Origin of the sequence: uncultured Brachyspira sp. (genome assembly GCF_934747485.1) — a bacterium.
In the GTDB taxonomy this organism is placed as follows: Bacteria; Spirochaetota; Brachyspiria; order Brachyspirales; family Brachyspiraceae; genus Brachyspira.
The window spans coordinates 1-42,338 of the sequence record NZ_CAKVGN010000020.1; the positions used below are offsets into that span (position 1 = coordinate 1).

Annotated in this window: 40 protein-coding genes; 2 read left to right on the top strand and 38 right to left on the bottom strand. The window is 22.6% G+C overall.

Annotated elements, in window-relative coordinates:
- Nucleotides 1–95: 95 nt before the first annotated feature.
- From Q0H31_RS05235 to Q0H31_RS05275, 9 genes are all read right to left on the bottom strand, one after another.
- Entirely contained in the window at nt 96–965 is an 870-nt protein-coding gene (locus Q0H31_RS05235; protein ID WP_295296183.1) for an NAD(P)-dependent oxidoreductase, read from the bottom strand.
- Nucleotides 962–1,495: a dTDP-4-dehydrorhamnose 3,5-epimerase gene (gene rfbC / locus Q0H31_RS05240; protein WP_295296184.1), complete on the bottom strand. Its 534-nt coding sequence runs from the start codon at nt 1,493–1,495 to the stop codon at nt 962–964. The genes Q0H31_RS05235 and rfbC (Q0H31_RS05240) overlap by 4 nt, the downstream gene beginning before the upstream one ends.
- Nucleotides 1,492–2,475, bottom strand: a complete 984-nt coding sequence (locus Q0H31_RS05245) for an NAD-dependent epimerase/dehydratase family protein (RefSeq protein WP_295296185.1) — start codon at nt 2,473–2,475, stop codon at nt 1,492–1,494. The genes rfbC (Q0H31_RS05240) and Q0H31_RS05245 overlap by 4 nt, the downstream gene beginning before the upstream one ends.
- Nucleotides 2,476–2,482: 7 nt before the next feature.
- Nucleotides 2,483–3,784, bottom strand: coding sequence for a lipopolysaccharide biosynthesis protein RfbH (rfbH, locus tag Q0H31_RS05250; RefSeq protein WP_295296186.1), 1,302 nt, complete (start codon nt 3,782–3,784; stop codon nt 2,483–2,485).
- A 20-nt stretch (nt 3,785–3,804) separates the two neighbouring features.
- Nucleotides 3,805–4,908, bottom strand: coding sequence for a radical SAM protein (locus Q0H31_RS05255; protein WP_295296187.1), 1,104 nt, complete (start codon nt 4,906–4,908; stop codon nt 3,805–3,807).
- Nucleotides 4,908–6,107, bottom strand: a complete 1,200-nt coding sequence (rfbG, locus tag Q0H31_RS05260) for a CDP-glucose 4,6-dehydratase (protein WP_295296188.1) — start codon at nt 6,105–6,107, stop codon at nt 4,908–4,910. Before rfbG ends, Q0H31_RS05255 begins: the two co-directional genes overlap by 1 nt.
- Entirely contained in the window at nt 6,092–6,883 is a 792-nt protein-coding gene (rfbF, locus tag Q0H31_RS05265; RefSeq protein ID WP_295296189.1) for a glucose-1-phosphate cytidylyltransferase, read from the bottom strand. The genes rfbG and rfbF overlap by 16 nt, the downstream gene beginning before the upstream one ends.
- Nucleotides 6,884–6,953: 70 nt before the next feature.
- A complete protein-coding gene (locus tag Q0H31_RS05270) occupies nt 6,954–7,190 on the bottom strand; it encodes a hypothetical protein (RefSeq protein WP_295296190.1) in 237 nt (78 codons plus the stop codon).
- Nucleotide 7,191: 1 nt separating this feature from the next.
- Nucleotides 7,192–7,935 (bottom strand): ParA family protein, encoded by a 744-nt coding sequence (locus Q0H31_RS05275; protein ID WP_295296191.1) that lies wholly within the window; start codon nt 7,933–7,935, stop codon nt 7,192–7,194.
- Nucleotides 7,936–8,413: 478 nt separating this feature from the next.
- On the opposite strand from Q0H31_RS05275, the gene Q0H31_RS05280 reads away from it, so the two are divergent.
- Nucleotides 8,414–9,424: a hypothetical protein gene (locus tag Q0H31_RS05280; RefSeq protein ID WP_295296192.1), complete on the top strand. Its 1,011-nt coding sequence runs from the start codon at nt 8,414–8,416 to the stop codon at nt 9,422–9,424.
- A gap of 105 nt (nt 9,425–9,529) precedes the next feature.
- Here the strand turns inward: Q0H31_RS05280 and Q0H31_RS05285 are convergent, their stop codons facing one another.
- From Q0H31_RS05285 to rfbC (Q0H31_RS05335), 11 genes are all read right to left on the bottom strand, one after another.
- Entirely contained in the window at nt 9,530–10,618 is a 1,089-nt protein-coding gene (locus Q0H31_RS05285) for a DnaB-like helicase C-terminal domain-containing protein (protein WP_295296193.1), read from the bottom strand.
- The gene (locus Q0H31_RS05290; RefSeq protein WP_295296194.1) at nt 10,615–11,835 is read right to left on the bottom strand and encodes a CHC2 zinc finger domain-containing protein; all 1,221 of its coding nucleotides are present in this window, start codon (nt 11,833–11,835) and stop codon (nt 10,615–10,617) included. The genes Q0H31_RS05285 and Q0H31_RS05290 overlap by 4 nt, the downstream gene beginning before the upstream one ends.
- Nucleotides 11,836–11,909: 74 nt before the next feature.
- Entirely contained in the window at nt 11,910–12,719 is an 810-nt protein-coding gene (locus tag Q0H31_RS05295; protein WP_278774445.1) for a tyrosine-type recombinase/integrase, read from the bottom strand.
- 139 nt (nt 12,720–12,858) lie between these two features.
- The gene (locus Q0H31_RS05300) at nt 12,859–13,839 is read right to left on the bottom strand and encodes a rhamnan synthesis F family protein (RefSeq protein ID WP_295296195.1); all 981 of its coding nucleotides are present in this window, start codon (nt 13,837–13,839) and stop codon (nt 12,859–12,861) included.
- An 8-nt stretch (nt 13,840–13,847) separates the two neighbouring features.
- Nucleotides 13,848–16,061: a glycosyltransferase gene (locus Q0H31_RS05305; RefSeq protein ID WP_295296196.1), complete on the bottom strand. Its 2,214-nt coding sequence runs from the start codon at nt 16,059–16,061 to the stop codon at nt 13,848–13,850.
- A gap of 84 nt (nt 16,062–16,145) precedes the next feature.
- Complete coding sequence (locus tag Q0H31_RS05310) at nt 16,146–17,153, bottom strand: rhamnan synthesis F family protein (RefSeq protein WP_295296197.1); 1,008 nt, start codon at nt 17,151–17,153, stop codon at nt 16,146–16,148.
- Nucleotides 17,154–17,163: 10 nt separating this feature from the next.
- Nucleotides 17,164–18,234, bottom strand: coding sequence for a dTDP-glucose 4,6-dehydratase (gene rfbB, locus Q0H31_RS05315; protein ID WP_295296198.1), 1,071 nt, complete (start codon nt 18,232–18,234; stop codon nt 17,164–17,166).
- Nucleotides 18,235–18,282: 48 nt separating this feature from the next.
- Nucleotides 18,283–19,290, bottom strand: coding sequence for a class I SAM-dependent methyltransferase (locus Q0H31_RS05320; protein ID WP_295296199.1), 1,008 nt, complete (start codon nt 19,288–19,290; stop codon nt 18,283–18,285).
- A 19-nt stretch (nt 19,291–19,309) separates the two neighbouring features.
- A complete protein-coding gene (rfbA, locus tag Q0H31_RS05325) occupies nt 19,310–20,173 on the bottom strand; it encodes a glucose-1-phosphate thymidylyltransferase RfbA (protein WP_295296200.1) in 864 nt (287 codons plus the stop codon).
- A gap of 17 nt (nt 20,174–20,190) precedes the next feature.
- Nucleotides 20,191–21,048: a dTDP-4-dehydrorhamnose reductase gene (rfbD, locus tag Q0H31_RS05330; RefSeq protein ID WP_295296201.1), complete on the bottom strand. Its 858-nt coding sequence runs from the start codon at nt 21,046–21,048 to the stop codon at nt 20,191–20,193.
- 5 nt (nt 21,049–21,053) lie between these two features.
- A complete protein-coding gene (gene rfbC / locus Q0H31_RS05335; protein ID WP_278774192.1) occupies nt 21,054–21,632 on the bottom strand; it encodes a dTDP-4-dehydrorhamnose 3,5-epimerase in 579 nt (192 codons plus the stop codon).
- A 171-nt stretch (nt 21,633–21,803) separates the two neighbouring features.
- Here rfbC (Q0H31_RS05335) and Q0H31_RS05340 point away from each other — a divergent pair, with 171 nt between their 5' ends.
- On the top strand, nt 21,804–22,133 hold the full coding sequence (locus tag Q0H31_RS05340) for a hypothetical protein (protein WP_295296202.1): 330 nt from the start codon (nt 21,804–21,806) through the stop codon (nt 22,131–22,133).
- A 157-nt stretch (nt 22,134–22,290) separates the two neighbouring features.
- Here Q0H31_RS05340 and Q0H31_RS05345 read toward each other — a convergent pair whose 3' ends face one another.
- From Q0H31_RS05345 to Q0H31_RS05430, 18 genes are all read right to left on the bottom strand, one after another.
- The gene (locus tag Q0H31_RS05345) at nt 22,291–23,391 is read right to left on the bottom strand and encodes an ATP-grasp fold amidoligase family protein (RefSeq protein ID WP_295296203.1); all 1,101 of its coding nucleotides are present in this window, start codon (nt 23,389–23,391) and stop codon (nt 22,291–22,293) included.
- 39 nt (nt 23,392–23,430) lie between these two features.
- A complete protein-coding gene (locus Q0H31_RS05350; protein WP_295296204.1) occupies nt 23,431–24,663 on the bottom strand; it encodes an ATP-grasp fold amidoligase family protein in 1,233 nt (410 codons plus the stop codon).
- Between the two features lie 51 nt (nt 24,664–24,714).
- The gene (locus Q0H31_RS05355; protein ID WP_295296205.1) at nt 24,715–25,500 is read right to left on the bottom strand and encodes a glycosyltransferase family 2 protein; all 786 of its coding nucleotides are present in this window, start codon (nt 25,498–25,500) and stop codon (nt 24,715–24,717) included.
- A gap of 8 nt (nt 25,501–25,508) precedes the next feature.
- A complete protein-coding gene (locus Q0H31_RS05360) occupies nt 25,509–26,639 on the bottom strand; it encodes an NAD(P)-dependent oxidoreductase (protein ID WP_295296206.1) in 1,131 nt (376 codons plus the stop codon).
- A gap of 6 nt (nt 26,640–26,645) precedes the next feature.
- Nucleotides 26,646–27,431 carry a glycosyltransferase family 2 protein gene (locus Q0H31_RS05365; protein ID WP_295296207.1) on the bottom strand — a complete coding sequence of 262 codons (786 nt, stop codon included), beginning with the start codon at nt 27,429–27,431 and terminating at the stop codon, nt 26,646–26,648.
- Entirely contained in the window at nt 27,428–27,754 is a 327-nt protein-coding gene (locus Q0H31_RS05370; protein WP_295296208.1) for a methyltransferase, read from the bottom strand. Before Q0H31_RS05370 ends, Q0H31_RS05365 begins: the two co-directional genes overlap by 4 nt.
- On the bottom strand, nt 27,751–28,356 hold the full coding sequence (locus Q0H31_RS05375) for a bifunctional 2-polyprenyl-6-hydroxyphenol methylase/3-demethylubiquinol 3-O-methyltransferase UbiG (protein ID WP_295296209.1): 606 nt from the start codon (nt 28,354–28,356) through the stop codon (nt 27,751–27,753). Before Q0H31_RS05375 ends, Q0H31_RS05370 begins: the two co-directional genes overlap by 4 nt.
- Before the next feature lie 10 nt (nt 28,357–28,366).
- A complete protein-coding gene (locus tag Q0H31_RS05380; RefSeq protein ID WP_295296210.1) occupies nt 28,367–30,175 on the bottom strand; it encodes a lysylphosphatidylglycerol synthase domain-containing protein in 1,809 nt (602 codons plus the stop codon).
- On the bottom strand, nt 30,172–30,903 hold the full coding sequence (locus tag Q0H31_RS05385; protein ID WP_295296211.1) for a sugar phosphate nucleotidyltransferase: 732 nt from the start codon (nt 30,901–30,903) through the stop codon (nt 30,172–30,174). The genes Q0H31_RS05380 and Q0H31_RS05385 overlap by 4 nt, the downstream gene beginning before the upstream one ends.
- Complete coding sequence (locus Q0H31_RS05390) at nt 30,900–31,226, bottom strand: methyltransferase (protein ID WP_295296212.1); 327 nt, start codon at nt 31,224–31,226, stop codon at nt 30,900–30,902. The genes Q0H31_RS05385 and Q0H31_RS05390 overlap by 4 nt, the downstream gene beginning before the upstream one ends.
- Complete coding sequence (locus Q0H31_RS05395; protein ID WP_295296213.1) at nt 31,210–31,785, bottom strand: class I SAM-dependent methyltransferase; 576 nt, start codon at nt 31,783–31,785, stop codon at nt 31,210–31,212. Before Q0H31_RS05395 ends, Q0H31_RS05390 begins: the two co-directional genes overlap by 17 nt.
- On the bottom strand, nt 31,782–32,657 hold the full coding sequence (locus Q0H31_RS05400; RefSeq protein ID WP_295296214.1) for a class I SAM-dependent methyltransferase: 876 nt from the start codon (nt 32,655–32,657) through the stop codon (nt 31,782–31,784). Before Q0H31_RS05400 ends, Q0H31_RS05395 begins: the two co-directional genes overlap by 4 nt.
- Nucleotides 32,658–32,829: 172 nt before the next feature.
- Nucleotides 32,830–35,493 (bottom strand): hypothetical protein, encoded by a 2,664-nt coding sequence (locus Q0H31_RS05405; protein WP_295296215.1) that lies wholly within the window; start codon nt 35,491–35,493, stop codon nt 32,830–32,832.
- Between the two features lie 12 nt (nt 35,494–35,505).
- The gene (locus Q0H31_RS05410) at nt 35,506–37,386 is read right to left on the bottom strand and encodes an ATP-grasp fold amidoligase family protein (RefSeq protein ID WP_295296216.1); all 1,881 of its coding nucleotides are present in this window, start codon (nt 37,384–37,386) and stop codon (nt 35,506–35,508) included.
- Complete coding sequence (locus Q0H31_RS05415) at nt 37,383–38,333, bottom strand: GDP-mannose 4,6-dehydratase (protein ID WP_295296217.1); 951 nt, start codon at nt 38,331–38,333, stop codon at nt 37,383–37,385. Before Q0H31_RS05415 ends, Q0H31_RS05410 begins: the two co-directional genes overlap by 4 nt.
- A 14-nt stretch (nt 38,334–38,347) precedes the next feature.
- Nucleotides 38,348–40,207 carry a rhamnan synthesis F family protein gene (locus Q0H31_RS05420; RefSeq protein ID WP_295296218.1) on the bottom strand — a complete coding sequence of 620 codons (1,860 nt, stop codon included), beginning with the start codon at nt 40,205–40,207 and terminating at the stop codon, nt 38,348–38,350.
- 46 nt (nt 40,208–40,253) lie between these two features.
- On the bottom strand, nt 40,254–40,583 hold the full coding sequence (locus Q0H31_RS05425) for a hypothetical protein (RefSeq protein ID WP_295296219.1): 330 nt from the start codon (nt 40,581–40,583) through the stop codon (nt 40,254–40,256).
- Entirely contained in the window at nt 40,546–42,192 is a 1,647-nt protein-coding gene (locus Q0H31_RS05430; RefSeq protein WP_295296220.1) for an ATP-grasp fold amidoligase family protein, read from the bottom strand. Before Q0H31_RS05430 ends, Q0H31_RS05425 begins: the two co-directional genes overlap by 38 nt.
- Between the last annotated feature and the right edge of the window lie 146 nt (nt 42,193–42,338).

Below are 42,338 nucleotides of genomic sequence, written 5' to 3' on the forward strand. Positions count from 1 at the left end.
AATTATGATACACCTATGCTATACTTTAAGAAATTAAGGAATTCCTAACTGCAATATGTCTGGCTCCTGTGCACAAAAAAATTTTTATATTATATTTAATTTATACATTCTATTAATTTAAAAATAGTTTTATTAATATCACTATATTCTTTAAAATTTAAAGTATTAAAGAGAATTGTATTATCTCCTATTAAATTAATAGGTTCATTTGTGCTTAATTCTTTTAATTCTAACAAATGTTCTTTATTCATTTTCTTAGCTATTATTAAAGCCAAATCTCCAATAGATATAGCCTTACCAGAACATATATTAATAATACCATTAAAATTAGAATTTAAAATTAATACTATAGCCTTCGCTATATCTCCTGCAAACATATAGTCTTTTTTTAATTGTGAATGATTAATTATAACTTTATTATCATTTTTTAAAGAATTAATTATATATGGAAATAGTCTATTTGGATTTTCATTTTCACCATAAATATAAAAAACTCGGCACCAACAAAAATCAATATTATGTTTTTGACAGTATATTTCTGATATTTCTCTAAGATAATTTTTACATTTTGCATATATTGTTGTAGGATTTAATTCATCATACTCATGAATAGGCGTATTTTTAAATTTGTATTCAAAACAAGTGCCTGTAAATATTACTCTTTTACCACCATTTTCTTTGAAGTATTTTAACATATTAATAGATGATGATAATAAATCAAAATTAGAATCTGAATCTAAATAACCTTTTTTAGTATCCCAAGCTAAATGTATTAAATATTCAGGTTTTACACTATTGAATATATTTGATAATTCAACATGATTGTTCAAATTAACACAAAAATAATTTTTTTCATTTTTTAATTTAGTACCTATGCCAAAAACTTCAAAACCTAGATTATGTAAAGGCTCATAAATATATTGGCCTATAAGGCCATTAATTCCTGTAACTATAACTTTTTTCATAATTCAAAATAAGGTGCATTTTTATCTTTATCACTAATAATAATATTATCTTTATTAGGCCAATCTATATTAAAATAAGGGTCATTATATCTTATATGACCATATGCTTCTGGAATAAATTCTGAACTTAAAAAATATGATACTATACTATCATCTTTAAGAGTTTGAAATCCATGTGCAACATACGGAGGAATATATATCATTTTACCATTATCTTCACTCAATTCAACTGTAAAAACTTTTCCATAAGTTGGAGAATCTTTTCTGATATCAGCAATAACATCAAATATTCTTCCTTTCAAACATCTAACAATTTTTATTTCAGGATATGGTTCTTTTTGATAATGTAATCCTCTTATAATACCTTTAAATTTGTTAAAACTAATATTAGATTGTATTAAATTAAAATTTAAATTATACTTTTCTAATTCCTTATTATCAAATGTTCTTAAAAAATACCCTCTTTCATCTTTTATATAATTATTTTGTAACATATAAGCATCTTTTATAAAGATATTTTGTAAAATCATGCTACACTCCTATATTTAGATAAATACAGAAATGTATTGACATTTAATTTTTTATAAAGTAAAATAATATATATTTTATAATTTACTGCTCTGCTCTGCTCTGCTCTGCTCTGCTCTGCTAAAAATTTATAGATAATATCTTCCATATTACTATAATCTCTAAAATTTAATTTATTAATAAGTTTTGTATTATCTCCAATCATAATATTAGGTTCATTAGTTTCTAATTCATGTAATTCTAATAAATGTTCTTTATTCATTTTCTTAGCTATTATGGTAGCAAAATCTCCTAATTTAATACCTTTACCAGAACAGACGTTTATTATACCTTTTACTTGTGAATTCAATACTTTAACTAAAGCTTTAGCAGCATCTCCCGCATATATATAATCTTTTTCTAATTGTGAGTGATTTATAATAACTTTTTTATTTTCTTTTAAGTTATTTATTATATATGGAAATAATCTGTACTTATTTTCATTTTCACCATAAACATAAAAAACTCGGCACCAACAAAAATCTATATTGTTTTTGTTACAATATAATTCAGATATTTCTCTAAGGTAATTTTTGCATTTGGAATATACAGTTGTTGGATTTAATTCATCATATTCTTTAATTGGAATATTTTTAGATTTATATTCAAGACAAGTACCAATAAATACAGATTTTTTACCACCATTTTCTTTGAAGTATTTTAACATATTTAATGAAGATGTTAATAATTCAAAATTAGAATTAGAAACATAATGTTCTATACCTAAATCCCAAGCCAGATTTATTAAATATTCTGGCTTTATTTTATTAAAAATATTTTCTATTTGCAAAGAATTATTTATATCACATTTAATATAATTGAAGTCATTTGTTGTAATATCTCTTCTGCCAATACCATATACTTCAAATTCTAATTCTTTTAATGGTTCAACTATATATTGACCTATCAAACCATTAATCCCTGTCACAACTATTTTTTTCATAATATAATTAATCCTTAGTTAAAATATAAGAATCAAAACACTTTTCTACATACCCAATCATTTCATCGTTAATACCAGGATAAACACCAATCCAAAAAGTATTATTCATAATGAAATCAGAATTTGTTAAATCTCCTACAATTCTATAATTTCTTCCTTTCATATAAGGTTGTTTAATTATATTTCCTGAAAATAATAATCTAGTAGCTATTTTCTTTTCATTAAGATATTTTATCAAATCTTTTCTATTAAAAGGAGCTTCACTTCTTATACTTATAAGAAAACCAAACCAAGATGGATCACTATTTTCTTGTGCTTTTGGTAATATTAAATATTTGCTAAATTTTTCTAATTTCTCTTTAATTTTGATAAAGTTTTCTTTTCTTTTTTCTATGAATTTATTTATTTTTTTTAGCTGAGAAACACCGCATGCTGCCTGCATATCCGTAATTTTTAAATTATAACCTAAATGTGAATATATATATTTATGATCATAACCTTCAGGTAAATCACCTAATTTTTGAGAAAATCTCTGATTACAAGTATTATCACATCCTGGAGCACACCAACAATCACGTCCCCAATCTCTAATACTTTCCATAGCTTTTTTTAATATAGGATTATTTGTTAGTACTGCTCCGCCCTCTCCAATGGTTATATGATGAGCTGGATAAAAACTTAAAGTGGCTATGTCGCCAAATGTACCAACTTTTTGATTATTATAAGTTGTACCAAAAGCATCACAGCAGTCTTCTATTAACCATAAATTATATTTATTACATATTTCTTTTACTTTTTTTATATTAAAAGGATTCCCTAAAGTATGTGCCAAAACAATAGCTTTTGTTTTATCACTTATTGCATTTTCTATTTTATCAGTATCGATATTATATGTTTCTAATTCAACATCTACAAATACAGGTATTAAATTATTTTGTAAAATAGGATTTACTGTAGTTGGAAAACCTGCAGCAACAGTTATAACTTCATCACCTATTTTTAATGCTCTATCTTTCAATAGATGGCTAGTTAATGAAGTAATTGCTATTAAATTTGCAGAAGATCCAGAATTACAAGTTAAAGCATACTTTAAACCAAAAAAGTCTTTTAATCCTTTTTCAAATTCATCATTATACCTATATGTTGTAAGATGGAAATCTAAAGCACTATCAACCAAAGTAGCTACATCATCTTCATCAAATACCCTGCCAGAAACATATATAGGAGATTCTCCTTCTATAAATTCTTTACTACAATACTCTTTTTTAGCATATTCTTTAACTAATTCTAATATTTTCTCTCTATCCATAATATTAATTCCTTACAAATTTATTTTTCCCATTCAGGAGCAAATTGCTGATTTATTTGTATAAAGGATAATTCATTATTCCAATTAGCATGAGATGATTGAAAGCACCTTTTGCACTCATCACACATATTATCTTGATCATTAACGTTTTTTCTAAATTCTTGAAACTCTTTTCCATTCCACATGTCATCAAAATTTTCATAATTTTCAAAATTTAAAAACTTAACAGCTGTTGATTGACAAGGTCTTACGTATCCATCTGATGCCAAGAAAAAATCTCTCCAAGCTACAAAACAATCTTTATGATATTTATTTCCTGCTATATCTTCACCTTGAATATAAGGTAGTTTTAACTTTATATTTAATTTCTTAGCTAATTCTTCTGCTTGATTAAATATTTTTATGACTTTATTTTGCTTATTATATAATGTTTCATTAAGCAAGTTTTTTGTAAATACTGTTAAATAAACACCTTTCACTTCTTCAAGACCTATATCTGAAGCTAATTCTATTAATTGAGGTAATTCTTCTATATTAGAATCCATTAAAGCCATAACAAAATTCATATATGGATAATCTAATTTTCTTTCTTTTTTTTCTTTAACTATTTCTCTAATATTTTGTACTATAAAATTAAAATTACCTCCAAATCTAATTCTATCATTAGTTTCAGCTTTAGCACCATCTAAACTAATAGCCATAATATCTACTTTATAGTCGAATAAAGCATTTTTTATTTTATCTAATTTCATTCCATTAGTTACAAAATATTTTCTTACAGGGAAATCATTCAAATATTTTAATATATCTATGAATTGAGGATGCATAGTAGGTTCTCCCCAACCGAATAACGTAACCTCTTCTATTTTATCTAAAATATTTTCTAATTTTTTTAGATAATCTAATTTAAAAACTGTAGGAGTAAATTCTGCTTCATCGCGTCCGCACATTATACATCTTAAATTACATGCATTAGTAAGTTCCAATACTAATCTTTGAGGATAAGATTTTAATATAGTAGCTTTATTATCCATTTCTTCCCTATTTAATTTTGTATTATCTATTTGTTTTTTAGTTAATTCTCTAGTTTGTAATAATCCTTTAGTTTTTGCTCTTAATAACATTAAGCTACCTCCTCAATAAAGTTTTGAAGAGGTAGTGTAAAATCAATAATTATTTTTATATTATAAAAATAAATTTTATTATTGACTTTATTAACATTATAATATTTAATAAATAGTAGTACTATTAACTCTGCTCTGCTCTGCTCATATTCTTTTATTTGCAAATCTGTTATTTTATATAAATTACCATTATTCAAATATTCTTTATACCAAATAGCGGTTTGTTTAATAGCATCTCTTGTGTTAAATATCTCCTTCCAATTTAATTCCTTTCTAATTAAAGATGAATCTAAAAGTAATAAATTATTTTCCTTATTATTATCTTGAGGTTTTATATTATACATACCTTCTCCTATTATTTGAATAAAAATTTTAGTTATATTTTCTACAGTATATTCATTTCCAGTATATATCGGAGCTAAATTATAACTATCAGATATATCTTTTTTATTGTTTATTAAGTTATAAGAAAATAATAAATATCCATAAAGCACATCCAATACATGTTGCCATGGTCTTATACTATTAGGATTTCTAAGCTCAACAGGAATATTTTTTTCTATAGCCCTTACTATATCAGGTATAATTCTATATTGCGAAAAATCTCCGCCACCTATAACATTGCCAGCTCTAGCTACACCTATGTTTTTATCTTTTAAAAAAGATTTTTTATAACTTTTTATTATTAGTTCAGCACATGCTTTAGAAGCTGAATAAGGATCATGACCGCCTAATGCATCATTTTCTCTATAACCCCATACCCACTCTTTATTGTCATATACTTTATCTGTTGTAATCATAACAGCACATTCTAAATTATTTAATTCTTTTATTGACTCTAATATATTTATAGTACCTAGTATATTAGTTTCATAAGTATATACAGGATTATTATAGCTTTCTAAAACTATAGGTTGTGCAGCTAAATGAAATAAAATATCAGGATTAATTTCTTTTACTATAGTTTTTATTTTATCTAAATATCTTATATCTTGTATATATGATTTAACTTCATCATCTAGATTAATTAAATTATATAATGATAATTTCTCTGCTTCCAAAGATATACCATATACTTTAGCCCCAAGACTTAAAAGAAATTTTGAAAACCAAGCACCTTTAAAACCAGTATGCCCTGTTATTAATATTTTTTTGTTTTTAAATGAATTAAAAATATTATTGATTACCATACTTTCCATGGTGCATCTCCTTTATTCCACATATCTTCAAGTAAAGATTTATCTCTTTGTGTATCCATACATTGCCAAAAACCTTCATGTTTAAATGCCATCAATTCATTATCACTACTTAACTTTTGTAGTGGTTGCTGCTCAAATATAGTAAAATCATTTTCTAAATAACTAAATATTTGACTATTTAATACAAAAAAACCTCCATTAATGTAGGCATTATCGCCTTTAGGTTTTTCTATAAAACTAGTTACCAAATTATCTTTATCGATATTGATAGCCCCCCATCTAGCTGGAGGAAATACGGCAGCCATAGTAGCTATTTTACCATGTCTTTTATGAAACTCTAATTCTTCCAATATATTAATATTAGATACACCATCTCCATAAGTAAGACAGAAAGTTTTTTCATCTTTTAGCAAATATTCTACTCTTTTCAATCTTCCTCCTGTCATTGATGATTCTCCTGTATCTATAAGATCGATAATCCAATTTTCTTCTTCAACAACAGGATTATTTAGTTTATCAAGAATATTTGAAGTATTATTTTTGAAATCTATTCTCATGTTATATAAATGTCTTCTGTAGTTATCAAAAAATTCTTTTATCATATATCCTTTATAACCAAGAAGTATAATAAATTCATTAATACCATAATATGAATAATATTTCATTATATGCCAAATAATAGGTCGTCCACCTATTTCTACAAGTGGTTTTGGACGTATGGTTGTTTCTTCACCTAATCTTGTACCAAATCCACCTGCTAATATGACAAGTTTCATTTATTTTCCTCTCATTATTACCTAATCTATATAAATATTATATATAGACGTTTCATATTTTTCAACGTTCCTATATTAAATTATTATCTTTCATATACTCAAATATTATTTGTCTAATACCGCTTGATAGAGCAAGGCCTTTTTCATTTTTGAAATGGCTTTCTAATATTTTTTTATGCTCTTCATTTATTTTTATTACAATCGTGCTTTCTAATTTTTTATTATTAGATGATTTATCACTGTCTTTAAATAGATTTGAGTTTTGTACTTGTTCTAATAAAGTATTATTGCTTTTATTTATAGGCATATCATTCTCCTATTATATCGCTTGCTATTTTATTCAATTCTTCTATTGTATTGCTTTTTGGATAGTATTCAAAAATTGTTTTGTTAAATTTTTGACTATCTGCTATTTTTCTATCTTGACCTATTTTATATATGTTATACCTTTTTAAATTTTCAAGAATACTCAAATATTGTTTATGTGTTTCAAATGACTTGTTGATTAAGTTTATTATTATTTTGTTGTATCTTATATTTTTTCTGTATGATTTATTTATTTTTTGCAATTCATTATAAAAAAGCTCTATTCCGTCAAATGAAAAATATTCTGGAGTTATAGGAGTAATAACTTCGTTAATTGCAAGAAGTATGCATCTTTCTAACTGGCTTATTGAAGGACTTAAATCATATATTGCATATTCAAATCCTAATTTTTGCAATTCCGTATTTAAATCTTCAAATATAAATGGTTCTTGAAAAAGTTTAGTTTCTGCATAATTTTTTAAAGAGCTGTCTTTAGATTTTGTAGGTATAATATAAAAATTATCTTTTATTTTTTTTATAGCGTTTTGTAAAGGCATTCCTTGCAGACAGTCTGATAATTCATAATCTATATTTTCTTTTAAAAACCAATTACTTGAATTGGCTTGTATATCGCAATCTATAAGTATAGTTTTTTTTGATTCTGATATTTTATATGCTATATTTCCAGATAGTGTAGTTTTTCCCACTCCGCCTTTTAAGATATGAAAAGCTATAGATTTTATCATTTTATTCCTTAATATTTTTTTATTATAATTTTGTAATACTTTATATAAATAATATAATATACTTGTATTACATTTTTATCAAGTTTAAATATGTTACATTTTTCTATTATTTAAAAAATTTAAAAATAAATAGGGATATGTTTCAAAATAGACTATTTTTTACAAAAAGATGTTTCAAAACAGACTACTTAACGTTACAAAATAAACTACTCAACGTTACAAAACAGACTACTATTTATTGTAAACGTTTCAAAATAGACTACTATATTTGTGGTAAAAGAACTATATATTTTTTAATAAATATTATATATAATATTTACAGTTACAGCATAATATAGATATTACTTTATATTATATTAATAATATTTTATTATAATAATATAATATAAATATTATATATTACTACAATATTATAATATATAAATTATGCTTTGACAAAATTCGAATTCTTTGATATATTATTATAAAGGTTAGATTTATGAATAAAGCTATATCAAAAAATAAATTTATTAATAATCCTATTAATGCTCCTAGATTAATAGCTAAAGCTGAAACTTTTACAAAATATGATATATCGCATGCTCAAAAGTTAGAAATAGAAAAGAAATTAGGTATTTTGAAAGATGAATATTTTAACTTAAATGGTGCCTATCCTTATGTAATAGATTTTATAAATTACATGTGTACTTTTTATAAAGATGATAAATATATACACAGAAAAAATAATAATTTAGAAACTCATTATTTAATATATACTTCCAAAAATAGTTTTTTTAATGCTACTTTAGGAGAGTTCCAAGAGCAGAGAAAAATATTAGAAGTGGATGTATATAGAACACTTAATAGAATAGATAAAGACGGTATGCCTGTAAAACCGAAGATATACCCATTGAATGCTACTCATTCTATACATACAGATGCTATAAGATTTAGCATAATAAACAAAGATACTAATTGTCAAATACAAAATTTAAAAAATATTAATGGTGAAGTTTATTATTATGCTATTGAATTTTTGAAGCCTATTTGGAATTGTTTATTTGGAGCTAAGGGAACAGAAGGTTATATTAGAATACCATCTCAATTGCAGGCAAAAATTGTTCATAGCATCAATAAATATAAAGATAATCCTAAATTCACTAAGTACGGTAATTTTGGAAAATCTATAAATTATAGGCAGCTGTTTCTATATTTATGTCTTCATGATAACGGAAAAAGCAGTGAAATAGAATACGATTTTAAAGACATAATAAAAAAATGTTTTAGACAAAATACTCAATCAAGAGGCGACAGCGTTTTTTTGAAAGATAAATCTAAGGCCTATAACTTTATCAAAAAAGGTTTGGAACTATTTAATCAAATGGGGCAAGATGGACTTATAGATAAAATTAATGTTATGCCTTATGCTTTAAAAATAAAAAATGATAGTATATTAGTATCATTACACAGAGATAAATCTAATTTGCCTAATTTTGAAGTCCTTAATTAAGTATTATATTATTATAACAATATAATACTTAATTATAATAATATATAATATTATATATATTTTACTATAATAATATTATATATTTAATTTTATGTCTCGCTGTTTTTAAAAGATAAAATCATCAATACTCTCTTCATTGTAACTTTCTTCATTATTATCAGATATTATCTTTGGTATTTTGTATGTATATATGTTGTTATTTTCAAAAAATTTATTGAATGTATAACCTTCTCTCAGACTTGTAAATATCTTGTTTTTTTCTCCATCTTTATTTTTTACAATATATAATTTAGTGTTATAATTTTCTTGATTGTGAATACTTTCTAAATTAATGCATAAATCAGATATATTTTCTATTTCACTTGTTTCTCTGTATCTTATTAATGTATTAATATTGATTTCTTTTGATCTATTAAATTGACTTAAAAGTATCATCATACAATTTAATTTTTTTTGTATGTTTTTTAAATATGAACAAATTTTATTTAATCCTTCACGTAAGTTACTGCTGTCATGGTCTATAATTTGCAAGTAATCTATAACAACAATAATTCTAGGCTCTTTAATATTTAGCTTACTTGAAGCATTTTGTTTTAATTTTAGTAATTGATTATAAAGATTATATATATTCAATTTTTCAAATATAGCAATACGACTGCTAAATAATATGCTTAAAGAATCATTTTTATGTTTATTAATTAATTTTGCAAAATCAATAGTATTTTTTCTTTTATTATTGGATATTAATTGTAATATCATCTTTTTTGTTAGAAATGCTTTACTATCGTCTAAAGAATAAAAAGCAAGTATAGTATTATCATTTTTTTGAAGTATTTCTAAAGCGAGCTGGCTTACAAAAGAAGTTTTTCCTACAGAGCTTTCTGCTCCTACTGTAATTAAATAGTCTTTTATGAAATCATTTAATACTTCAAATGATGTATTTTCCAAATTATAAGGTTTTATATTGGTTATTGTATTTATTAAAGATTCTATTGTATTGTTATTTAATATATTTTCTTCTATATTGAGATTATCTTCATTGAGAATGCTAAATTCTTTTAAAATATTTTTTATTTCAAGTATAGAGTTATCTATATTATTTTTATTTATTTCATTTAATTTTTCTCTAAGTGAATTAATAAGTTCATTTTTCAAATAATCTTCTTTATCTACAATTAAGTCTTTATCAATCAAATTAATTCTCCGTATTTTTTAATATATTCTTCTTCTGTTAAACATTTTTTATCCATTGTAAGTAAAAGCAATGAATTTTGAAAATTTTTTTTTGTTTTTATATATCCTAACTCTTTTTTTGTAAATATATAATAATCTAAAATACAAATTTTGTCATTAGGCATTTTAAAATAATTATATTTTATATTATCTATTTTAAAACTTTTTATATCTGCTTTTACTAATATATCATTAATATCTTTAACATTATTATTAATTGTAAAGTTTTCTATTGAAAAAGCACCTTTATAATTGTTCAATTTATATATATCTTTAATTAATCTTTTTCCTGCATCATCATTATCAGAAAAGCTATAAATATTATAATTTTTTAGAAAATCATATTCTTTTAATATATTGCTTTTAGTAGCACCAGACAAAGCAATAGAAACATATCCAAAACGTTCTAATGATAATGCATCTATAACTCCCTCACATATAATAACATCTTTATTATTGCCTAATTTATTTATATTATAAATAGAGTCTTTTGCATTTTTGTTAAATAAATACTTGGGTTTTATATCTTCGTCTATAGTGCGTCCTTGAATAGATAAAATATTATAGCCAGTAGTATCAAAATATGGTATAATAAGTCTATGCCTATAATGAAATAAATATAAGTTATTATATTCTTTATTTTTTGCTATAATTCCGCTTTTTATCAGATTATCTTCGCTATAGTATTTTAACAATTCGTTTATAATAAATAATTGTTCTTTTTTATCTTTAGGAAGATTTTTTATTTGATTATCTATAATTTGTTTTTTTATTATGCATCTTTTTTGCAAGTAATCTAAAGCTTCTTTATTATCTAATAATGATAAAAAAGTTTTATAAATATTATCAAAATTACAATTATTATTTATAGTTTTTTTTATATTAACTTCTTTTTTATTATATTCTATTTTTTTATAATTATTTCCTGTTATAAACTCAACAGCTTCATTAAAATTGCAATGTAACATTTCTTTAACTAATTTTATATTGTCTCCGCTAGCTCCGCAGCTGAAGCAATGATAATAATTTTCTTTAATATTAAATGATAAACTAGGGTTTGTATCATTATGAAAAGGGCATATTGCTTTATTATTTTTATCTACTTCAAACCCTAAACGTCTTGCTATATCAATAATAGAATAGTGATTTTTTATATAATTTATATCTAATTTACACATAAATAAGTTTAAAAGTAAGTTTTTGTATATTTATCGAAATTATAATATTTATTTTTCACATAAATAAAAATATATTATAATTTAATTAAGTCTTTTATTGATAATTCATCGTGTATGTAAAAATCTGAAGTTATTGCAGTAGAACTATGCCCTAAATATTTACTTACAGCCTTTAAGCTTTTATTATCTTTTATAAGTAAATGAGTAGCAAAACTATGTCTTAATGTATGTGGGTGTACTTGTCTTGTTCCTATGGCTTTTAGTCCTGCCGTATTTACTATTCTATATATATATTGCCTTGTAAAAGGTCTTTTGTTTTTGGTTTCAAATAAATATGTTTTACTTTGAAAAGTGTTTATTATTGTATTGTATAATTCTAACTTTAATTTAATTTTTCTTTCTTTATTTCCTTTTCCAATTACAGATACAGACATATAAATAATATTATCTTCAATAGTTTTTTTACAATCTTTCTTTTTTATATTAATTAATTCTGAAACTCTTAATCCTGTAGCGTATAATGTTTGTATGATAAGTTTATTTTTTTCATTGGATAATTTTATCATTTCATTAATAATCTTTTTAGATACTATTTTTTCTTTAGTTATTGTATTATCTCTTTTAGTTATCTTTATTTCAGAAAAAGCACTGTCTATGATAGCTTTTTTATTTAAATCTTTTATTTTATATTTAATTAATTTTTTTAAAGCTGCTTTATAAATTGCAATTGTAGCATTCGATTTAGTTTTTTTATTTTCCTTGAGAAACTTTATAATATTTTCGTAAGTTAGAGAATCATTGCTTTTATAATATTGTCTGATGACATTAGTATATGCTTGTCCAAATACTGTTTCCAAATCAAGTATTTGTTTTTTAGTTAACATAAGTGTGCTATTCATGATAAAATTATACGTTTTTTACATATTTTTTCAATGTTATCATTTATAAAAAATATATACAAAAGTTAAGTTATGTATATATTTCGGAAAATAACTATTTTTAATAATAATTTTTATAATTTTTTTATATTTCAAGTAAGAAATTGAAATCTTGATAATTAGTTTCTATATAAGAATCTTTTATAGGCTTTTCTATAGATATAGTTAAAAAATTAAAAAACTTATACACAGTTTGATATTTTCCAGATGGAGAATAACGAGTAAATAAAAAAAATAGTTTTTCGTTTATAAATACTTTTTTATATGGTTTATATTTTTGAAATAAATATTTAATTTGTTTTTTATCAGCAACTCTATTTAAATGATTAACTATTAATTTAATATCATAATTATTTTTGATTATTTTTATAATCTTTTTTAGTTCATCTATATTTAAAGGTACTGTAATTTTTTTTTCTAATACATGTTTTTTTAGAAATGGATATCCTTCTTCTATTAGAGATAAAGGATTAAAATATGGCCTGTTAAACTCGCCATTATCATCAAATAAAGCTTTTAATTCTATATTATTATCAATCATAAGTTTTGAAAGTCCAAACTCATATTTTTTAATTATATCCATTTTATCTTCTTCTTTTTTTATTTCTGAGATAAAGTTATTAAAGAAAGAGGTATTAAATATAGTTTTGTCTATTATAATAAAAAAGCTAGTGATATAATCATGTTTTGCTATTTTTAAATCTTTACTAATTGAGATACCGCCAAAATTATAATCTTTCATTTTATTTAGTATATTGTCCAAATTAAAGAGAGGTCCGTAACAAGAATCATTACAAAATATTATTTTATCATAGGTTTGTAAAATATTATTTTCTTTAGCGTATAAATATCCTCGTTTATAGGAGCCAAAATCATATTCGCCATGTCTGCCATTTATAGTATTTAAGCAATAATTATCAATTTTGTTTAATTCATTGTCTGGCATATTACAATCAGATACATAAATAATATCTGCTATTTTTTTTAATTCTTTAATATAATAGACTACATAATCATCAATTATATTATCTTTATCATACCCTGCAAACACAGCCAATATTTTCATTTTTTATTCTACCTATAGTTTTTATAAAATTCCAATAATTGTTCATACATAGCTTTTGCTGATACTTCATCGACTATATATCCTTTAGTATAATTACTCACTCTTTCAGCAGGAGCTCCTAAATTAAACACTATTATAGGCTTATCCATTAAAATAATTTCTTCTGTAGTATACGAGAAAGTCTCAGGACATATAGATGTTATTATAAATATATCTATATCATAATAATCTATTTTGTCTACTAAATCATTATGAGTATATATTCCTGTGTTAATGAAGTTTTTAGCTTTTATATCAGAAGTTCCAAATAGATAGAAAATTATATTATCATTTTTAGTAAGGTTTAAAAGTTCTTTTACTATATCTTTTCCTTTTGATTCTGCTAATACACCTAAAATACCGACATGTAATTTATCTTTTTTAGTTGAAGTTTTTGCTTTTCTTTTTATCCAATCTACCTTATGCGGTATCACTTTAATTTTTTGACTATTTAAATTAGGATATGCTTTCATTATAATATCTTTAGAAGAATTAGAGAATGCTATTATTTCATTTGAGTTATTAAGTATTTTTTTAAATAATAATTTGTGAGAATATATATCCATATCTGGTATGCATTCGAGACAAATATTAAAATCTTTAGGTACATTGCAGAAGTATTGATTTTTATATAATAAATTTACTTTAGGACATATAGAAAAATAATCATGCAATAAAAAAGTTAAATCAGCATTATATTTATTTTTTAATTTTATTATAGTGTTTACAGAATCATAAATATTAAATCCTATTAAATGATTTATAATTATTTTATTTATTTTAATTATATTTAAAAAATTTAATAAAACATCAATTTCATAAAAACTATAAAAAATTAGTTCTATATTTATATTTTTGTATTTTATATTTAAAATATATTCTTTATTATTATGTGCTCTAAATTCTTTTATTATAAAATAAATCTCATTATCTATATTTTTATCAACTAACTTATTTAAATATAAATTAGTTCCACCGCCCATATTATGAGTGAATATTATATTTTTCTTAATTTGATTTAATGGCATTAATTTAAGAATATTTGATATTCTAATTAATTTTAAAGTATCTTTTTTAAAATAATCATCAATCAATGTTTCATATTTAGGATATTTTTTTGTAAGTATAGAATAATTAGTTTTTAATAATTCTTTTTTTTCTTCTGATAAAAATGAACCTCCATGATTATGATATACAAATAAATTTCCTGCTATTAAATGTTTATAACCTTTTTCATAACTTCTCATACACCAATCATTTTCTTCCCCATATCCTTTTCCATATATAGTATCAAAATCTCCAACTTCATCAAAAATATTTTTATTAATAGCCATACAAAAACCTACTGCAGTTGGTATATTTTGATAGGCATAATTGATAGGTATTTTTTTAAACTCTTCATCTATTGTATTAACATCTAAATCAAAAAATAATTTATTATCTTCGCAAAAATTTGGGAAACTGCATATTGTGCCCGAGTTTGTAAATGGAGTAACACTAGCTATATTTCTATTATTAATAATTGGATAGATAAGCCTGTTAATCCAATTATTGGGTACTACTACGTCCGAGTTTAATAGTATAAAATGGTTTTTAATGAATTTACAAGCTTTATTTACCGATTTGACAAATCCGAGATTTTCTTCATTTTTTATTAAAATTATTTCCTTACAAAAATTATATTCTTTATTTGATAAATTAGATAAAAAAGGATATATATTTATATCTGGGCTATTATCATCTACTATTATTAATCTATAATCAATATGTGTAGAATTAAATATAGATTCAAATAATGGTTGTAAATATTGAAATCCGTTATAGATAGGTATTATTATATCTATTGGATTTTTTATATTAATAATTGGATTAAAACTGCATTTTGTATATTCTAAATTAAGAATATCTGATATTTTTAATTCTATAATATTCATAGGTATAAAAAAATTTATATGTATAAATTTTAATAATAGTATTTTAGCATTATAAATACTTTTTTCTTCATTATAATTAAAATAAATCTTTAATATAAAGAAAGATTTATAAAAATTAGATTTATAATTTTTATTGTTTGTAATAGTATTTTTAAGGAATATAGTAATATTAATTAAATTAAATAATTTAATTAATAATTTTATGGAATCTTTATCTTCTATGTATTCTAATTTTTTTAGTTTCAACATATATTTTTTACACTTAATTATTAATTACTATAATTATATAATATATTATATTTTTACACAATTTAAGGTATTAATTTGTATATATTAATATTTTTTTAGTAAAAAATTAAAGTCTTTATATTTATAGTCTATATATGAAACGCTTTTTGGAAAATCTATTGTAATTTTTAATTTATTAAAGAAGATAAATGCTATTTGAAATTTTCCTGAAACAGAATATTGACAAGATATATTTATAAATTTCTTAGAAAAAACAGAGATTGTTCGTATTTTAAATCTTGGGAATAGATATTTAATAATTTCTTTATTTTCAATAATTCTATTCAAATGATTTACAATTAAGTTGATATTATAAGTACTTTCTATTAAGTTGAATATAGTTTTTAAATCATGAATATATAGTTTACAAAATACTAATTCTTTAAAAACAGTTATTTTAAAGAAAGGGAATCCGCATTTTATTGCTTGAGTAGTATTAAAAAATGGAACATTATTATTATCCGTTTCATTTTCTTTAATATTAGAATCTAAAAAAGATGCCACGGAAACATTTTCTTTTTTTAGCAAATTTCCTAAACCTATTTCATATTTTTTTACTACTTCCCATTTATCATTTTCTTTTTTAATATTAGATATAAAGTTATAGAAATATTCAGATAAATATACTTTAGGTTTTAAGCTTAAAAAATAGCTTTGCAAATGCTCATCATTTTCTTTGTCTTTAAAACAATTAAACATACCCCAAACATCGGTATTTTTATTTTCCATATTTTGTACGATTTCTTGAAAATTAAAGAAAGGTCCGTAGCATGAATCATTGCAAAGAATCAAATAATCATAATTTTGCAGTATATTATTTTCTTTAGCGTATAAATAGCCTCTTTTATAAGAACCGAAATCATATTCTCCATGACGTCCATTAATTAAATAAATACAATATTCTGATATTTTTGTTAATTCATTTTCGAGCATATCACAGTCAGCAACATAAATAATATCAGCTATTTTTTTTAGTTCTTTTATGTAATATACTACATAATCATCTATAATATTGTCTTTGTCATATCCTGCAAATATAGCTAATCTTTTCATATATTAATCTTTATTTAGATGAGTAATTTAATTCAATCCACTTTTTATATTCACCGCTTTTAATATTATCTATCCATTTTTTATTATTTAAATACCAATCTATCGTTATATCAATAGCTGTATTAAAGTCATGTTTTCTCTGCCAGCCTAATTCTTTTTTTATTTTATCACAATTAATAGCATATCTTCTGTCATGACCTGCTCTGTCTTTTACAAATTTAATAAGTTTTTTATAATAATTTTTTTCTTTATTCATTTTTACGGCTAATTTTTCGCATAAAATATTTACCATATCAATATTAGTTATCTCATTTTCTCCGCCGATATTATAAGTTTCTCCAACTCTTCCTTTGTATATTATATCAAGTACCGCATTATTATGATCTTCAACAAATATCCAATCTCTTATGTTTTTACCATCGCCATAAACAGGTAAGTCTTTTTCTTCTACTATATTAGAAATCATTAAAGGGATTAGTTTTTCAGGGAATTGATAAGGTCCGTAATTGTTGCTGCAATTAGATATTGTAACAGGTAAGTCATAAGTATGATAATATGCCTTTACAATATGGTCGCTTGAAGCTTTTGATGATGAGTAAGGGCTTCTAGGATCATAAGGAGTTGTTTCATAAAAATATCCTGTTTCACCTAAAGAACCATAAACTTCATCTGTGCTTATATGATGAAATAATTTATTTTCTTTGTTGTTTTCCCATAATTTACGTGCTGCTTCTAATAAAATAAAAGTACCCATAATATTTGTTTCAATAAAATCTTTAGGGCCATATATTGAACGGTCAACATGGCTTTCTGCTGCAAAATGCACTATACAATCTGGTTTATATTTGTTAAATATTTCATCTATTTTTTTAGCATCACAAATATTTGCTTTTTCAAAAAAATATCTGTCTTTATATTGTTCTTCTATATCAAGTAAATTTTCTCTGTTGCCTGCATAAGTTAAGGCATCTATATTTATAATATTGCCTTTATATTCAGTTTTTTGTAATATATATCTTACAAAATTAGCTCCAATAAAACCGCATCCGCCTGTTATTAAAATATTATTAAATTGTCTCATTTTATTAAATTTATCCTTTTTATATTATTAATTATAGTATTTAATTCATTAAATCATTTCGGAATTTATTTCTAGCTTTTTTATTGGTATCCACCATGCTAATTTATTAATTAAAGAATTAAGTTTATTATCAATAAGATTAAGTTTATTATCAAAACTAATAAATTTATTATCAAAATCACTAAGTTTATTATTGAAACTATTATTTAGTTCGTTTGTTTTTCTCATTTCTATAAAATTTTTTGAATTACCTAAAACAATACCATTAAAATATTCATTAATTTTAGCATCATAATTTTTACTAAATAATTTTTGAAAATACATTATATCTAAATCTGTAGGTAAATAGCTCCAAGGTAATGTTAATAGATAAATATAATCAAAAACTCTATCTTTTATATCAGAATCTAAAATAATAGCTCCAATATTGCCAAAGTTACCAAAATGCCCTTCATTAGGGTATATTTTTTTTCCTTTGATTGCACTAAATAATGTCCCATTAGTTGTACATCCATATCTAAAATTATAAATATATGGTTCCATAGCATATAATAATGTATCATGTAATATTAAAATAGCATTCTCTTTTAAATATGGTAATACAGTTAAAAAATCTAAAATCTCTCCTGGATTACAATGCATAGTATCTAGAAGACAAACGTCTATATTATTACCAATATCTTCAATAAATTTAGCAGATACTCCACCAGTATATAAATTCCATTTATTTTTTAGTTCAGGTAGATAATCATTAACAATAAAACCTGTATTCTTAGAATTATCTTGATAATATTTTGTATTATAATCTATAGAATATAATGTAGAATTTTCAAAATCTTTTATAGCATTTAATATAATAGCAGAACTTCCACCAGCAGCAAGACCTATTTCCAAAATTTTATTAGGCTTAAGTTTCCTAATAATACCATTTAAAAAAGATCTATCTGTAAAACTCATTTCACTTAAAGTACGATTATTATGTTTTTGCTCAAGAATATGATTTATTTGCATTAAAATATTTGTTTCAAATTTATCTATATTATTATCTAATATCATACAAAATCCTTAGAAATTATTATTTTATTAAACTTTGTAAATATTTTCCGTATTCGGAATTTTTTAATTTAGATGCAGTTTCTTCTATTTTGGAAGCATCTATCCATTTATTATTATATGCAATTTCTTCTAAGCATGCTATCTGCATTCCTTCTATATTTTCAACAGCAGATACAAATTGAGAAGCCTGAAGTAAACTGTCTCTAGTGCCAGTATCAAGCCAAGCAAAACCGCGGCCTAATACTTCTACTTTAAGTTTTTTATTTTCTAAATATACTTTATTAACATCAGTAATTTCTAATTCGCCTCTTGCTGAAGGTTTAATATTTTTTGAAATACTAACTACATCATTATCATAAAAATAAAGACCTGTAACCGCATAATTTGATTTAGGTTTTTGAGGTTTTTCTTCTATAGATAAAGCATTATAATTTTCATCTATTTCTACTATTCCAAAACGTTCTGGGTCTTTTACTTGATATGCAAATACGATTGCCCCATCTTCTAATTTGGCACTTTTTTCTAGTATATGTGAGAAACTTTGACCAAAGAATATATTATCACCTAATATCATAGAAACATTATCTTTTCCTATAAAGCTCTCTCCTATAATAAAAGCTTCTGCAAGACCATTAGGTGCTTTTTGTACAGCATATTCAATATTGCATCCCCATTGACTGCCGTCTTTTAATAATTTTTTAAAAAGAGGAGTATCATTTTCTGTTGATATTATAAGTATATCTCTAATTTTTGATAGCATTAAAACAGATAATGGATAATATACCATAGGCTTATCATATATTGGTAAAAGCTGTTTTGATATAACATTTGTCATAGGATAAAGCCTTGTTCCGCTTCCTCCTGCTAATACTATTCCTTTCATAATAAAATAACCTCTAATTATTTATTTTTATGTACTTTAAAGAAAGTATTTAAACTATACTTATAATCATATATTTTAGCATATTTTTTTATTTTTTCTACAGATAAAACGCTGTATTTAGGTCTTTTTGCTTTTGTTGGATATTCTTCAGTAGTGCATGGATTTATTTTGCAATCATTACTTATAATATTATATTCTTTTCCCTTTTCATATATAGTATTTGCAAAATCATACCAAGAAATATTGCCTTCATTAGTATAGTGATAAAGACCATAATCAAAATTGTGATTTTGTATACAATAGTATATTAATTCAGCAACATCACCAGTATAAGTTGGAGAGCCAAATTGATCGTTAACAACTTTTATGCTTTCTTTACTGTTCATTAAATTAATCATAGTATATACAAAATTTTTACCATAAATACCATATAGCCAAGATACTCTAAAAACTATTGATTTATCATAGGATAAGGCATATTTTTCACCTTCTAATTTACTTTTACCATAAATATTTATTGGGTTGGTTTTATCTTCTTCAGTATATGGTTTATTACTATTTCCATCAAATACATAATCAGTAGAAAAATGAATTAAATCTGCTTTTATATTGAATGCTATTTCTGTAATGTTTTTAATACCTTCGGCATTTACTTTATAACAAATATCTTTTTCATCTTCTGCTAAATCTACTTTAGTATATGCTGAAGAGTTTATTATAGTTTTAATATTTTTGTCTTTTGAAAAATTATTAAGTATATCAATATTAGTAATATCTATATCAGAAGCTGTTGCAATGTATTCTACACTATTTTTATTAAACTTATCAATTATATCTTGGGCAAGCATTCCATTTTTACCGATTATCCAAATCATAAAAATTACTCCCCTATCCAATTTCCGTCTAATGAAAAATATTTTTTGTTTTTATCAAATGAAGGAAGTTTTAAATCCTTTTCTGATACTAATACATTTTTTATCTCACAAGTCCAATCTATGTTGATATTTTTATCATTATAAATTATACCGCCCTCTTCTTCAGGGTGATAAAAGTCTGAACATTTATAAGCAAAAACAGCTGATTCGCTTAAAACTATAAATCCGTGAGCAAAACCTTTAGGGATGAAAAACTGCTTTTTGTTTTCTTCTGTTAATAATACACCATAATATTTTCCGAAAGTTGGAGAATCATTTCTTAAATCTACAGCAACATCAAAAACTTCGCCTTCTAATACTCTTACTAATTTAGCTTGACAATATCTTTTTTGATAATGAAGTCCTCTTAATACATTCTTTGTAGACTTAGATTGATTATCCTGTACAAATTTTTCTTTAATTCCAGCCTCGAAAAAATCTTTTTCACTGTATGTTTCTAAAAAATATCCTCTTGAATCTCCGAAAACTTTAGGCTCTGCTATTAAAAGCCCTTCTATGTCTAATTTTTGAAAGCTAAATGGCATATTATATCCTATAATTTTTACTTTTATTATAAATATATACTATTATATATATAAAGTAAAGGTATATCATAATAAAAGTTACTAAATAATATAGTATAATTTTATATATAATAATTTTTTAGTTATGATGAACTATAATATTATTATAAATTTAACTAAAAGGATATAAAAATGAAGTCAATATCAAATACTTATAACTATAATAAAAAATCATATAATTTCTATATGGTTACATTTGCTGTACATAAAAATAGTATATATAAAAATATACAAAGTACTCTAAGAAATATAATAAAAAAAGTATTAGAAGATAATGGATATTATTATTTTGGAACAACATTATATATAAAATATGTTTTTAACAATTATAATATAGATTTCGGTATATTATCTTTTTTGGAAGAAAAATTTATACTTGAAAGTATAGAGAAAGAATTATTAAGTAGAAAGTTAAACATATATTATATGAATGATATAGAATTGCACATAATTGTACATTAAATATTCTAATAAAAACCTATGATGTAATTTGTTATTTATGTATATAGCTTACTTATATATTAATATTAGGTATTATTTTATTCATAAAAACTAATTCTTAATGAGTACATATCAATTCTTACATCATAGATGGTTTTTATTATAAAATAATATAAAACTAAAGTTTTAACGAAATTTTAATTCCTAATATAGTTATTATAAAATATTTGTCTGTTTTATTTATAGAGAATAAATCAATATTAAATAAAGTTATTAAGTTGAATATACAGTATTTTTTTATAGGTATGTACTGTTCTTTTATAACAATATTATTTTGACTATTTATTTCTCTAAATTCTTGCATTATTTTTTCTATATTAGTAACTTGGTCTATTAACTCTTCTCTACTAATATATTCATATTCTATTTTTTTATCTTTCGGTATTATTATATCTTCTCCAAATTTATAATCCCAATCCACTGGAGTAAAAGGAGATAGAGCAGCATTGGTATAAAATGTAATTTCACTTGAGTATATCTTTTTACCTATTGAAAAAAAGTCAATTCTTACATGAGGAAAATCACATGATAGCTTATTTGCGAGTTCTAATAATTTATCTAATAATTTTGGTTTAGGTACATCATATGGAATTGGATCCCAAATATAATGTACATCTACTTTATTCCAATTAGTATCATAGATAGTGCATCTATCTTTACCTGTATGGGCATCTGTAATTACATGTATAAAACGAGGTTTTCCAGAATAACAATATATACCGTATACTATAAGATTATCATTATCATCATCTTTAATAAATTTTTCACATAAAATTTTAGGTTTGATATTTTTATATCCCCATTCGTAGTAAGCATAATAATGGTTGGAAGTCATTTTTATCCATTTATTGAGCTTTTTCTTGGCATCTTCTATATCTAATTTAGATTTGTCTTTAACAACAATATTTTGACCGCTGCCCCAATTTACTTTTAATACAAATTGATTTGGTAAAGAGTCAAAATCAATATCCTCAGCATTATCATAAACACCAAGCAATGGTATAAGATACTCCTCTCCTATAGTATTTTTTATATATTCTCTAACTTCATATTTATCTGCATATTTAGTTATACGTGGATCATGGTAATACAATTTTAACCAATTTAACTTTTCATTAAAAGTTTTAGGTTCATCTATATTAGGTTTATATCCAACACTTTCTATAAACATTTTTTCTAATATTTCTTTTTTTAGTTTTATATTTTCTTCTACAGTCATACTTAGAGCTCCTTATTTGAAATTATGCAATAAAAAAACCTATGCTGCATTTTTATATTGCAGCATAGGTTGTAATTTTTTATATTTTAAATTATTATAAAGGTATATGTTATCCTTACATATTAGGTCTGGTCTGGTCTGGTCTGGTCTGGTCTGGTCTGGTCTGGTCTGCATTTTAAATGATATTTTAATTCCTAATATAGTTATTATAAAATATTTGTCTGTTTTGTTTATAGAGAATAAATCAATATTAAATAAAGTTATTAAGTTGAATATACAATATTTTTTTATAGGTATGTACTGTTCTTTTATAACAACATTATTTTGATTATTAACCTCTCTTCGCTCTTTTATTACGGGTTCTAAATTAGTAACTTGATTTATCAATTCTTCTTTACTAATATATTCATATTCTATCATTTTTTCTTTAGGTAAATTAATTAGATTACCTAATTTAATGTCCCAGTCATCAGGAGTAAATTTAGCTAGCCCGGCATCAGAATAAAAAGTATATTCGCTGAAATATATTTTGTTATTAACTTCATAAAAATCAACTCTCACAAAATAAGGAAAACCTTTAGAAAGTTTTTCAGCAAATTCTATCATTAAATCTAAAGTAGGCGGTTTTGGCATATCATGATCAAAATTCTGAAAATTTTGTTTTAATATTAATTTATTCCAATTTAAATCATAATAATTAATTCTTTCTTTTTCGGTTTTATCGTCTATTATGACTTGAAATAAATAAGGCTTACTTCCAAAACAAAATGTTTTATATACAGTTAAGTTTTCTATATTTTCGTTAGCCATATATTTTTCACATAAAATTTTAGGCTTAATATTTTTATATGGCCATTCATAAAAATAATAGTAATGATTAGATTTTAATTTCATCCATTCGTTTAATGTTTTTTTAGTATCTTCTATATTTAATTTAGATTTATCTTTAACAATAATATTCTGACCGCTGCCCCAATTTACTTTTAATACAAATTGATTAGGCAAAGAATCAAAGTCGATATCTTCTGCATTATCATAAGCTCCGAGTAATGGTATAAGATATTCTTCACCTATGAGATTTTTTACATAATCTCTAACTTCATATTTATCTGCACATTTAGTGCATAATGGATCGTTATAGTATAATTTTAACCATTGTAATTTTTCATTAAATGTTTTTGGATTTTCTAAATTTAAATTATATCCAACTACTTCATTAAATATTTTATACGTTAATTCTTCTTTTAGTTTTAAATGTTCTTTTAATGTCATTTTTACCTCATATAATAATCGCAATTTATTATATCAAAATCTATAAAAATGTCAATTTTTATAAGAGCTATATATTATTTTGTAATTTAAATTGTTATTTGCCTCATTTGTTTGCAGTAATTTTTTAGCATTAAATATATATTGAAAAGTCATTTTTATTATATGCATACCTTGTTTAAAAACTTTAGCATTACTAATTTGATCATCTTCTCTCCAAGTCAATGGGAAAAATTTAAAATTAGTTTTATAATATATTAAATAGAATAATAAATATACATTAAATGTCAAATCATTTCTAAAAGGTAAATAGAATTGATTTTTTAGTATTTCTGTTTTAAACATATTTAATCCAGATCCCATATCTTTAACACTTTTTCTTAGAAATACACTAATAAAAGCATTAACGGCATAATTTCCAATTATTCTTATCTTATCATATCCCGGTGTTTTTGAACCTCTCATAAATCTAGCACCTAAAAAAGCATCATATTTAAAAGCTGTTTCATCTTTTATATACGGCACTATGTCTTTAATGCTGCCTTGATCATCTCCATGAAGCACTATTACATAATCATAACCATTATCTATTGCATAATTAAAAGCTGTCTTGTGTGATCCGCCTAAACTAACATTTTCTTCATTTTGTATTAAAGTAGTTTTTATATTGCTTAATTTTTTTAATGCTTCTTCAGCCGCTAACAAAGAATTATCTTTACTTATATTATCAACAACTAAAATCTCTGCAAAAAGTTTTTGTGTTTCTCCATCAAATTGCGATATAACTCTAGGTATCTGTTTTTCACAATTATACATTGGTATAAATACTAATATTTTCATAATAATATTTATACCTTAATTTTTTTACTAGAGTTTAAATATAAAAAAATGATAATTAATATATAAACATATGATATTATTTTTAATATTTCAATATAATTATAAGCACTATTTACCCCCCCCCAACTGTATTTATTTACACTAGATAGTTGAAAATCTATTATATGTTTAATACCATCAATAATTTTTGTTTTAGGAATATAATTAAATTCATTATTAGCTTTAACATTTGAACCTATAGCATTTTTGAATACTTCTTTTTCTATTCTTTTTCTGCTTAAATTATAATTTTTATCAAATAATTCTTCATATTTATCCCAAAAACTATTTGGATTGCCACTATTATATTCAATATTTTTATTTAATGTTTTAAAAATTATATCTGCAATTCCTAAAGCTGAATATCCTTCCCCAGAACATAAATTGAAAATTTCTGAATTATATTGTTTTTCAGAGTTAATCATTCTATACATATATTCCATTAAATCATCAACATATATGTAATCTCTCTTAACATTAGATGTATTAAAAATAGTGGGCTTTATGCCATTAACTATTTCTCTTATTAAATAACTTGTAAATGGGGGATATTTTCTTTTAAAATCTTGATGCGGACCATATATATTAAAAAATCTACAAATTATAATATTCATATCATAATTTTGTGAATATGATTTACATATTTGCTCTGCCATATATTTTGTTGTAGAATATATTAAATTAGGATATACAATCATATCCTCTGTATAAATATCATTTGGATTATTATTTTCATATACTGCTGAAGTAGATGAAAAAATAATTTTTTTAACATTACTCGATCTACAGGCATTCAAAACATTAGTCAATCCTGTAATATTAATATCAATGGCTTTTGTTGGATTTGCTTCGCATTCAGGCAATGCTGAAATTCCTGCTAAATGCACAACTATATCTATATTTTTTAAATACTTATTAAAATCTTTAGATCTAATATCATCTAATATAAAATTCTTAACTAAATACTCATTATCTTCAAAATTATCTCTATAACCATATTCTAATGTATCTAAAATTTTAACTTCATTTCCTTTTAATAACAAAAATTTAGCAAATTCTGAGCCTATAAAACCTGCTCCACCTGTAATTAAAATATTCATAATTTCTTATTCCTTATTTGTATATTTTGTAGTATAAAAATAGTTTTTTGGATATTCTCTATCAATAAAAAGCTTTTGAGAACTAAAAATATATAAAAAACAAAACTTTAATATTTCAAAACCTTGCTTAAACATTTTAGCGTTACTAATTTGATCATCTTCTCTCCAATTAATTGGGAAAAAATTATAATTGTATTTTTTATACGCTAAATATAATAACATTAGATTATTGAAAGTCAAGCTATTAGGCAATATTTTAATATAAAATTTATTTTTTAAAATATCAATTTTAAACATATTTAATCCAGATCCCATATCATATACTGCTCTTTTAACAACAATGGAATAAATACTATTCAATATTTTATTACCAAATATTCTCAAATTTGAGTATCCTTTAATACTAGCACCTTTCATAAATCTAGCACCTAAAAAAGCATCATATTTAAAAGCTGTTTCATCTTTTATATACGGCACTATGTCTTTAATACCGCCCTGATCATCACCATGAAGTACTATAACATAATCATAACCATTATCTATTGCATAATTAAAAGCTACTTTGTGTGATCCGCCTAAACTAACATTTTCTTCATTTTGTATTAAAGTAGTTTTTATATTGCTTAATTTTTTTAACGCTTCTTCTGCTGCTAATAAAGAATTGTCTTTACTTATATTATCAACAACTAAAATCTCTGCAAAAAGTTTTTGTGTTTCTTCATCAAATTGTGATATTACTCTAGGTATTTGTTTTTCACAATTATACATCGGTATAAATACTAATATTTTCATTTATCTTCGACCTTTTTCAATATATAAGTTAGTTCCCCCATTAATACAGGAAAATCTACTTTTTTTATTAATGGTAAAGCATGTAAAATTTTCACTATATCAGAAATAAGAAATTGTTTATAATCTTTGGCTATAGAATACAAAAAATCTAAATTGACTATTTTTACACATGGATATGATTTAATAACTTTAAAACCAGTTTTTTCAGCAATTTTTTTCATGCTATTTTTATTAAAATATACTAAATGCTCTAACATATATCTATGCCATTTACTTTTCAATATTTTAGCTGTTAATGATTTTGTATTAGGAGTAGTAATCAAAACATACCCCCCCCCCCCCCACGAAGTGTTGCTTTATCTGATGATAAATTTTTTGATGTTTTTATCAATAATTTATTAGCAATAAGTAACATATTAGTAGGATCTTTCACATGTTCTATTACATCACACATTGTTATTAAATCAAAAAAATTATATTTAAATGGATGAGTTTCCAAAGTACCATTATATATTTTATCATCACCAAATTTAGATTTTGCTATATTACTTGCATATTCTGATATTTCAATACCATAAGGTTCAAAACCTAATTCTTTGGCCTCCTCTAATAAAAATCCTGTAGCTGTACCAACATCTAATATATTACCAGAATCTATAAATGGAATCATTCCTTTTAATATATGTTTGAATGTATTTTTTTTCATATTAGATACTTCTTCTGTCTCTCCGTCACCAATACCCCATGATTCAAAATAATTTTTGCTATATATATTTTTTATTTCTTCATCTGTAGGCACTGGATCCATAAATTCAAATTGACATTTAGGACACATAACTATTTCTCTATTATCTATAAGTGATTTTATTTTCATACTTCCTTCATAATCACATAATATACACTTTGATTTTTTAGTCTTATACATATTGTTCTCCTTATATATTTTCCCACTCATTTAATGCCAAACCAGCTAATGCCAACATTAAAAAAGCATTACTCTTATTTAATTTTATCATATAAACTATTGCTCTAATATAACAAATTGATTCATAAAAATATATATTTTTTAATCCTTTATCTCCAAATTTATCTCTTATATAATCTTTCAAATAATTAAATATTCTTTCATATTTTAAAGTAGAATAATCTGGATATGTAATAATATTTTCATTAATTGAATAAGTATTTAGATTTTTTACATATTCATATTTTCCGTGAAGAGATTGAAAAAGTTTAGCATATTCAGCAAATACGTTATTATATCTAGGTGCTGGATCTATTAGAATATAATTTTTACTGTTATCTACAAGTATATTTTCTATAGTTAAATCACCATGTATATATTGTATATTATGTTCTAATGAATAATGAAATTCTTTTAATTCATTGAGCATATTCATTATATTTGGTACTTTAACATTATTTACAATCAGATATTTATACTTAGTTAAATATTTATATTTAGAATCTAATAAATAATTAATATTATTCAATATATGCTCATTATATATATTGTCTATTATGTTTTTTTTATTTCCCATATAACTTGCATTTGAATAACAATCATTTAATTTATCAATGATATTTTTTATTATATCCCAAGCTTCTGTTACATCTATATAATGTATAGTTGTAAAAAAAGTTTCACCATTAGCAAAATATTCCATATCATAAGAAAATAAATTCTCTTCTTCAACTTTGTTCAATATTTTTGGCAAAGGTAAATTATTATTCTTTTCAAGCCATTCATACTGTGATTTTAATTTATCAGCAGCATTTGAAAGTGCTATTTTTCTTACAAATAAATTATCTTTTCCTTGCATTAAGTAAGTCTTTGCTTCACTTGCAGCACTTAAATCTTTTATAATTGTAGCATTATTGGTCATATTATAATAAGTATCATCATTTTTTGAATATTTATTATTAAAATAATATTTGAAAAACGACAATGATATATCATTAGATACATAAGGTATCATTTTTAATGATGAAGTTTTTTCTCTTTCTTTAAATGGAATATAAGCTATTATAATAAGCAATATATTTGGAATTAATAAATATAAAATATAGTTTATAAAATCATTTTCTTTAAATATAGATAAAGACTTTATCAGTCCTGAAGAGGTTAAATCTGTAAACTGATGCAAAATCAAATCTTTCAAATCTACATTAAAAATGGCATTACTTACAATAATAACAGATAATATATTGAAAATCCACATTAACAAACTAGATAATGAAAATACAAATAATTTTTTCTTATTGTCAATAATATCAATTCTAAGTCTATATAAAGACCAATATAATCCTAGTAAAAAAGATTTTATGAAGTCATTAAAAAGTGAAGATAAATAATAGTATATTTTTTTTAATATTATAAAATTACAGAATATAAATATTAATGTTGCTGAAATAAACAATATCAATATAGATAATGATTTTATATTAAAAAATAATAATATAAAAAATACTATTATTAAGTCAAAAACTCTCTCAATAAATGCTAAACTTAAGGACATTCGCCAAGAGCTTTTTGTAAGTTTTGAAAAAACAAATGTTCTTGCTATATCTGATACTCTAAATGGAAAAAAGAAATCTATTAAAAATCCTATGAATGTACTTTTTAAATATGGCTTTATAGGCTTATTTAAATATGGATTTAAAATATATAAAGTTCTAAACGCTCTTATTATATTCCCAATAAAAAATAGGATAATAGCTAATATAACATATTTATTCATCATAACTTAAACAAATCAAAAACCTTACTTTCTTTTACTTTTAAAAATTCATCTACTGTTCCAAATGAAATATTAAAATCGCATTCAAAGTTCTCTATATTTCCATTTTTTAATGGTTCAATATTGTAAACTCCGCTTGTATAAAATTCTGAATACAAACAATTTTCTAAATATTTTTTGCTTATTTCATCAAATAAAGAAATATTTTTAAAACCATATACACCAGCTATAGCATCATTACTTATAACCTCTTTTTCTTTAGTTCCTATTATTTTATTATTTTCATCTTTTATACAGTAACTATAACAAGATTTATCAGATTTAAATGTTAATAAAAATCCATCTAAATTATTTAATTCATTTTGATTTAACCTAAACTCTTCACTATAAAAACAATGATCACAATCATTAAAAATAACGGGGTAATCATTATCTATTAATTCTATAGCCTCCCTTGAAGTTAATACTGCACCGGGAGGTGTTTTGTCTAAAAGTTTAATTTTAGCATCTGGAAAATATGATAATATTTTATTTATTAATATATTATCTTTATTGTGTTCTTTAAGTCCTATAAATATTAAATTTGAATACTCATAATATTTTACTAAACTTTTAGCAGAGTAGTAAAAAAATGGATACTCTTGTATTTCAATTATAGGTTTAGGAACTTTATAGCCTAAATTATAAAATCTAGTTCCAGCACCAGCCATAGGTATTACTATATTAATCATTTATTTTCCTTAATCCTTAAAATTATTAAACTTTCACCTATTAATAATGGAATTTTTATATTATTAATAATAGGTATTTTCTCCAAAATAGCAAATATTTCGTTAGCACCCTTCAAAGGATATTTTTTAAATATATGACTTAAATAACTTAAAGTTAAAATTTTCCAAAAAGGTTTAAATTCTATAACTTCAAATCCTGCTTTTTTGGCAGATTCAAAAATACTTTTTTTATTAAAATAATATACATGCTCCAATTTATAATGAGACCATTTTGATCCCATAATCTTACGAGTAAAACTATCAGTATTAGGAGTTGTAATCACTATATACCCCCCCCCCCCCACGAGATGTCAATAATTCTTTAGATTTTTCTAAAGTTTCTACAGGATTATCTATATGTTCAAATAAATCATTCATTGTAATTACATCAAAAGTATTTTTCCATTTACATGTTTCTACAGTACCATTATATATTTTATCTTCACCAAATTTTTTCTTTGCCATATCACTTCCATTTTTACTTAACTCTACCCCATATGAGTCAAATCCCATTTCGTTAGCAACTTCAAGAAGATAACCTAAACCACATCCTACATCTAATAATTTACCAGAATTTTTATATTTTAATATACTTTTTACAACTTTTCTAAATTTATCCTTTTTCATTGAAATAAATGCTGGATTATCATTTCCCCAGCCAGCATAATTGTCTACATCATATATTTTTGACTTATCTTCTTCTGTTAATGGAGGATATAAAAATTCTAATCCGCAATTAGGGCATAAAATAACTTCTCTATCACCTATATCACTAATATTAGTAAATAGTATTTTCATTTCTCCTTCATATTCACATGCATTACACTTTAATTTTCTAATCATTTCTTACTCCTTAAAATTACTAAAAATTCACCTATCAATATTGGTATTTCTAAATTTCCAACAACAGGTATTTTCTCTAGTATTGAAAATATTCCAGACAACAATTTTCTATTTGTATACTTAAAAATACTATTCATATATTTAAAAGTTAAAACTTTCCAAAATGGTCTAATCTCAATAATTTCAAATCCAATTAAACTTGCTAATGTTTCTATACTTTTTTCATTAAAATAATGTATATGTTCAATATTATAATGAGACCATTTAGATTTCATAGTTTTACAAGTAAATGAATTAGTATTAGGAGTTGTAATCACAATATACCCCCCCCCCGTACAATTCAATAATTCTCTTGATTTTTTTAATAGCTCTAGAGGGCTTTCTACATGCTCCAATACATCGCTCATCATAATTATATCAAAATAATTATTTTTAAAATTTGATTTTTCAATAATACCATTATAAATTTTTTCGCCGCCAAATTTATTTTTAGCAATATCAGCTGCTTTTTCTCCAACTTCTACCCCATAAACATCAAAACCTAATTCTTTGGCTTCTTCCATTAAATATCCAGGTCCGCATCCTATATCAAGTAATTTTCCATTTTTTCTATATTTCAATACATATTTCAATAATTTTTTGAATTTATCTTTCTTCATCTTTGAAAAAGAATCTTCTTCTCCTATTCCCCAAGCTGCATAATCATCAGAATATATTTCTTCAAGTTCTTTTTGTGTAGGATATGGATATAAATACTCTATTTCACAATTTTTACATTTCACTATACTCTTATCACCTATAGAATTTTTATATAAATACTCAATAGTATTTTCATTTGAACATATAGGGCATTTAATATCAATCTTTTCCATTTTTTAATCCTCTATTTCTAAACATTTTTTACATATATCTAACTTTATCATATTCTTGTCTAAAAGTTCATTCTCTTAAATGAGTATAACTTTTCTATATATAAACTATATTGATTTCTATATATTAAACATAACATATTTTTCATAATAATCAATATACAGTTATAATATATTAATTTTTTATATATTTTTTACCTTCATAAAAACAGAGTAATATTGATATTACAGAAAATAAATATGGTCCATAATAATATATTCCTTCAGCAAAATTAAGTATAAATAAAATACCATGATACATAAGTCCTGTTAAATTTAAATACGCCGTTACAGGATTTTTCTTAAATCTTATAAATATAAACAGCATAATTAAAAAATTAACTGTACCATAAAAATAAATAGTTTTACCTCCTATAAATTCATTTTCATATGATACAAATTTATCTATAAAATCTTTATGGAATTTACTTCTTTTTACTATATCAAAGTTATAATCTAAAATATCTGAAATAGATATATCTTTTCTGCTATACTGTATATCTTCCTGCGTATTGATTGGAAAGCTATTTCTAATTGTTAATGTTATAAATGTACGTATTCTTGAATATATAGCAGGGTAAGGATTTTTTTTCATCTTAGCTATTAAGATTCTTTTATACTCTTCTAAAGGTACTCCTACGCTAAACATATAATTAAAACCTATAGTGTGATAATCTTCATATTTGAAATCTTTTCTTATTCCTTCTAAAACACTTATATTTGTATTTACTGGATAAGGTTCATTAAATTTTAATATTTTTTTCTCTTCATCTGTAAATGTATCTTCTTTATAGAATTCTGGCAATGCATATGTTAATAAACATTGTGCGTATATCCGTGCCATTCTGCTTGAACTAGATAAATATGTTTTTTCAAACATAAAAAATACCAAAATTGACACTATTGATGAAATGAATATAATAATTAATATATTTCTTATATTTATTTTCTTAAGATAGAAAAATAAAATAGCAGCTATATTAATAAATAATAATGGTATTATATCATGTCTATAACTAATACTAATTAATGAGGATATAATTGATAATATAGAATACATTTTTGCATATTTTTGGTCACCATAAAACATTAGAAATACTAATAACAATGATAATGTATAAAATATTCCTGTATTAAATGCTCTCCACCATGATGTGTAAAATACTACATTAATATTTGGAAGTAGTAACAAAATAATAGGAATTAATATAGATATAGTTTTGTCAAAATTAAGTTTTTTTAATAAATAATAAATTATTAGAGATATACCTGAATATGATATAAAAAATAATAAATTAAAACCATATGGTCCGGCTAAGTAATGAGTGAATATAGGCCAGAAATTATCATTAAAAAAACCTTCACCTGCAATATAAATATTTTGAGAATTTATTAATCTTGGTATATGTCTAGTAGAGGCTACTTCATAAGAGCCTATAGCTAAAAATAATATCCAGTATAAAAATAAATAGAATATATAAAATAATATATATTCATTCGATAATATCTTATTTCTATATTCTTTATTAAATATTATTTTAGATATAAAAATAAATAATAAAAGATATACAAAAGAAACTATAAGCATTATTACTAATTTATGGATAGGGAAATGGCCGTCTTTTATCGTTCTGAAAAATAAATTATTGAAATTATTAAAAATAGTATCACCATAACCTTCTCCTGATACTATATAAGGGGATAGTTCTTTAGGCTGATAATATTCATCAGTATATAAGAATAAAGAATATTTTATATTATAATTAGTACTTTCTACTTTCCAACCTTTTATATATTGATGAAATCCTGGTGTATAAATAGCTGAAGATACATAAATATTTAATTCATTGCTATTATGAGATATAATCATAGTTTCATTTGAATGAAGATTATAATTAGTAATCATTGTCTCTTGATCATAAAAATGCAAATCTATATTATTATTTTTTATAACATAATATTCTTTTCTTCTATAATTATCCAATGAAAAGTCATTTGTACTTTTTACTTTAAGTTCATGTATATTTGTAAACTTAAGTGTTTGTACAATATTATTACTGAAACTTAACTTTTGTATATCATTAAAACCATATTTAGTTTTCCAGCTTATAGAGTCAACACTAGAGCTGGAAACATTATCAGAAATCACGACTACATTAAAAGATAATGATTGTGGATTAAATGATGAAATAAATAGGAAAATTATAATAAAAACAATTAGATATAATATATATTTATTATATCTTATTATAATGATCATTTTTATTATATTAGCAATATAGTTAATGAATATTAATATTTGTTTTCTAAAAGAAAATAATATAACAGATATTATAAAAAACAATAATATATAGAAATAAATAGGTACTTTTACTTTTAAGCTATAGTAAATATCTATTTTATCATTAGATATCATATGATTATTTTTAATAATTCCAAAGGGACTTCCATTTTCATAGAATTCCGTATGATTTATATAATCAGGTAAACTATTTGTATTTAGATAAACATTGTATATATCACTATTTCTAAAAATCTTACTATAATATCTTATTTTAAAATTATATATATAATTAGTAATATTTTTATTAGTTTCTATAAAAGAAATTAGATCATTATAATTTGTAATAGATAACTTTATATTATCCAATTGATTAATACTCAATGTTTTGTCTACATCTATATTTATATCAGTTAAATATCCTAATCTGCTAATTCCACCTAATATTGATAAAATAATAGATAATGTTAATGTTGCGATAACTACAATTAATATTTTTAATATTGTATTCTTTTTCATAAATAAACCTTATCAATTTTTTTTATTAGACTTAATTGATATTTTTAACCCTAATATATATATAACAATAAATTTATCTGATTTTTCTAAAGCAAAAAGATTTATGTTAAAAATAGTTAAGAATCTAATATAAAAATTAGTATTTTGTTTTTTTCTAGTATTAGTATATTCTATATTTGCATATCTATCAAATAAAGACATCGTTTTTGATATAGTATTTTTGTCTAAAACAAGATATTCATTTAATATATTAGGAAGCTTTATATTATTACCCCATTCTATATTAAAAGAATCATCACTTAATGGATATGTAATTTCATTAGAATAAAAATCATATTTTTTAAAATATAGTTTATCATCAGTTTCTATAAAATCTATGGCTACAAAATATGGAAAATCTTTTGATAATATTTTTGATAATTCTATCATTTTATCTAAAAATTTAGGTTTATTTATATTACTATACTGTTCAAATTCTTGTTTGACATTTAATAAATTCCATTCTAAATCATAAAAATTTGCAAAATAATTATTGTTTTCAAAATAAGTAACTTTAATAACTTTTGGTTCAGAATTAAAACATAAAACTTTATATTTAAAATTATTAGTATATATATTCTTATATACTAATACTCTAGCTTTTATATATTTATAGCACCATTCTAAATTTCTCAAAAATTGATTATTAGAAAAATCAATAAAACTAAATGCATTTTGACGTATTTTATCATTAGTATATTTTTGAAAATCATCTATTAAATAATAATTTTCATTAATTGTTCCCATCATTATAATACTATCTTGAAAATCTTTAATATTTAAATTTGAAACTATTTCAGCATAATTATTATATACACCAAACAACGGTATTAAATACTGTTCCCCTATTTTTTCTTTTATATACTCTCTAACTTCATATTTATCAGAACATTTTATCATTAATGGATCATTATAATATATTTTTATCCAATTTAGTTTTTCTATGAATGTTTTTTTACCAAAAATATCTATATGATTATTATAGTTATTAATATAATAATTAGTTATTTTTGATTCTTTTTCAGTTAGATATTGCCTAATCCAAGGATAATTTATATTAATATTTAAGTCATCTTTATTAATTACTCTATCAATATGTTTTATCATATTATCAAAACACTCTTTAGGTATTATATGTTCTAATTCTAGATAATCATTTAAATTCTCAATAAAATAATAATTTTTAGTAAAAATAGCACGTCTTACAAAAGGATATCCTTTTTTAACCATTTCTACAAAAGCAGGTCTTACTGGTTCATATCTATCGTATATTTCAATATTATTTTCATCATCAAAAAAACCTTCTAATTTATATCCCATATTTAGTATAAGTTTAGAAATACCGTATTCATATTTTTCAACTTCAATATCTTTATTATAAATATCTTTAATAGAATCAAAAAAATCAACAAATTCTTTAGATGTAAAAATACTTTTTGGTATTGCAATGAAAGTACTTTGTATATGAAAATTTGTTGTATTATATCCAGATAATGTAAATCCATATGCAATATTTTCTTTTTTTTCTTGTTTTAATATAAATGGTTCTATATCAAAAAAAGGACCGTATATTGAATCATTTATAATAAATAGCCAGTCATAGTTTTCAATTAGATTATTATCATAAGCATATTTATATCCTATTTTTACACTTACAGCACCTGTACCTCCATGACGTCCTATTATAGATTTTATTACCAAATTATTTACTTTTTGAGACTCAATTTCAGGTAAATTATTATCAGATATAAATATTATATCTGATAATTTAGACATATACTTTAACCAGTATATTACATAATCATCTATAATATTATCTCTATCATAATGACAAAATATAGTTAATCTTTTCATTTATTTTTATACCACTCTATAAATTTTTGTATTCCACTTTCAAAGCTTGTCTTAGGATTATAATTTAATAGTTTTCTTGCTTTATTAATATCAGCTATTGTTTTATTTACGTCTCCTTTTTGCATATCCATTCTATTTATTATAGCTTTTTTTCCTAAGACACTTTCTATAGTCGATATCATTCTATCCAAATTTATAGGCTCTCCTCCACCTAAATTAATAATCTCATAAGAGGTCTTATTATATTCTACAGACGATATAATTCCTTGAACAATATCATCTATATATGTATAGTCTCTCATAGTCGTACCATCTCCAAATACAGGTATTGGTTTATCTTCGAGTATTAATTTTGTAAATTTAGATATTGCTAAATCTGGTCTTTGTCTTTTTCCATATACTGTAAAGAATCTTAAAGCTACTATGTTTAAATTATAAAGTTTATGATACGTATAACATAATTCTTCACATGCTTTTTTAGTCATAGCATATGGAGAAATAGGTTCACTAACATTTAAATTTTCAGAAAAAATACTTTCATTACTATTCCCATATACACTAGAAGAAGATGCATATACAAGTTTATTTACATTATAGTTCTTCATACACTCTAATATATTTAAAGTAGCAACTATATTCTGATCTATATATAATTTAGGATTATCAATAGATGGTCTAACCCCCCCAAATCCTGCTAAATGTACTATACCATCAATATTATTTTTTTCAAATATTTGTTTTAATGAAGTAACATCTAATAAATCTATATTATAAAATATAAATTTGGAATTATTTAAATTATGTTTTATATTATTTTTCTTTATATTTGGATCATAAAAATCATTATAATTATCAATACCTATAATAGTATTTTTCCCATCTTTTAAAAGTTCATCCAATAAATTGGAACCTATAAAACCTGCAACACCTGTTATCAAAATTTTCATATTATTCACCCTTTTTATTTTTTATGATTAAAGAATTCAAAATTATCAGGATCATATCTAATTGGTCTATGCGTTAAATATGGCATATTATAATTATGTTTCCATAATACATAAAATAAACTTAATTGATCTCTTTTAGAATAATTTTCAATCCAATACCACCAATCTTTCATTAAAGAAATTACTTCTTCATCTTTATGTTTTCTATAAATACAGTTATTTTCAGTAAGTCCGTAATATATAGGAAACCCATCTTTTTTATAGATGGATTTTTGTTCATCCAATACACTCTGTTTATCTTTTTTAAAGTGAGTAACAGCATCAAATTCTTGATAGATACAGCATCTATTACCATGTATAGGAATAGAAATTTTAGCATTTTCTTTTTGAATAACATTTTCTACACATTTAAATAAATAATTTGACTTTATATTAATGTTACTATCTATATAAATACTTTCTTCATAATCAGGAAATAAAATATCTGGATGTAATTTATGCCATCTATTATTTCTAATTCCATCTAACTTAGAAAATTCTAGTGGTCTTATAATCCAATTTCCATATACCTTATTTGATATCAAATTTTCATTATCCGTAAAACAAATATAATCCCAATTATCATCTATATAACTAAATAATAACAAGTCATCATATCCATTTGTAATACATGTATAAACTACTTTATTATTTTTCTTCTTATTACTGTTTCTAATTTCTAAAATATTTTTTTTAATACAAAAAATATCATTCTTTATATTAGTATAATCAGTATTTGTATAAAACGTATTTGTTTGTGAATTTAGTTTCAAATTAGTTTTTATACTTAATTTTATACCGAAAAATTTAATAATATAATATACATCAAATTTTTCTAATGAAAATAATGAAAAATTAGATATATCTAAAATAGAAAAATAAATTTTATTATCATTTGAAATTATATATGGATTAATATTATATTTATATTTATTTTTAAATGAAAATTTAAAAATAAGTAATGATACTATAAAATAATTAAAATTGACTTTTATAGAGAAAATAGATTTATTAAATATAGTAAAAATAGACAAATATTTGCGATTTTTAAATGTTATAAATTTATTGTAAGGTTCTTTTTTATAGAAATTTTCAAATAAACTAACATCATAATGTTTATCTATTAAATTCAACATTTTAATAAATTTTTTGAATGGAATATTATTTATATATTTGTAAAAGAAAGGATATCCATTTGTTAATAAATTAAAAAAATTATCAAAATTTAAATCATAAGATCCTTCAAATATCCCAGATAAAATAAAATCATGCTCTTTAAATAACTTACTTAATCCATATTCATAATGTAATATTATTCCATTTTCAGGAAGTTCTCTTATTCTTAAAAAGAAAGTATTAAACCATTCAGTTAAAAAAGCTTCTTTTGGAACAAGAATAAAATGCGTTTTAAGATGTTCTGGAATTATCTCTAAACCAGGTATGTTGGAAATGGGATTTTTCATTTCTATATTTTTAAAAATACCATATATAACATTTTTTTTATATTCAATTTTATCTAAAATAGTTTCTAATGGATATATAGGACCAAAATGCGAGTCATTCGCAAATATTAAATAATCATAATTTTTTAGAATATTTTTCTCTTCAGCATAAAAATAACCTCTTTTATATGATCCAAAATAATATTCATTATGTTGTTTATTAATGATATGAACACAATAACCAGAAATTTTTTCCAATTCAGTGTCTAATATATCATCATCTGATATGTAAATAATATCAGATGATTTTTTCAATTCTTTTATATAATATACAACATAGTCATCTATTATATTATTTTCATTATGCCCAGCAAATATTACTAATTTTTTCATCTATATATTAACCTTGCATTTTATTTTTTAATAAAATAGTACATTTTTATATTTTTATATTATCAAAATTATTCCTAATTTTATATCTAATATAATTCCTTAATTTTTTTAATGGTATAAACCAAACCATTTTATTTATTAAATATTGAATCTTTTCATTTAAAATTTGAATTTCAGTTTTTAAACTATAATTTAAATAATTTAAATTATCAATTTGCTTATTTAAATTATTAATTTGTTCATTTAAACTTTTTATATTATTCATTGATTCAAGTAACGACATATCATATTTAATTAAAGTTTTTAAGTATATATCATTATCAAGAGATAAAAATTCATTAACTGTTTCTTTTAAGATTGCCAAATTTAATGTCATACTCATTATTAAATATAGGATGAATTAGTTCATCAGAATAAAAATCAAATTTATCAAAATAAAAATTACTTTCATTTCCTATAAAATCAATTGATACAAATGTATTTATATCATTAGATAGTTTAGTTGCAATTTCTAACATATCATTAACATAATTTGGTATTTTTAAATCAAAATTAATATTTTCTCTATAAACCAATAACAAATTCAAATTAATATCATAAAAATTACTATAGATTTTTCCATCTTTTTGTATTATAGATTTTATAAATTTCTCTCCATTTTCAAAACATAATATTTTATATAAAACACCTGTATTATATATGTTATATTTATCTTCATAAATAAACAATCTAGGTTGTATATATTTAAATTGCCATTCAAAATCATCAAAATATTTATTATTAAAACTGTTTAACAAATTAAATATGTCATACTTAATTTTATTTTCATCATAATTAGACGATTTATCTAAAAATATTTTTTTATTACTAATTGAAGAACAAAATAATGATTTATCAGGAAGTTTATTTAAATCTAAGTTAAATGATACAGATACTGCATCATTATAAATTTCAACCATAGGTAATAATATATTATATTCTACTTTTTCTTTTATATATTCAATAGCAAAATATCTATCTGAAAATTCTTTTATAAATTTAGGATGATAATTTAATTTAAGCCAAGTTAATTTTTCTATAAATGTTTTTATTTCAAGAAATTCAATACTATAATTATATTCTTCTCTGTACTTTTTATCTATCAAGTATTGTTTATATGTAATATTTCTTCTAATCTCTGGATATTCTAAATTTATATAAAAATCTTCTTTTGAAACAACCCTATCTAAATTTTTTTGCATGTTATTAAAACATTCTATTGGAATTATATCTTTCAATTCTAAATAATCTTTTAAATTTTCGATAAAAAAATAATTTTTCGTAAAGATTGTTCTTCTAATAAAAGGATAACCCTTTTTGATCATCTCTATAAAAGCAGGTCTTACAGGTTCATATCTTGTATATAACGGATCTATATCCTCAAACATACCTTCAAGTTTAAAACCTAATTTTCTTAATAATTTAGAAAAAGCTATTTCATAATTAAACACAGCATCATCTTTATTTTTAGTTTTTTCATAATCAAAATTCAATAAAAAATCGCTAAATTCCTTTGACATAAAAGCTTTTTTTGGTAAAGAAACAAATGTACCTTGTATATGTTCATTTTCAGTATTTACCATAGCTTTAGTAAACCCATAGCATATACATTTACTTTCTTGCTTTTCAATATATGACTTTATATCAAAAAAAGGTCCGTATATGGAATCTAATATAATAATAATCCAATCATAATTTTCAAGTAAATTATTTTCATAAGCATATTTATAACCTATTATTGTACTAACTTCTCCAAAATATCTATGTTCACCCATTATATATTTAACAATTAAGTTTTTTATTTTTTCTATTTCTGTATTAGATAAATTATTATTTGATACAAAAATTATATCAGATAGTTTATTCATGTATTTGAGCCAATATACTACATAATCATCAATTATATTATCTTTATCATGATGGATGAATAAAGTTAAACGTTTCATAAAATATCCTAAAATTATGTTTATATTATAAGTTATAAATATAATTTTTTCAAATTAACAAAAAAATTTTTATTGTTTAGGAGCCATAGATATTGCACGTTTTTTAGTTAAAATAAAGTAGGTATTCCTTATAATATAAATAGCTA

Excerpts from the sequence above, each read along its gene's own strand:
- Q0H31_RS05235 (WP_295296183.1), bottom strand. The coding sequence starts at position 965 with ATGAAAAAAGTTATAGTTACAGGAATTAATGGCCTTATAGGCCAATAT.
- rfbC (WP_295296184.1), bottom strand. The coding sequence starts at position 1,495 with ATGATTTTACAAAATATCTTTATAAAAGATGCTTATATGTTACAAAAT.
- Q0H31_RS05245 (WP_295296185.1), bottom strand. The coding sequence starts at position 2,475 with ATGAAAAAAATAGTTGTGACAGGGATTAATGGTTTGATAGGTCAATAT.
- rfbH (WP_295296186.1), bottom strand. The coding sequence starts at position 3,784 with ATGGATAGAGAGAAAATATTAGAATTAGTTAAAGAATATGCTAAAAAA.
- Q0H31_RS05255 (WP_295296187.1), bottom strand. The coding sequence starts at position 4,908 with ATGTTATTAAGAGCAAAAACTAAAGGATTATTACAAACTAGAGAATTA.
- rfbG (WP_295296188.1), bottom strand. The coding sequence starts at position 6,107 with ATGGAAAGTATGGTAATCAATAATATTTTTAATTCATTTAAAAACAAA.
- rfbF (WP_295296189.1), bottom strand. The coding sequence starts at position 6,883 with ATGAAACTTGTCATATTAGCAGGTGGATTTGGTACAAGATTAGGTGAA.
- Q0H31_RS05270 (WP_295296190.1), bottom strand. The coding sequence starts at position 7,190 with ATGCCTATAAATAAAAGCAATAATACTTTATTAGAACAAGTACAAAAC.
- Q0H31_RS05275 (WP_295296191.1), bottom strand. The coding sequence starts at position 7,935 with ATGATAAAATCTATAGCTTTTCATATCTTAAAAGGCGGAGTGGGAAAA.
- Q0H31_RS05280 (WP_295296192.1), top strand. The coding sequence starts at position 8,414 with ATGAATAAAGCTATATCAAAAAATAAATTTATTAATAATCCTATTAAT.
- Q0H31_RS05290 (WP_295296194.1), bottom strand. The coding sequence starts at position 11,835 with ATGTGTAAATTAGATATAAATTATATAAAAAATCACTATTCTATTATT.
- Q0H31_RS05295 (WP_278774445.1), bottom strand. The coding sequence starts at position 12,719 with ATGTTAACTAAAAAACAAATACTTGATTTGGAAACAGTATTTGGACAA.
- Q0H31_RS05300 (WP_295296195.1), bottom strand. The coding sequence starts at position 13,839 with ATGAAAATATTGGCTGTGTTTGCAGGGTATGATAAAGATAATATAATT.
- Q0H31_RS05305 (WP_295296196.1), bottom strand. The coding sequence starts at position 16,061 with ATGTTGAAACTAAAAAAATTAGAATACATAGAAGATAAAGATTCCATA.
- Q0H31_RS05310 (WP_295296197.1), bottom strand. The coding sequence starts at position 17,153 with ATGAAAAGATTAGCTATATTTGCAGGATATGACAAAGACAATATTATA.
- rfbB (WP_295296198.1), bottom strand. The coding sequence starts at position 18,234 with ATGAGACAATTTAATAATATTTTAATAACAGGCGGATGCGGTTTTATT.
- Q0H31_RS05320 (WP_295296199.1), bottom strand. The coding sequence starts at position 19,290 with ATGATATTAGATAATAATATAGATAAATTTGAAACAAATATTTTAATG.
- rfbA (WP_295296200.1), bottom strand. The coding sequence starts at position 20,173 with ATGAAAGGAATAGTATTAGCAGGAGGAAGCGGAACAAGGCTTTATCCT.
- rfbD (WP_295296201.1), bottom strand. The coding sequence starts at position 21,048 with ATGATTTGGATAATCGGTAAAAATGGAATGCTTGCCCAAGATATAATT.
- rfbC (WP_278774192.1), bottom strand. The coding sequence starts at position 21,632 with ATGCCATTTAGCTTTCAAAAATTAGACATAGAAGGGCTTTTAATAGCA.
- Q0H31_RS05340 (WP_295296202.1), top strand. The coding sequence starts at position 21,804 with ATGAAGTCAATATCAAATACTTATAACTATAATAAAAAATCATATAAT.
- Q0H31_RS05345 (WP_295296203.1), bottom strand. The coding sequence starts at position 23,391 with ATGACTGTAGAAGAAAATATAAAACTAAAAAAAGAAATATTAGAAAAA.
- Q0H31_RS05350 (WP_295296204.1), bottom strand. The coding sequence starts at position 24,663 with ATGACATTAAAAGAACATTTAAAACTAAAAGAAGAATTAACGTATAAA.
- Q0H31_RS05355 (WP_295296205.1), bottom strand. The coding sequence starts at position 25,500 with ATGAAAATATTAGTATTTATACCAATGTATAATTGTGAAAAACAGATA.
- Q0H31_RS05360 (WP_295296206.1), bottom strand. The coding sequence starts at position 26,639 with ATGAATATTTTAATTACAGGTGGAGCAGGTTTTATAGGCTCAGAATTT.
- Q0H31_RS05365 (WP_295296207.1), bottom strand. The coding sequence starts at position 27,431 with ATGAAAATATTAGTATTTATACCGATGTATAATTGTGAAAAACAAATA.
- Q0H31_RS05375 (WP_295296209.1), bottom strand. The coding sequence starts at position 28,356 with ATGTATAAGACTAAAAAATCAAAGTGTATATTATGTGATTATGAAGGA.
- Q0H31_RS05380 (WP_295296210.1), bottom strand. The coding sequence starts at position 30,175 with ATGATGAATAAATATGTTATATTAGCTATTATCCTATTTTTTATTGGG.
- Q0H31_RS05385 (WP_295296211.1), bottom strand. The coding sequence starts at position 30,903 with ATGATTAATATAGTAATACCTATGGCTGGTGCTGGAACTAGATTTTAT.
- Q0H31_RS05395 (WP_295296213.1), bottom strand. The coding sequence starts at position 31,785 with ATGATTAGAAAATTAAAGTGTAATGCATGTGAATATGAAGGAGAAATG.
- Q0H31_RS05400 (WP_295296214.1), bottom strand. The coding sequence starts at position 32,657 with ATGGAAAAGATTGATATTAAATGCCCTATATGTTCAAATGAAAATACT.
- Q0H31_RS05405 (WP_295296215.1), bottom strand. The coding sequence starts at position 35,493 with ATGAAAAAGAATACAATATTAAAAATATTAATTGTAGTTATCGCAACA.
- Q0H31_RS05410 (WP_295296216.1), bottom strand. The coding sequence starts at position 37,386 with ATGAAAAGATTAACTATATTTTGTCATTATGATAGAGATAATATTATA.
- Q0H31_RS05415 (WP_295296217.1), bottom strand. The coding sequence starts at position 38,333 with ATGAAAATTTTGATAACAGGTGTTGCAGGTTTTATAGGTTCCAATTTA.
- Q0H31_RS05420 (WP_295296218.1), bottom strand. The coding sequence starts at position 40,207 with ATGAAAAAATTAGTAATATTTGCTGGGCATAATGAAAATAATATAATA.
- Q0H31_RS05425 (WP_295296219.1), bottom strand. The coding sequence starts at position 40,583 with ATGACATTAAATTTGGCAATCTTAAAAGAAACAGTTAATGAATTTTTA.
- Q0H31_RS05430 (WP_295296220.1), bottom strand. The coding sequence starts at position 42,192 with ATGAAACGTTTAACTTTATTCATCCATCATGATAAAGATAATATAATT.